The organism is Sorangium sp. So ce296 (genome assembly GCF_051529605.1).
Classification (GTDB): Bacteria; Myxococcota_A; Polyangia; order Polyangiales; family Polyangiaceae; genus Sorangium; species Sorangium cellulosum_D.
The window spans coordinates 13,671,374-13,728,581 of record NZ_CP150325.1; the positions used below are offsets into that span (position 1 = coordinate 13,671,374).

Genomic DNA, 57,208 nt, shown 5'->3' on the forward strand with positions numbered 1-57,208 from the left:
GCACAGCTCCACCGCGAGGCCGTCGCGGGCGGTGGCCCAGAACAGCGTGGTGCACAGGTGAACGACGTCCGGCCGCCGCCGCGCGAGCAGCCGGTGGAGCTCGGACAGCGATTCGCCGGCGCGGACCACGCGCGCCGGGCGAAACCTGCTCTCTGCGTCGACGGCGGCGCTGTGGGGCGAGGTGTCGATGACCTCCGCCTCGATCCCCGCCGCCGGCGCCGCGTCGAGATAGGTCCGCATCCACCGCGTGATCCCGCCGGCAGGCGGCGGGAGGGGGCCCCAGAGCGCGACGCGCATGGGCTAGAAGCGCGCCTCGGCGGCGATGTGGTCCCAGTGCTCGCGGAACCACGCCACGGTGATCGCGAGCCCCTCGTGCAGGTCCATCCGCGCCTCGAAGCCGAGGACGCGCTTGGCCTTCTCGATGGACGCGCCGCGACGGCGCTGCGTGTCCCACGCGCGCCGCTCGACGAACCGGACCCCGGCGCGGTTGTCGGTCATCTCGTTGATGGCGCGCGCGAGGTCGAGGATGGCGGTCTCGTTGCCGGACGCCAGGTTGAGCGCCTCGCCCGAGGCGCCCGCCGTGGTGCCAGCCCGGAGCAGCCCATCGACGATGTCGCCCACGTACGTGAACGAGCGGGTCTCTTCTCCCGTGCCGGTGATCGGCAGAGGCTCGCCCCGGAGCGCCCAGTAGACGAAATTGGGGATCACGTTGCGGTAGCGGCCAGGGACCTCGCCCGGACCGTACGAGTTGAAGAGGCGGACCCGAACGGTGCTCAGCCCTTCCTGCCCGGTGAAGTAATTGCAATAGAGCTCGCCGAGCAGCTTGGTGGCCTGATACGGCGTATGCACGTCGAGCGAGGTGTAGTCCTCCGGGACGGGCCGCGGCGGATCGCTGCCGTAGGCGGCGCAGCCGGACGAAGCGAAGACGACGCGATGGACCCCGCGCCGCCGCGCGTGGCGCAGCACCCGCAGGGTGCCGAGGCCGTTGACCTCGAGATCCCGCTCGGGGTTGTCCACCGAGTTCTGGTTCGCGAACAGCGCGGCGAGGTGGAAGACGTGGGAGGTCTCGTCCCGGAAGACCTCCGCGAGCAGGTCGTCGTCGACGACGCTCCCCTCCACGAAGCGCACGCTGCTTCGCGCCGGAATGGACCAGCGGTACGAGGAGGAGAGATCGTCCACGACGATGACCTCCGCGCCCGCGTCGGCCAAGGCCGCGGTGAGGGAGCTGCCGATCGCGCCGGCGCCCCCGGTCACGACGACCCGCCTGCCCTTGTAATTCTGCCGGATGCTCGCCATCTCTTCTGTCATTTCGCGCATGGAATCCTCCTCTCCACAACGCGCAGGCGCGTTGCGTCCTCCCGTTCCCCAGCCGCGCGCCGGCGCGTTCGTGCGCAGGCGCGTTGCGTCCTCCCGTTCCCCAGCCGCGCGCCGGCGCGTTCGTGCGCAGGCGCGTTGCGTTCTCCCGTTCTCCAGCCGCGCGCCGGCGCGTTCGTGCGCAGGCGCGTTCGTCACGCGCTCAGCTCGCCGCGCGCGCGAAGACCTCCTCGTAGCGAGTCACCAGCGCGTCGCGCGTGAACCAGCGAAGGAAATGGCGGCGGCCGGCCTCCCCCATCGCGCGCCGCGCCTCGGGCGTCATGTCGCGCAGCCGCCGCACCGCGGCCGCGAGCGCCGCCGGATCCTCGGGCTCGCAGGCGAGGCCGCCCCCGCTGTCCCGGACCAGCTCCGCCGGATCCCCGCTCGCGGCGACGAGCACCGGCCGGCCCGCGGCCATGTAGGCCGGGATCTTCGAAGGGATCGTGAGCTCGAAGCACGGATCCCGCTTCAGGTGCGAGAGCAACACGTCGGCGAGCGCGAAGAATTGAGGCATGCGCTCGTGAGGCTGCTGGCCGATGAAGACGATATTCGAGAGGGCGCGCGCCTCCGCCTCGCGCCGGAGCCGTGGCGCGTCGATCCCGTCCCCGACCATGACGAACCGCACGTCGTCGAGGTCCCGCAGCAGCGCCGCCGCGTCGAGCACGCTGAAGAGCGCCTGGGCGGCGCCCATGTTGCCCGCGAACAGGACCACGAACCGCCCTGTCAGCCCGTGCTCCGCGGCGAGCTGCGGATCGGGCTCCACCGGCTGATAGATGCGGTCGTCCGCCCAATTCGGGATGAGGTGCACCTTGTCGGCCGGGACGCCTTTGCGCGTGAGCGCGCGCGCGAGGCCAGGGCTGATCACGATGAGCGACGCGGCTCTCCGGTACAGGGCGCGGTTCACCCGATCGATGCCGGCGAACACGTGCGGGTTGCCGAGCATGCCTGACGCCGCCGCGGTCTCGGGCCACAGGTCCTGGACCTCATACACCCACGGAATGCCGCGGAGCGCGGCGAGCCAGGAGGCCGCGACCGCGAGGCTCGGCGGCGGATTGTGGACCCAAGCGACGTCCGCCCGCCCTGCGAGCGCCGGGCCGAGCAGCGCGGTCGAGACGCCGAAGCTCGCGTAATTGAGCGTCCGTCGAAGGCGGGATCGGCTGTGGTCGAGGTAGATCGGGAGCCGTATCACCCGGGTTCCGCTCACGTGCTCCACGTCCCAGAGGCGCTGCCGGTATCCCGGGTAGAGGCGGCCGTGCGGATAGCTCGGGAATGCGGTGATCGATGTCACCTCGTGCCCGCGCGCAGCCAGCGCCTCCGCGAGCAGGTGGGCCCGCGAAATGGGCTCGGGGTGATACCACTGAGATATAAGGAGTACCCTCACCGTCCCACTTCGTTGCACGGGCGCCCGCCGATATTCAACCGTCGAGCTCGACGCGCTCTCCTGGCGCATCACCCGTCGGCAGCCCCGGAGGCACCTCGTGCGATCGGATTCCCGAACGTAGTACAAGGTGTGCCAAGGTGAGACACACCGGAGCAGCTCCCGGCGTTCGCTGTGCGGCCGCGCTGGCCCCGCCGCCGGCCATCCGTGGCCGGGCTCCTGGCGGGCGGCGCTAGCCGGCTTTGGACCTCGCGGCCGTGGAGATCAGGCCCGTACCGGCGACGGCGCGCGCGAAGTCCAGGCCCGTCAGCACGCCGCGGAGCCGCCGCCCCTGCACCACGAGCACGCGCCGCGCCTGCGCCGCGTGCGCGGCGGCGGCGGCCCGGTGGAGCGGGGTCCGGACGTCGAGACAGACCATGGCTGGGCTCATCACGTCCTCGACCGGCGAGTCGGAGAGCACTCCGTGCGCGAGCAGCGCCTCGGTCTGGGTGAACATCCCCACCGGCCAGCCGTCCGGGTCCACCACCACGAGCCCGCTCACCTGCGCCGTCGTGAGCCGATCGGCCGCGAGCGCGAGGGGCGCGTCGAGCGGGATCGTGTACGCGGGGGCCGACATGAGCTCGGCGATCGGCGTCGCCTCCCGCGCCTCGACCAGGGCCAGGAGGAGATCCTTCGTGCTGAAGACCCCGGTCAAGTCGTCGCCATCGCGGACGAAGACGCGGTGGATGCGGTGCTTCAGCAGCACGCTCGCCGCCTGGACGACCAGCGTCGTGCGCCCGACCGTGATGATCCCCGGACGCAGGACGTCGCGCGCCGGGACATCGGGCAAGGTCAGCAGCATTCCGCGGCTGTTCGTCTTCGTCTCGAACCGGCCGAGCCGGAGCAGGTCGGTGCGAGAGAGCACGCCGACCGCGCGCGACGCCGCGTCGAGGATCGGTACGCAAGAAATTGCGTGTTCGCCCAACAATCGGTGGACCTCGGGCAGCGGGGTCGTGTCGGGCGCCGTGATGACTGCGCAGGTCATGTAACGCGAGACGGGTGTCGCAAAGCGCATCATGGGGAGGATTCCTCGAGGACGCCGGCGCGGATCTCGGCAGGCGGCGCGTCAGCGCGCAGCGGACCGGAGCAAGAAGCGATCCGGAATGCCGCGACGCGCCGACGAGCTCGGTTGTCGCAGGCGCCGGGGGTTGCGCGGCGCCGCGAGCGGGCTCACCGCCGGCCGCGCGGGCGCAGACGCCGCGCGTGGACGCGCCATCTGCGCCGGGGTGTGCTGCGAGCTGGGCAGTTTCTCGACGCGAGCGCCGAGCTCATCCACGCCAGCCAGCGATGTCCCAAAATGCATCACGTGGGGTGCCGTGCAACGCAGCCGTCAGCGCACGGCCGTGGCGGAATCGCAGATTTCAGGCGCCCGGCCGCCGGGAGCAGCGCGTGTACAGCGGGCTCCCGGCGGCCAGGCCCTCGGCGACTCGTCTCAGGCGACCCGCGGCTCGGACGCCGGGCCGCGAGCGGCGCCGTCACGAGGCCACGAGCGATGGTCGCGCCGTGGCGCGGGACCGGAGCTCGCCTTGGCCTCGCTGCGCCGGTTACGGGGGATTACCACCTGCCGTAGCCACCGTAGCCAGGGCTGTAGTTGCCGTAGTTGAACGGCGGTCTCCAGGAGCCGCCCCAATCGCCCCAATCGCCCCAGCCGCAGGGCTTGGGCTTGTTCCAGCCCGGGCCCCAGTTCCCGCCGCCCCAGTTCCCGCCGCCCCAGTTCCCGCCGCCCCAGTTCCCGCCGCCCCAGTTCCCGCCGCCACAGTTCCCGCCGCCCCAATTCCCGCCGCCCCAGCCGCAGCTCCGCGGATTCAGAGAACCGCACAGCGCCTGCGAGGTCTCCTCGACCTCCACGGCCTCGGCCTCGTCCATGTCGGTCTCGTCGGTGCCCGCCTCGCCCGCCGCGCAGCCGGCGGTCAGGGCGGCCATCGCCATCGCAACATGCATCCACCTGCTCTTCATCAGCTCGACCATTTCTCCCCCTTCCACGACCCGCGACATCCGCGGGCCGTCAGGCCAGTCGGAGGTCGCAGAGAGCAGCGCTCATGCCCGAGAGCCGGTGTGCACAGGCTGCCGCCCGGCGGCGCGCGCGGCGGGCGAGAGGCTGCGATAAACCGACAATCCTAAACAGCGCACAGCGCGGCGATCGAGGCCCGTTCACCCGCGCCGGATCGCTGGGCAGATAAGGCGCTTCGGGGCGCGCGCAGCGCACAGCGGCTCGCCGCGGCGGGCGCCCTCGCGCGGCGCGACGAGCCACGGAATACACGCCTTTCGCGAGCGGTGGACTTCTCGGCGGGGGCCGCCTCGCGAGGCGTCTCCGACGATTCGAGGCCTCCTCGCCGGCAAGGTGGGGCGATGGGCGACGACAGCATACTCGCGCTCACCGATCTCGGGCGATCCGCGCCGCCCGCCCGGCGCGCTCAGCTCACCTCCTCTGCGGTCATGTGACCAAGGGTGCTCGGGAGTAGCGCTGTGGGCGCCTCGCGATACGCGCCCCAGCGCTGCTGTCGGGCCGGCGCTCGCGACGCGCAGCGGGGCTGGCGAGCGGCGTCGGTCGGCGCGCTCAGGGGACGGCGACCCAGGTATTCCAGGCCAGCGCGAAGTCGTCGGCGCGGATCTCGTGGCCGCGCCCGGGGTGCACCACGAGCTCGTGCTCCCAGCCGTGCTGCGTGAGCACGTCGGCGAGGTTCTCGGCGCTCGCGACCGTGGAGGCGAGCTCCTCCCCGCCGACGGCGATGTAGATCGGCGGCCTCTCCTGGGAGAACAGGTGCTCCTCGATGACCATCCGGCCGGCGCCGACGAGCCCGGCACCGTCGACGGCGACGAGGCCTTCCAGCGCCACATAGCTCGCGAAGTAGCCCCCGTTGGAGAAGCCCATGACGTAACGCCGGCCGAACGTCCCCCCGAGGATCCGCGCCATCCGCGCCTCGGCGCTCATCCACTCCTGGAGCAGGGCGGGCGCCGCAGCGTCGACCGTCTCGCGGCGCGTCGGCCAGCAGAAATGGGCCCCGACGGACGGATCCCAGGTGCAGAGCCCCGGCCTCCCCCGCGGGAACACCGCGACGACCCCGAGCGCCGCGGCGGCCTCCGCCGCGATCGCCTGGAGGGCCACCGGCAGCGCGTCGGGCGCCATGGCCCCGTGCAGCACATAAAGGATCGGCGCGCCGCGGGGCGCGGTCTCCGGCACGTGGAAACAGGTGTGCTCGTCCAGGCCGATCCACCTCGCGGAGCACCAGTCCGTCTCGACCGGCTCCCAGCTCAGCGCTCCGCCCTCCCCGCCGCCTCCGTCGCCGCCAGCATCGCCCCCGCCGGAAGCGTCGCCGCTGCCGCCAACGTCGCGCCCGCCGGCAACGCCGTCCGCGCCGGCAGCGTCGCCCCCGCCGGCAGCGTCGCCCCGGCCGGAAACGCTGCTGCTGGCCACCTCGCCGGCCGAGGTGGCGCCGCCCGCGCCGCCGCCGTCGGCTGCGCGCGGCGCCCCGGCGGCCGCGGCGTCGCACGCGGCCGGCGCGAGGGCGAGCGCCGCGAGCAGCGCCGCGCGGCCCGCGAGGCTCGATCCGCGGCTCGCCCCGCCGGCCGCGCCCGCAGCCGCGGCGCCCTCGATCGCGCCGCGGGCGCCCCCGTCCACGCCGCGTGCGTTGCGCATGGCCCCATCACGGTGCCGCGCCGGACGCGGCGCCGCAACGCTCGCGCGGCGAGCAGCTCGCGCCCGGGATCCATGGGACGCGCGGCGCCCCGGAATGTAAGCTCGCCCCATGCTTCGCCTCGTCGCGCGCCCGGCGCGCCCCTCGGATTATGACCACTTTGCGCGCCTGTTCGTAGAGCTCGGCATCGACAACCCCGTCCTTCCGCGCGAGCGCTGGGAGAGCGCCTTGGCCAAAGACACCCTCTTCTTCGAGGAGAACGGCGAGGTGGTCGCCTACGCCTATGTCCAGCCGCTGCGCGAGTTCGGCTACGTGCGGCACGTCGTCGTCGCGCCGTCCCACCGCGGCCGCGGGATCGGCGCCGTCGTCATGCGCGCCGTCGCCGCGCACCTCCGCGGCCGCGGCTGCGCGCGCTGGTGCCTCAACGTCAAGCCGGACAACACCGCCGCCTTGCGGCTCTACCGGAGCGCCGGCATGGAGCAGGTCTACACCTTGACCACGTTCCAGCTCGCCTGGGACGCCGCGGCCCGCCTCCCGCGCCCTGCGCGCCCGGTCGCCGCCCGCCCGGCGGAGCCGTCCGACGACGCCGCGGTGGAGGCGGCGTTCGGCTTGCTGCCCGGCCAGGCCGCCGAGGCGCGCGGCCGGGGCGGCCTCGTGCTCCTCTGCCTCGTCGACCCCGCGGCGCCGGGCGCCGCCCCGCTGGGGTACGCCAGCTTCGACCCCTTCGTCCCCGGCGCGTTTCCGTTCCGCGTGGCCGCGCCGGAGCTCGCCGCTCCCCTGCTCGACGCCATCCGCGCCCACGCCCCGCGCGCCCCCGAGGCCCTCCTCGTCACGGTCGAGGACGACGACGCGCTCGCCGCCGCCCTCCGCGCGGTGGGCGCGACCGTGCAGCTCGTCGGCGTGCACTTCCGAGGCGAGATCCCGGACGTCGGCTGAGCCGCGAAGGCCGCTTGCCCTCGCCGCCACGCCGCAGTACCGAGCCGGCCATGACCCCACTTCCCGGCCTCCCCGGCGACTTCCTCGCGGCCGTCCAGCGCGAGTTTCCCGCGGATTTCCTCTCCACCGACGCGTCCGACCTCGCGACGTTCGGCCGCGATTGGACCAAGGTCCACGAGCCGAAGCCCTCGGCCGTCGCGCTCCCGCGCTCGACCGATGAGGTCTCGCGGCTGCTCCGCCTCTGCGCCGAGCACCGCGTCCCGGTGGTGCCCTCGGGCGGGCGCACCGGGCTCGCGGCCGGCGCCGTGGCGGCGCGGGGCGAGCTCGTCGTGTCGCTCGAGCGGATGCGCAAGATGGGGCCGGTCGACGTGCTCGGCGCGACCGTGCGCGTCGAGGCCGGCGCCGTGACCGAGGCGGTGCACCAGCACGTCGCGCCGTACGGGCTCACCTGGCCGGTCGACTTCGCCTCCAAGGGGTCGAGCCAGGTCGGCGGCAACATCGCGACGAACGCCGGCGGCGTGAAGGTCATCCGCTACGGCCTCACGCGCCAGTGGGTGCTCGGGCTCACCGTCGTCACCGCGAGCGGCGCCGTGCTCGACATGAACGGCGCGCTCGAGAAGAACAACACCGGCATCGACCTGCGCCAGCTCTTCATCGGCAGCGAGGGCACGCTCGGGATCATCACCGAGGCGACGCTCAAGCTCACGCGGGTGCCCGAGGGGCTCAACGTGTTCCTGTTCGCGGTGCCGGACCTCGCCGGCGTGCTCGCGCTGTTCCGCGAGGCCCGGATGGGGCCGTTCGTCGTGATGGCCTACGAGTTCTTCACGGAGAAGTGCCAGGCGCGCCTGCGCCGCCACCGCAACGTGCGCGTGCCGCTCTCGGCGCCGTCGGACTACTACGTGCTCATCGAGGTCGAGCGCGGCGAGCCCGAGGCGCTCGAGGCGTGGATCACCTCGCTGTTCGAGCGCGGGCTGGTCACCGACGGCACGCTCGCGCAGCACGGGGCGCAGGCCGCCGAGCTCTGGGCGCTCCGCGAGGGGATCAGCGAGAGCCTGTCGGCGACCGGGCTGCCGCACAAGAACGACGTGTCGCTCCCGATCCAGGAGCTCGAGGGCTTCTGCTCCGAGCTGGAGAGCCTGTTCGAGGCCCGCTATCCAGGGTGGGAGATCGCGCTCTTCGGCCACATCGGCGACGGCAACCTCCACATCAACGTGATGAAGCCCGACAGCCTCACGCGCGAGGAGTTCCTCCGGCGCACCCACGAGGCGGATCACGCGATCTTCACGCTCGTGAAGAAGTACCGCGGCAGCATCTCCGCCGAGCACGGCATCGGCCTGCTCAAGAAGGAATACCTGCCCTACTCGCGCTCGGCCGAGGAGCTCGCGATCATGCGCTCGATCAAGCGGGTGCTCGATCCGCTGAACCTCATGAACCCCGGCAAGATCATCGACGTCTGAGCGCGCCGCGAGGCCCGCTCGGCCGAAGGCCTCCGGCCTGAGGGGCAGACGAGCTCCGACCCGGACACAAGGCGCCGTCTCAGGCCCTCTCCAGAGCCCCTCACCCGCCAGCGCCGGCGCGCGATCCTGGCGGCGCTCCGGGGCGGCGGCCCGTCGTGATAGAACCGCGGCCGTCGCTCGACGGGAGGCGCTCGCCCTCCCAGAGCCTCGAGCGGCCTCTAGCACCGTGCCAACAACCAGCCGTCCAGCGCGCGATCGGCCCCCGCGGCCGTCCTGAAGAAAGGGGAGACGATGATCCTCGACGAATCCAAGCTATCGCACCGGTTCACCGAACGAAGCGGCGTGCGCCTTCACTACGTCGAGGCGGGCGAGGGGCCGCTGGTCGTGCTCCTCCACGGCTTTCCCGAGCTCTGGTACTCGTGGCGCCACCAGATCCCCGCGCTGGTCGAGGCGGGGTACCGCGTGATCGCGCCGGACATGCGCGGCTACAACCTCTCGGACAAGCCCCGCGGCGTCGGCGCCTACGCGATCGACGAGCTGACCGCGGACGTGGCGGCGCTCATCGCGTCGTCGGGCGCGGAGCGCGCCGCGGCCGTGGTGGGCCACGACTGGGGCGGCGGCGTCGCCTGGGCGTTCGCGATGCGGTATCCCGCGCTCCTCGAGCGGCTGGTCATCCTCAACTGTCCTCACCCCCAGAAGCTGCTCGCCGGGTTCCGCACGGCGCGGCAGCTCCGCAAGAGCTGGTACATGTTCTTCTTCCAGCTCCCGAGGGTCCCCGAGCTGATCGCCCAGAGGAGCGGTTACGCGCTGCTCCGCGAGGCGCTGAAGAACGATCCGCAGCGCCCTGGCGCGCTCAGCGACGACGATCTCGCCCGTTACGTCGCGTCGTGGTCGCAGCCGGGCGCGCTCACGGCCACGATCAACTACTACCGCGCGATGTTCCGCCCGGGCAGCCTGCGCGGGCTCTCCAATCCGACCCGCGTCGAGGTCCCCGTGCTGGTGATCTGGGGCGAGCACGATCGCTATCTCGGCGCCGAGCTCGCCGCGCCGGATCCGGAGCTGGTCCCGAACGCGCGGCTCGCCCGTATCCCCGACGCGAGCCACGGCGTGCTGTACGACCGGCCGGAGCGGGTCAATCAGCTCCTGCTCGAGTTCCTGCGGTGAAGCCTGCGCGTCAGCGCGGCGGCGGCGCCGCGCTGCCGTCGTCGCGCGCGCGCCAGCCCGCGGAGCGGCGTCGAAGCGGCTTTTCGCCGCCATGGACCCGTTTGACACGGCGGAGCGGCCGATCGAACCTGCCGGGCGATCATGCTCCGCCGCATCCCTGATCGGAATATCTGGCTCATCTACGGCGCTATCTTCCTTCTCGGCCTCGCCTACGGCATCGCCATCTCCCTCACGGCGGTCTTCCTGAACGACCGCGGGTTCACCAAGACCGACATCGGGCTGCTCGCGTCGTGCTTCGCGCTCGGCATCGTCCTGCTCTCGCTGCCGATGGACGCGCTCATCCGCCGGTTCTCGGCCAAGACCACGCTGGTGCTCTCGCTGGCCGGGTACGCGGCCGCGATCGGCGCCTTCCCGCTCCTGCCGGGCTTCGCCGCGATCGCCGCGGTGCGCTTCCTCGACGGGGCTTGCTCGGTCGGCATCTGGGTGAGCTGCGAGACGATCCTGCTGGCCCGCTCGGACAAGGACAACAAGGCGTTCATCACGAGCATCTACGCGATCTCGATGGCGCTCGGCTACGTCCTCGGTCCGCTCTGCGCGCCGACGATCCTCGCGCTCTCCTCGATGCGCGCGGCGTTCCTCCTCTCCTGCGTCATCTCGCTGATCGCGGCGGTCCTCGTGCTCGCGCGCCTCGACCGCGACCTGCCGGGCATCTCCGCGGCGCACGGAGAGCCCGACGCGGCGGCCGGCGCGGAGCCCGCGGCCTCCTCCGCGTCGATCTTGTGGCGCATCAAGACCGCGTGCTTCGCGACCTTCGCCTACGGCTATTTCCAGGCCTCGGTCGTGCTGTTCCTCCCGCTCTACCTGATGGCGTCGAAGGGGGTGACGCGCGATCAGACGATCCAGATCCCCGCCTACTTCGCGGCCGGCATGCTCGCCTTCACCAACGTCTTCGGCCGGCTCGGCGACCGCCGCGGCCACCTGTCCCTGATGCGCGCGCTCGGCGCGATCGGCACGCTGATGATCCTCGGCTTCGTGTACCTCGATCGGTACGACGTGATGTGCGCGGCGGTGCTCGTCGCCGGGGCGACGCTCGCGTCGATCTCGCCGCTCAGCCTCGCGCTCCAGGGCGTCGTCACCGCGCCGCGCGACTACAGCCGCGCGAACTCGATCTACAACGTCTTCTACGCCGCCGGGATGCTCCTCGGCCCCCCGGTGTCGAGCGCCATCTACGAGGCGTCGGGCGGCGTCGCGATGCTCTACCACCTCGCGGCGCTGTGGGCCGCGTTCGTCGCCTTCGCCTTCGTCTTCGCAGGGGACGATCCGGCGTCGCGGCGCGCGCGGGACCGGATCGAGGCCCCGGCCTGAGGGGGATCGCCTCCGCGATCCCCCATCGACTCAGCCGCAGGCCGCGGGCGGCCGGGCAGCCCGCGGCAGCGCCCCGCCGCTCCTCAGTAAAGAACGCGCGTCCGGAGGCTGGTCTCCAGCGCCCCGATCCGCCGGCTCACCTCGGCCGACACGTCCTGCGACAGGTCCATGATGAGGTACCCGATGTTCGCGTCCGTCGACAGCACCTGGCTGTCGATGTTGGCGTTCACGTCCGACACGATCCGGTTCACGTCGCGGAGCACGCCCGGCACGTTGCGGTGGACGTTGAGGATGCGGTGCGTGCCCTTGAGCGGCGGCAGCTCCACGTTCGGGAAGTTCACCGCGCCCGTCGTCGCCCCCGTGGTCGCGAACTGCGTCAGCGCGCGCGACACCTCGCGGCCGATGGCCTCCTGCGCCTCCTCGGTCGAGCCGCCGATGTGCGGCGTCAGGATCACGTTCGGCAGCCGCTGCAGCTCCGTGTGGAAGCCGTCCGAGTTCGACTCCGGCTCCTCCGGGTAGACGTCGATCGCCGCGCCCGCGAGGTGCCCGCTCTTCAGCGCCTCGGCCAGCGCCGGGATCACCACGACCGAGCCGCGGCTCGCGTTGAGCAGGTACGAGCCCTTGCGCATGTGCGCGAGCTCGGCCGCGCCGATCATGTTGCGCGTCTCCGGCGTCGCCGGGACGTGGAGCGACACGTAATCCGCCTCCGCGAGCAGCGCCTCCAGCGTCGGCAGCGGGCGGTTGTTGCCCATCGGGAGCTTCTGGGCGATGTCGTAGTAGACGACCCGCATCCCCATCGCCTCGGCGAGCACGCCGAGCTGCTGGCCGATGTGGCCGTAGCCGATGAGGCCGATCGTCTTGCCGCGGACCTCGTAGCAGGCCTTCGAGACCTTCTTCCACGTGCCGGCGTGCACCTCGCGCGACCGGTCGCCGAGCTGCCGGGCGAGCATGACGCACTCGGCGATGATCAGCTCGGCGACGCTGCGCGTGTTGCTGAACGGCGCGTTGAACACCGGCACCCCGCGGCGGTTCGCCGCGTCGAGGTCGACCTGGTTCGTGCCGATGCAGAAGCAGCCGATGGAGAGCAGCTTGGGGGCCTTCTCCAGGACGCGCGCGGTGACGTGCGTCTTGCTCCGGATGCCGATCATGTCCACGCCCTCGAGCGCGGCGATGAGCTCGTCCTCCTTCAGCGCGGAGCTACGCGTCTCGATCTCGAACGACCGCGATCGAAAGAGCTCGTGGGCGCTCTGGTGGATGTTCTCGAGCAGGAGCACCTTGACGGGCTCCTTCGCGGCCGGGGGGGTGGTCTGAAGTTTCGTTGAAGTTGGCGTCATGGGCTTCATCCGTCAGGGCCACCTCTACCGCAACTTGGCCGGTTTGCATCTCGGATCCGGCGCCGACGCGGAGGGGTTGCCGTCCGCGCATCCGTTGCGCGCGGCAGACCGCCGCACCTCCCGGCGGCGCGCGCCGCAGGGGAGACGCCTTGCCGAGGTCAGGCTAGATTGCGCCGCATGCGCCACCGCAGCCACGCCCGACTCCCCGCCTTCCTCGCCGTCGCCGCGCTCGCCGCCGCCCCTGGATGCAAGGGGAAGCCCAGCCCCGGCGGCCCGTCGCAGAGCCCCACGACGGCCCCCGACGCGCCCGCCGCGCCGACGGCCTCGACGACGCTCCAAACGATGCCGCCGCCGGTCACGCCGCCGTCGAAGAACGCGCTCATCGAGGACGAACGCAACACGATCTCCGTGTTCCGCGAGGTCGCGCCCGCGACGGTGTTCGTGACGCAGCGCCGCCTCGTCGTGGACCGCTTCTGGGGCACCGCGGTCGAGGTGCCCGCCGGCTCGGGCACGGGCTTCGTCTGGGACGCGGACGGGCACATCGTCACGAACTTCCACGTCGTGGACAACGCGCAGTCGCTCGTCGTCCAGCTCCAGGGGGAGAAGACGTTCCCGGCGAAGCTCGTCGGCGTCGAGCCGCGCAAGGACATCGCCGTGCTCAAGATCGACGCGCCCAAGGAGATGCTCAAGCCGATCCAGGTCGCGCCGCTCCGCGAGCCGCTCGAGGTCGGGCAGAAGGCGATCGCCATCGGCAACCCGTTCGGCCTCGATCACACCCTGACGACCGGCATCATCAGCGCGCTCGGGCGCCAGGTCGAGGGCGCGGGCGGCGTGACCATCCGCGACATGATCCAGACCGACGCCGCCATCAACCCCGGCAACTCCGGCGGCCCGCTGCTCGACTCGAGCGGGCACCTCATCGGGATGAACACGATGATCTACTCGAAGAGCGGCACCTCCGCCGGCATCGGCTTCGCCGTGCCCTCGACGACGATCGCGCGGGTGGTCCCGCAGATCATCAAGACCGGCAAGGCCGAGACGGTCGGCCTCGGCATCCAGCTCGACCCGGCCCACCGCCTGGAGCGGCGCAACGGCATCCGCGGCGTCATCGTGATGGGCGTCGTCCCCGGCGGCCCCGCCGACAAGGCGGGCCTGCGCGGCCTCTCCGAGGGCGACCGCGGGCTCACGCTGGGCGACGTGATCGTCGGGATCGACGGCGCGCCGGTCGACGACTACGACGCGCTCTACAACGCCCTCGACGGCAAGAAGCCGGGCGAGAAGGTGAAGGTCGACCTGCTCCGCGGCGGCCAGAAGACCACCGTCGAGGTCCAGGTCGAGCTCCTCAGCTGAGCGGCCGGCGGGCGCCCCCCTCGCGGGCCCTGCCGGGGCGACGCGCGCTCAGGCGACGATCGGATCGATTAGCCCGCCCTCGAGGCTCTCGTCGCCGAAATCGTCGAGCGGGCCGCCCTGGCCGTTCTTGCAGCCGACGGCCGCGCCGATCGTGTTGAGCAGCTTGTTGTTCGTGACCTTCATATCGACGAACTGGCCGGTCTTCAGGTAGCCCGCGGCGCCGCCGGCGAGGATGTACGGGACCTTCCGGTAGGAGTGGTATTTGTCGGCGTTGTCGTTGAGCCACACCGCCACGCCGTGGTCGAGGAGCGTCCCCGAGCCGAGCTTGTAGGACGAGAGCCGGTCGAGCAGGTGCTTGAACATCCGCGCGTGGATCCGGTCGATCTGGTGGTGCAGCTCCTGCGCGCCCTCGATCGGCGGGCCCTCGGAGCCGTCGCTGTCGATGCGGTGCGAGATCTTGTGGTAGCTCTTCTGCCGCGCGCCGTGGATCGTGTACTCGGTCCCGTCGTTGCCGTCGCCCACCTGGAGCGTCGCCGCGCGCGTCACGCCGCACGCCATCGCGAGCGCGATGATGTCCATCTGCATGCGGGTGACGGTCTCCACGTTCTCGGATCGGCCGACGTTCGGCGAGATCGCCTCCATCTCGGCGACCTCTTCCGGCGGGAGCTCGCAGGCGAGCGCCGCCTCGAGGTCGCGGATGCTGTCGAAGTGGAGCTCCAGCCGCTCGCGATCGCTCTTGCTGAGGTCCTTGCGGCCCATGAGCGCCCGCATCTCCCCGCGCACCAGGTCGTTGACGCTGGCGCGCCGCTCGGCCAGCGCCTGCTGGGCCTCGGCGCCCACGTCGGCGAGCCCGAAGAGCTTCTTGTACGCGTTGAACGGGTTGCGCTCGGCGGCGCGGAGCTGCTTCGGCCCGCGGTACGAGAGCACCTCGTTGATGTAGCCGGCCATCCTGCCGGCGTAGAGCGTCAGCGGCTCGACGCCCGCCGGGTTGAGCTCGGTCGCGATGCGGTTGTCGATCGACTCGCCCATCGCGAGCGACTCGTTCCCCGACGGATCGTCCGACACGCGCGCGGCCGTCAGGCACTGGTTTCCGCCGCCGGAGTGGCCGCACCCGTTGCCCGGGAACGCGAACTGGACGCCGCGGACCATGATCAGCTGGCCCGCGTAGTCCTTGAGCTCGCTGACCGCCCGGTCGCTGTCCCGCTCCAGGGACTCCTTCGACAGCGGGCCCGTCTCGCTCGGCCAGAACATCTCGGGCTCGTCGTTCGTCGCCTGCGCCACGCCGTTCGCCTGGCGCATGAAGATCGCGAAGGGCGGCACGTCGCCCGTGCCGGCCGCCGCGCGCCGGGGCGCGAAGGTCTCCAGGAACGGGAGCGCGACCGTGACGCCAAACAGGCCTCGAAGCACACGTCGTCGGGTGATCATTGCGCCTCCGCGGGAACGCGAGCGAGGAAGGAAGGGGATGAGACGATCTGGAGAATGAGCTCCTTGGTCGAGGCGCCGCCGCGCGACGCCTCGCCGAGCTCCTTGATGGACTGCCGGTCCTTCGCGCCCGTGCTGCGGCCCTGCGCGAACTCGATCCAGCGCCGCGCGTAGCACGCGTGGGCCTCGTCGCTCTCGGCGAGGATCCGGCTGAACTCGATCGCGTCCGCGTAGCTCTTCAGCGCGCCGCCGAACCGGTAGGCGTCCGCGGCGTTGACCGGCACGCCGTTGTCGGTCGTGCGGTACCTGCCGATCGCGTCGTAATGCTCGAAGGCGAACCCGGCCGGGTTGATCCATGTCCCGTGGCACGCCTCGCCGCACGTCCCCTTGCCCGTGTGCGCCTCGACGCGCTCGCGGTTGGTCGCGTGCTCGCCCGGCGGCAGCCCCGTCGCGTTGTCCGGCGGCGGCGGCAGCGCGGCGCAGAGGATCCTGAGGTTCACGAAGACGCCGCGGTGGATCGAGTCCGGCTGCCGCGCCGTCGCCTTCGACGCGAGGAAGCCGAGGCGCGTGAGCAGCCCCGAGCGCTCCGCCTCGGCGAGCTCCACCTGCTCGAATTTGTCCGAGAACTCGCCCTCGACGCCGTAGACCGCGGCGAGGTGGTCGTTCACGAACGCGGTGCGCGAGGTGAGCAGGTCGGTGAGCCCACCCTCCTTGTCGAAGACGATGTGCTCCACGAACAGCTCCGCCTCGCGCTGCATGTCGTCGCCCATCTCAGGGACGAACTCGGGGTAGAGCGCCTGGTCCTTGTTGAGGTCGTGGTACAGCTCGTAGTCGTAGAGCTGCCGGTGGAACGCCCCGACGACCTCGCGGGCGCGCGGGTCGTCGAGCATCCGCTCGGCGTAGGCGCGGACGGCCTCGGGGGTCGAGAGCTCGCCCGCCTTCGCCGCCGCGAGGAGCTCGTCGGAGGGCATCGTGTTCCAGAAGAGGTACGCGAGCTTCGTCGCGATCTCGTGGCCGCTCAGCGGGATGAGCCCGTCCTTCGCCGGCCCGGCGCCGACCTCGACCCGGTAGACGAAATGGGGCGATTGCAGGAACCCCTCGAGCGCCGCGCGCGCGCCCGCGACGAACGGATCGTCGCCTGGGGCGAGCTCCTTGCCGCGGTCGAACAGCGCGAGGTACGCGTCCCGCTCGTCGGCCGTGAGCGGCCGCCGGAACGCCCGCTCGCCGAACCCTTCGACGAACGCCAGCGCCCGCGCCTCCGGCTCGTCCGGCAGGCCGGCGGGCACGATCCGGGCGAGCTTGTCCGGGTCAGCGGTCACCATCGCCGCGAGCTCCTCGGCGGCGCGCTGGTAATCGCTCCAGAGCCCCGGGGTCACGAGGAGCGCAGCCTCGTTGTTGTCGAACACGCCGCCGAGCGGATCGGTCGTGAACGACGCCGAGAGGCCGGGCCGCTCGTCGAGGCGCAGGAGATCGCGCGCCGTGTTCTCCCACTGCGCGTGGCTGAGCCGCGGGAACATGCTGCGCTCGGCGACCTCGGTCGGCGCCGCGCCGCTCCCCGGCGAGCCGCCCGGCGAGCCGCCCGGTGAGGTGCCGTCGCCCTCGTCCCCGTCGCCCACGAGGCCCGTACACCCGGCGAAGAGGAGCGCCGCGGCGCAGAGCCCCGCGCCGAGCGCCCGCCGCCATCGCGGGAAGCGGTCCAATCGATAAGCCAAAGAGATCATCGGATTCTCCTGATAAGCAGCTCCATCTTGTTATGTAGGAAGCACTCTTTACTAACAACCCAAAAAGCGCCTTGATTGCTGGGCAGAGCCCCGGAGATCGGTATAAAACAGACAAATCCAACAGCACCAAACTTCACGCGCTCCTATGTGTGTGGTTTCCGGTGAACACCGGATACGGCAAGAGGTCTCGATGGCTCGCTGCTCCTGCCGAGGCGAGCGCGGTGTTGGCGCCGGGACAAGGTTCGCTGTTGCCGCCGAGCAGCGGGTTCAGCAGGCTCTCCTCGATGCGCCCCGCTCGCCTCCACCGCTGCTCCGCCTGGTCTGCGCTCGCGCTCGCGTCGCTCGTCTCGCTCGCCGCGTGCGAGCGGCGGGCGGCGCCGCCCGACGGCGGCGCCCCCGCGGGCCCCCGCGAGGAGGCGCTGCCCGCCGCGAGCGCGCCGGCCGCCGCGGCGCCCGCCGAGGTCGAGTTCCTCGAGGAGATCACCGGCGGCGCGGACAGGAGCGAGGCGCTCCCCCTGATCGTCGCCATTCACGGGCTCGGCGACAGGCCCGAGTCGTTCGCGGGGCTCCTGGCGGGCGCCGACGTCAAGGCGCGCCTCGTCGTGCCGCGCGGGCTCGCGCCGTACGGCGACGGCTACTCGTGGTTTCCGCTCCAGCAGGCGCTCGCGAGCGACGCGGTGGGACAGGGCATCTTGCGCGCGGCCGCCGCGCTCGCGGCGACGATCGAGCGGATCTCCGCCGAGCGGCCGACGCGGGGCAAGGCCATCGTGACCGGCTTTTCCCAGGGCGGCGCGCTCACGTTCGCGCTCGCCCTGCACCACCCGCGCGTGGTCGGCGCCGCCTTCCCCGTGAGCGGCTGGGTCCCCCCCGCGGTGCTGTCCGGCGCGAGCGCGGCGGATCCGGCGGCCCCGGCGCTCGTCGCGCTGCACGGCGACGCCGATCGGCGCGTGCCGATCGGCCCGACGCGCGACGCGATCGCGGCGCTCGCCGGCCGCGGCGTCAAAACGACGCTGGAGAGCTACCCGGGCGTCGGCCACACGGTGACCGGCGAGATGCGGCGCGACCTCCTGCAGCTCATCCGCGGCGCCGCCGCGGAGATGCGGTGACGGCCGCCCGGGCACAGCCTCGATCCCTCGCGCGCCGCGCGTCGCGAGGAGTGGAGCCATGCGTTCGAGTCCGCCTTTCGTCCCGATCCCGCCGGCCGCGGTCCTCACCTTGCTGGCCGGCTGCGGCGCCGAGGATGCGCTCGCGCCGCTCGGGCCGGTCGTCGGCGCGCCGATCCAGGTCGTGCCGTTCAGCGCACCGATCCAGGGCGTCGAGGCGCAGCCGGCCCACAACAACCTCGATATCGTCGTCCACGAAGGCCGCTATTTCCTCGCGTTCCGGACGGCCCCGAGCCATTTCGCCAGCGAGGAGGCCGAGCTTTACGTGGTGAGCTCGGCCGACCAGGAGCGCTGGACGCTGGAGACCCGCGTCGCGCTCGGGACCGACGTGCGCGTGCCGCGGCTGCTCTCCTACGGGGGCGCGCTCTACCTCTACTTCGCGGTGCTCGGGGAGGATCCTACGCGGTTCGAGCCACAGGGGACGATGCTCGCCGTGTACGAGGGGCCCGGGCGGTTCAGCGAGCCCTCACGATCTCGACATGGATGAGCTCTCGCCCGCGGATCAGGCGCAGAAATACCTGGTCGAGTACTCGTTCGAGCGAAAGCGGTGCTCGCTCTGGAAGGTCGACCCGGACGCGCTGTCGGTGTCGTTGGTGCTCGACCTGCCGTCGCGCGGCGACACGTGCTTCGCGTCGGCGCTCGGCGCCGGCGAGCACGAGATGACCGTGCACAACTACACGTCTCCCATGGACGGAGAAGACCTCGACTGGTTCCGGGCGCAGGGCGGGCCGACGATCGTCTACAGGACGACGTTGACCCTGCCATGACGCCGCGTGAAGCAGGCGAACCGCAGGGCGGGAGCCTAGCCAGGCCCAAACGAGTCAGGCTCGGCGACTAAGGACATCCTTCCTTTGCATCGCACAGCTTTTGGCAATCCTCGAGCTGAAGCCGGACGGCTCTCACGACGTCCTGCGGGTTCTGGACGTTACCGCCGCCGGCCTGAATCTCGGGATCATTGAGGATGGCGAGGGCAGCGTCCACGCATGCACAGATCTCGTCGCACTCGTTCTCCTGGCCCTCGCCGCCCTCGCCGCCCTTGCCGCCCTTGCCGCCCTCGCCGCCGGTATGAGCCGTGGTCGAGCCGCTGGCTTCGGCGTACGACGGGCCGAAGAAGAGCCCGCAGGCGCCGGCGATGAGGAGAAGCGACGCACCATAACCGATCTTCTTGTTCATGGTTCAACCCCCTCGTCGACACGCCGCGCGCATCGTCGCGCCGAAGTGTCGACTTGATACGGCGGTAAAGCTACCCTCAAAACAGTGAGAATCAACAAATTTCACACTATTGACTTTCTCCTCTCCGGCGCCGTCAAGCCACGACGCACGCGCAGCGGACTCGAGAGCTCCGGAGCATCGCTCGACACATAGCGTCGTGCGTCTCGGTCGCCGCTCGGCGCGCGGACAGCGCGGAGAGCGCCCGTCCCGTGAGCTTTCGAACAGAGGAGTCGGACAGGAGCCGAGACAGGATGTGGCTCAACAAAATAAGCATTGCCGCGCTCTGTCCGAGTCGAGCAGGAACATGGGCGGTCACGCGAGCGGGCGCGCGCCGCGCGAGCTCGGCGCGGAGGCTCCCGCGCCCCACGAAATGACCGTCCTGTGCGCAGAACGGAAGGACGGTGTCCTTCCATCGCGCTGCGCTCCTGTACGTCTCGCGCAGGCTTCTCAGCGCGGCTCCCTCCGGGAGACCTCGCCGCCTCACGTTGGTGGGGTTCTTCACATTGCACCTCCAGCTCCGGCCCGCGGCGGTTCGGGTCAGGGATCCGGCGGCGTCGTGCGGGACGCGCGGCGCGCATCTACACGACGCCCTGCGCATACCCTACCTTCCCGGCTCGAATGAGCCCGGACCCTCCCCAGCGCCTCGAGCGGTGGCTCTGCCACCCTCGCTTCTTCAGCGCCGTCTTGCTCCTCGCGCTCGCCCTGGCGGCGTTCACGGTGATCGTCGGCTTCTACAGCGATGACTACCTCCTGCTGTGCTACCTCGCGGAGCTGGTCCCCGGCTCGCCTCCCTGGTACGATCTCTACAACTTCATCAGCGGCGACCCGCAGAAGACGCAGGCGATCATCGCCCTCACCGCGATGCCGTGGTGGACCGATCCCGAGCTCCGGCTCCACCTCGTCCGCCCCCTGACGAGCGCGCTGATCACCCTCGAGCGCGCCGTCTTCGGCCACGCCCCGCTCGGGTACCACCTCGTCTCCATCGCGCTGTACATCGCGGTGGTCGCGGCCGCCGGCAGGCTCTTTCTGCGGGTGCTCCCCCGCGCGACCGCGGCGCTCGCGCTGCTGATCTTCGCGGCGAGCGCGAGCCACATGCAGCCGGCCGGCTGGATCTCCTGCCAGCACTTCCTGATCACGGCGCTCCCGGTGGTGCTCGGGCTCCTGGCCTATCTCCGCTACCGCGACGAGGGCTGGCGGCCCGGGCGGTACCTGGGTCCGCTCGGGCTCGGGATCGGGCTCCTCGGCGGCGAGGCGGCCCTCGGCGGGGCGGCGTACTGGGTCGCCTACCAGCTCGCCGGCCCCGTGCCGCCGGGCCGCGCGGCCGGCGTCCGCGCCCGGGCGACCGCGGCGCTCCCGGTGCTCGGCCTCCTCGTGTACTTCGCCGCCTACAAGGCGGTGGGCGGCGGCGCCGCGCACACCGGCGGTTACGTCGACCCGCTCTCCAGCCCGCTCCAGTTCGCCGCGAGAGCGGCGGAGCGCCTGCCCATCCTGCTCAGCAACGCCCTCCTGACCGTGCCCTCCGAGCTCTCCGGCGCGCTCCCCGTGGGCCCCTTCATCGCCGCCGGCCTCGCGGCGACCGCCGGCCTCGCGCTGCTCTACCGCGCTTGCCTGCCCGCCATCCCCGAGCGCGAGCGCGCCGCCCTGCGCTGGCTCGTCCCCGGGGCGCTCCTCACGCTCCTCACGACCGTCGGCGGCTTCCCGGGGTCGCGCGTCCTGATGCTGCCGAACCTCGGGATCGCGCCGCTCCTCGCCGTCCTCATCCTGCGCGGGCTCCGCCCGGCCTCGTCGCCCGGGCGCGCGCCGTGGGCCCGCCGCGCCGGCGCGGGCTTCTTCGGCGTCGTGCACGTCGCGCTCGCGCCGCCGATGTTCCTCGTCGCCACCCTGTCGAACACGGACGCCGCGCGGAAGCTCGAGCAGGTCGCCCGCACCGCCGAGATCGGCGCGCCGGCCCGCAAGCGGGTCTTCCTCGCCGCCTCCTCGGATCCGCTGGCGTCCATCTATCCTCAGGCGGTCCTCGCCCTGGAGTCGCCCGAGGCCTTCTCGTGCTGGTCGATGCTCTCGACGGCCAAGGCGCCGCACCGCCTCACGCGCACCGGCCCGTCCTCGTTCACCCTCGCTCCCCTCGGCCGCACCATGCTGCTCGGGGCGTTCGAGACCCTCTACCGCGCGCCGTCGGCGCCGATCCCGCTCGGCTACGAGGTCCGCCAGTGCGGCGCCACGATCCGGGTCGCGGAGGTCGAGGGCGGGAGGCCCTCGCGGATCGAGGTCGATCTGGGCGCGCCGCTCGAGGATCCAGGGCTCGTGCTCCTCGCGTGGCGCGACGGGGGGCTCCGCCGCGTCGCGCTGCCCACGATCGGCGAGGCGGTGGAGCTGCCGTGGTCGCCGGGGCCGCTCGAGTTCTTCTGAGCGGGGCGCGCGCGGCGGGGCGCGGCGCCGCCGTGGTATCGTGGCGCCCATGGCGAGCGACGCCCCGAAGAGAGCGGCCCGCGGCGGCGGCGGCGACACGCTGACCCACCCGGGCGCGCGGCCGGCCGACAGCGCGGGCATGGTCCGCCGGTTCCGCGTCGAGCTCGTGGAGGGTCCGGCCAAGGGCGCGGTCTGGGACTCGTCCGCGGATCGGTGCTCGATCGGGTCGAGCGAGGGCAACGACCTCGTGGTCGCCGACGCCACCGTCTCCCGGTTCCACTGCGAGATCCGCATCGACGACGCCGGCGCGCGCGTCCGCGACCTGCGCAGCCACAACGGCACCGTCGTCGACGGCGTGCACGTCATCGAGGCCCTGCTGCGCACCGGCAGCCTCATCCGGCTCGGCAAGACGGTCGCGCGCTTCGAGTTCGGGACGGAGCACAACCGCCTGCCGCTCTGGGAGGAGGCGCGGTTCGGCGCGCTCTCGGGCGCGTCGGCGGCGATGCGGGCGGTGTTCGCGCTCCTGTCGCGCGCCGCCGAGCGCGACGTCACCGTGCTGCTCGAGGGCGAGACCGGCACCGGCAAGAGCCAGGCGGCGCGCTCGGTCCACGAGCGGAGCGCGCGGCGGGAGAGGCCGTTCGTGGTCGTCGACTGCGGCGCGATCCACGGCAACCTGATCGAGAGCGAGCTCTTCGGGCACGCGCGGGGGGCGTTCACGGGCGCGGCGGAGCAGCGCGTGGGCGCCTTCGAGGAGGCGTCGGGCGGGACGATCTTCCTCGACGAGATCGGCGAGCTGCCGCTCGATCTGCAGCCGAAGCTCCTGCGGGCGCTCGAGGCGCGCGAGATCCGCCGCGTCGGGACCAACACGCCGCGGCCGGTCGACGTGCGCGTCATCGCCGCCACGCACCGGGACCTGCGCGCCGAGGTGAACGCGGGGCGCTTCCGGGCGGATCTCTATTTCCGGATCGCGGTCGTGCGGATATCGATGCCGCCCTTGCGGCAGCGCCCCGAGGACATCCCCGCGCTGATCGAGGATCTCCTCGCCTCGCTGCACGCGACGCCCGAGGAGGCCGAGGCGCTGCGCGATCCGAAGGTGATCGCCCGGATGCAGCGCGCCGCGTGGCCGGGCAACGTGCGGGAGCTCAGGAATTACGTGGAGCAGTACCTGGTGTTCCGCGCGCCCCCGCCCATGGGCGACCACGCGCCGCCGAGCGCGCCCGCGGCGGTCGACGTGAGCCTGCCGTACGCCGAGGCGCGCGATCGGGTGCTGGCGGAGTTCGAGCGCCGGTATTTCGAGGCGCTCCTCCGGGCGCACGACGGGAAGGTGTCGCGGGCGGCGGCGGCGGCGGGGCTGGATCGGCGGTATCTGTACCGCCTGCTCCACCGGCACGGGCTCGGGCCGGAGCGCGATCCGCAGGGGTAGGTCAGCGGCAGGTGGAAGCGTAGTTCGGGCAGCAGTCGCCGAAGCGCTCGCACTGCGAATCGCAATAGCAGCCGGCCGGCGCTTGCTCGTCGCAGCGGCGGACGCAGCTCGCCTCCGGGTCGAGCTTCTCTTCGATGTGAGCGCGGCATTCGCCGCGGAGGAAGCCGGCGGAGTTCTTGATGGTCACCAGGACGCTGCAGTCATGAGGATCGGTGGACGCCCAGCCGGTGGCATAGCAGTCCCCGTTCCCGATATGCGACACGGTGTAGCGATCCTTGATGAACCCCTCGTGGCAAGCGCAGCCCATCACCCACGGGAAGTGTTTCTCGAAGGCGCTATCACCGTGGGTCTGCACAACATTGCACGCGGTGAGCTCCTCTTGCGCCACACCTACGTCCTCCGAGAGATCGCCGGACTCCGGCTCGCCCTCTGCCGGCCCCGCGGGCTCCTCGACGGCGGGCGCGTAGCACCCCGCCGCGCCCAGCAGGGCGAAGGCGGCGCAGGAGGAGAGGAGGACGGCGACGTTCGTCAGCATTCGATGGATCATGATGGCAATCTCCTTCGTGAGGCGAGATCGGTTGAGGCGAAGAGCGCGCGAGGACGCGCGCAGGCGCGATCCCAGGCGCCCACAGCCAGGGACCGATTCAAGGCGGCGCGCTCGCGCCGGATTCACGGCCTCGTCGACCTCGCCGGCCTTGCGTCATGAACATCAGCACGGCACATGCCAGCTTCGGCAGGCGGGTCAATCCCGCGGAATCGAGCCGTGCCGGGGCGAGCGCGCCGGGCGAGACCGGCCCCGTGTGGCCTCTCGGGCGACAGGACCGGGCGCCGGCTGCGACGCGGAGGCGACAGCCCCGGCAGCGTATCGCGAGCGCCGGGGGCGAGCGCCGCGTCGCCTAAGGACGAATCGGCGACGACGAACCGGCGCGCTCCGTGGGACCCGCCCCATCCGTGGGCCCCGCGCCCCGCCTCCATCGAAGGGTGCCGCGTCGACGTCGACGCCGCGTTACCGCTCGTCGAGCCCCTCTCCCGCCCCCGGCGTGATCACGAGGCCGCCCCGGGATTCGCCCGCCGTCCACGCGTCGAGGCACAAGAGCGCGCCGCCCGCGAACCGCTCCCGGCCCGGCGCGCCCTGGACCCGCGCGGGCGCGGCGTGCAGCACCAGCGCGACCTTGACCGCGGGGCTCGGCCGCGGCCGCGAGGCGAGCGTCGCCTCGAGCGCGCGCGCCGCGCCGACCAGCCGGGCACGGGCGGCGCGGCTGCCCTCCGGATCGCCGGGGAGCGTCGTCGCCCCGACCAGCACCCCGCCCCCGTCCACGACCGTCACGAGCCCCGCGTCGGCCGCCGCGCGACGGACCGTCTCCAGCACCGCCTCGGCGTCGTCGAACGCGGCCGCGTCGACCTCGCCCTCCCCGTCGATCTGCACCCCGACGTGCAGCGCCGCGGCCGCGCGGACGGGCGCCTCGTCCTTGGCGGCGAGCGACGCCGCGCGGAGGTCCGCGAGCAGCTCGGCCACGCCCGGGTAGCGCGCGTCCGGCGACTTCGCGAGGCAGCGCGCGATCGCGGCGTCGACGGCGGGCGGCACGGCCACGAGATCGCCCGCGCGGGGCGGCGGCGCGAAGAGCTGGAGCTCCTCGAGCTCGACGAGGTTGTCGGCCTGGAACGCGGGCCGCCCCGTGAGCAGCTCGTGGAGCAGGAGGCCGAGCGCGTAGACGTCGGTCCGCGCGTCGACCGGGCGGCCGGCGATCTGCTCGGGGGCCATGCTGCCCGGCGTCCCGAGCACGCTGCTCTGCGTGAAGATCGGCCCGCGGCCGAGCCGCTCGGGCTCGAGGAGCTTGGCGATCCCGAAGTCGACGAGCCGCGTCGTGAACCAGCCGTCCCGCGGGATCGTCATGATGTTCTGCGCCTTGACGTCGCGGTGGACGATGCCGAGCGCGTGCGCGGCCGAGAGCGCCGCGCCGACCTCCTCGAGCACGGCGAGCGCCTCTTCCGGGGAGAACGCGCCCCGGGCGCGGAGCTCCTGCCGGAGCGTGCGGCCCTCGATCCACTCCATGGCGATGTACGGCCGGCCGTCGGGCAGATCCCCGGCGCCGAGGATCTCGACGATGCACGGGTGGGCGAGGCGCCGGAGGGCCGCGGCCTCCTGCTGAAATCTCTCGAGGATACGGGTACTTGCAGCGAGGCGACGCCGGAGGACCTTGAGCGCGGCGGGGCGGCCGGTCCCGAGCTGCGTGGCGAGGTAGACCACCGCGAAGCCGCCGTGGCTCCGCGCCTCCTCGACAAGGAACTCGCCCGCGAGGGTGCCGGGCGCGAGGTCGTCGGCGGCGCCCGGCGCCTCGTCGGCGGCTGTGCCGGTGGGGTCGTGAGGCCTCGTGGTCGCCGCCATGGTGGAGGAGATCGCCTGAGCGCGCGGAGAAATGCAAGCCCGCTGCTCCGCCGTGACGGCGCGACGTCGCTCTCCACGTCTCCACGGCATGATAGCGGGATCACGGACCCTTGACGTGGAGACAGCCCCGGCACCTCCTGAGGCTCTATGCTCAGCCAACGAGCCTCTCTGGAGCGATGGGCGTGCTGCATTGCCGGCATGCTGGCGATCGAGCGCCTCCGCGCCCGACGGCGCTTACCACCTCGGCGCGATCGTCGCCCCGCACGCCTGGATTTCCGAGCTCATCGAGAGCAACAACGCGACGGCCGGCGGCGAGCTCCTCGTCGTTTACTGATCGCCAGCTTCGCGGCATCTTCCGCAGCGGCGAGGACGCCGCGTCGGGCGTTCGGAGATACCGTCGACAAAGCGTCCGCCGGGGGGAGCGATGATCGCATTCCGCGTCTCGGTCAATGGAACGAAGGTCTGCACCGCCGGCGCCGGCCCGGAGGGCGTCCTGGGGATCGTGGTCTCGCAGGACGCCGGCTCTCCGCGGGCGCTGCTCGAGGACGGTCACATGCTCATCAGCGGGCTGGACTCCAACCGGCGAGAGTATCGCGCATGGCGCTCTCCGACGCTGAGGATCGGGGACGAGATCGGGATCGACATCGTCGAGGCGGACGCGGTAGACCCTCCCTGGAGACGCGTCCCGTGCGCTGCGTCGTATCGCGATACGCTCCTCCTCCACGCCCGCGCCGCGCTGGGCGCCTTTGCCGGGTCGGTGCTCCGCGACCCCGGCGGACAGCTCGCGATGGTCGCCCAGAGCGCCCGGTGCCTCCTCTCCAGAGCCACCACCGCCACGATGCGCCGCGCGCTTCGCAGGCCTGGCGCGCGCGCCGAACGCGCCCTCGCCGTCGCGCTGAACTCGCGGCGCGTGTGTGTCGCCGGGGTACCCCGCCGCGGTCATGTGATGACCCTGATCACCTGGTCCGGAGGGCATCGAAACGGCCGCCCCGACCTCTTCTGGTTTTCGGTCTACGGCCGAGACGCCCGTACGGACGAGCGCCTGGACTGGGGCCGTCCGGCCCTGGCCGTCGGCGACCACGTATCCATCCGGATGGCTCGATCGAGAGAACACGACGCGCCCGCGCGAGGTGCGCGGTACCAGGCGCGGCGCCGATGACCTCTCCGCACCAGGATCGACGCGTGAAGGGCGCGCCCTTCGTCACCTGCTCCAGGTGATCCCCGGGCGCCGGTGAGCCTCGAGCCCCGCTTCGGGCGAGCGCCTCGGTCGGGCGGTGTCGCAACAGGCAACCTTCGCTGTAGAGCGCGACGGAGAGCGGCGCGGCGCTCGTGGCGATCAGCGCGTCTCGGGCCGCGCCGGCTTGTGGGTGGCGAGGTACAGCCCCGGCAGGGCCAGGGCGGCGCCGATCCAGTGGTGGGCCGCGAAGGCCTCGCCGAGGAACAGCCAGGCCATGACGGCGGTGTAGACGGGCGAGAGATAGAGCATCAGCCCGGTGCGGCTCGGGCCGAGGTGCTTTGTGACATAGCTGTAGGTGGCATAGGCGCCGGCGCCCGGCACGACGATCAAGGTCAGGACGGCCGCCACCGTGCGGGCATCGAAGGCCGGCGGGCCTTTCACGACCAGCTCCCAGGCGAGGAACGGCAGCATCACGATCACCCCGGCCGCGGCGATGGCGGCCAGCCGGGCGGTGACGCCGAGGGCGCTCGGCCAGCGCTTCAGCAGCACGGCATAGAGCGCCCAGGACATGGCGGCGACCAGGATCAGCAGGTCGCCCGTGGTGAAGCTCAAGCGGAGCAGCGTCGCCGGATCGCCGCGCAGCACGATGACCAGCATGCCGGCGAGCGCCAGCGCCGCGCCGAGCGACTGGCGCAGGCTCAAGCGCTCGCCGAACATGGCGCGCGAGAGCAGGATGATGCCGATCGGCGAGAAGGAATAGAGCAGGCCGATGTTGGTCGCCGTGGTGGTGGCGGCGGCGAGATAGACGCCGGCGCCGCAGATGCCCATGCCGAGCAGGCCGAGGACGAGCAGGCCGCGCCACTCGCGGGCCAGCGCGCCGCGGCGCTGGCGAAGCTCGGCGCCGCAGAAGGGCAAGAGCAGCAGCACGACCCCGGACCAGCGCAGCTCGGCCAGCGCCACCGGCGGGATGAAGTCGGCGGTGGCGCGCGCCAGCACCATGTTGGCGGTGAACATGGCGGGCGTGAGAAAGAGCAGGATCTGGGCGATGCGCTGATCGCGGGCGGCGGCGGGGTCCATCGCCGCGCAGACTAGGGCGCCGCTCAGGCCGGGACCAGGGCTGGACCTCCGGCGAGGACGGACGCCATGCCCGCGCCGCCTCGGAGGGCAGACGCTACGGGTTGCTCGGCAGCGAACCCTGGCCGCCGAGCAACTCCGGAGCGCCGAGCCCGCCGAACGCGCCCGGGTCGGGCACCCCCGGATCGAGCGCGCCCGGATCGATCCGCTCGCCCCAGGTCGGATCCCCGAACGGATCGTCGGGCAGCGTGCCTTCCCACCGATACCAGAACGGATCTTCGGGGTCGTAGACGTGCCTCACGTCGAAGTTGATCGGCAGCGGGTTGCTACAGTCGGAGAGCTCACAGGGGTCCTTCAAGAACACCGTGATGGGGTGCAGCCACGCGGCCTCTTCGGAGGTGCAGGCGGCGTAAGTCCCATGCCCGATCTCGCAGATGGGCTGGGGCGGCTCGGGCGAATACGGCTCCCCGGCGCACGAGCCGGCGTTCCGCGCGACGCACCCCCGGCTGTGGTCGCCGCTCATGGCGCAGGTGCGCGACTCCACCCGCACGCGCTGGTTGACCCACATCAAGGACGAGAGCGGGTCGGGAGAAGAGCAGGCGAACGCATTTTCATAGACGACCTCCACCTCGTCGAGAGACGGCCGCACGACGCGGTAGACGAGCTTCGACTTGTCCAGCGTCGTCCCCTTCCCGAACGTCTTCTCGAGCTTCACCTCGGCGTCCGTGTTCAGCGCCTCGGGGTCGAACAAGTTGCCGAAGAACGCGCCTTCCTGCAATGGATACGCGTTCTCGGCGTTCGGAATCATCCGCTCGTCTATCGGAGCGATCGTCTCCTCTGACGGCGCGCCGGGCGGGTCCTCCTCGGGGAGCGGCTCCCAGCGGAGCGAGAGGTCGACGTGCGCGCCTCGCGCGTTGTTCCTCGCGAGCAGGCACGCCGAGACGAGCTCCTGGCACTCGGTCGACGGCGCGCCGTGAGCCCAGCTCGGGCAGAGCCCGAGGTCGCCCGACCACCCGACCACCACGGGCGCGAGCGACGGCTTCTCGCCGAGCGGAATCGCCCACGAGAGATCGCTCTCGGCGGAGCTGATCGTGACGCCCGCGTCGACGGCCGAGAGCTCGGACGCCGACGTGGTCCACGAGAGGCCCTGGTCCGGCCGGAGCGCGCACTCCACGAGGGCCTGCATCACGTCGCGCGCGTGCGGATCGAGCAGGGCCTTGTGGAGCGAGCCCTCTGCGAACGACGCGCTCGCGAGCGGCCTCCGGGTGAGCTCACGAAGGTTGTCCGCGTTGGTGGTGAGCAGGTTGCCGCCCAGGACCTCGAGCCGGAGGTGATTGCCGATCACCATCGTCTTGAGCAGCGCCGGGTTGGTCAGGATCGTGCCGGCGGGCGCGGAGGTCGCGGAGGTGTCGAGCGCCGACGCGGCGCTCGTCGCGAGGCACAGGGCGGAGGAGGCAGCGAGGGCGAGGCGAGCGGATCTCAGGTTCATCGTTGCGCCTTTCACGAGGAGGGAGCACGGCGCGGCGTCGCGCGGCAGCGCGCGACGCATCGCAATGGGCGCGATGGGCCGCGATGAGCGCATTAGCACGCGTCGCGCCAGCGCCGCCGGGGCCGGATCCCGCGCCCTCCTGGCCTGCGCCGCGGCCTCGCTGTCGCCTGCGCGGCGACAGCCGGGAGGGGGCCTGTCACTCCGGAGGCCCCAGGCGCCCCCGAACGGCGCTCACGCGGGGTCGCCGTCGAGCCGCTCGAGCCGCGCGGCGAGGTGGGCGAGCCGGCCTCTCCAGAAGCGCTGGCCAAAGGAGCTCTGCGCCGCCTCGCCGAGCCACCGGCGGGCCTCCTCGCGCCTGCGCCGCTTCAGCGCGTCGGCCGCCGCGAAGCAGAGGATCTCGATGAGCTCGCTGAGCAGCGACGCGCTCCGCGCCTCGGCGATGAGCGCCTCCCACGCCTCGTCGTCCCGTTCCCCGGCGTCCCGTCCCCCGGCCTCCCGTCCCCCGGCCTCCCGTCCCCCACCCTCCCCTCCCCCGCCCTGCGCGAGCAGCGCGCACAGCCGGAACAGCACCCGCGTGACCGGCGGCGCGGCGCCGAGATCGCACTGCCCGAGCGCCCAGTCGAGGTGGCGCGCGGCCTCGGCGAGCTCGCCGCGGGCGGCGTGGATCCGCGCGACGAGCAGCGCGTAGTCGGGCACCGGGGTCGCCTGAAAGAACCGCCGCTGGAGCTCGAAGGCGCGGACCGCGAGCGGCAGCGCCTCGGCGAGCTCGCCGCTCCAGTAGAGCAGCTCGGCCAGGTTGTGGGCCGGGCCGCGCTCCAGGTACGCGTTGCCGAGCTCGCGGGCCAGGGCGACGGCGGCGCGCAGGTCGCCCTGCGCGCCCTCGGGGTCCTCGCGCATCAGGCGGAGCGTGAGGCGGTTCATGAGCGCGATACCGAGGTGCAGGCGGTCGCCCACGCGCTCGCAGCGCGCGACGACCTCGTGGAACCGCGCCTCGGCCTCGTCGAGCCGGCCCGCGTAGACCAGCGCGGGGGCGAGCAGGAGCAGCGCGATGACGCAGCCCTCGTGGTCGCCCAGCGCGCCGGCGTCCCGGGCCGCGGGCGCGAGGCGCGCGATGGCCTGCTCGAGCTCCTGGCGGCGGAAGTGCCCGCGGCCCACCGCGACCTCGCAGCGCGCCCGCTGCGCGGCGTCCCCGATCCGCGCCACGAGCGGCGCCGCCCGGGCGACGAGCGCCTGCGAGCCCGCGTAATCGTCGCTCCAGTCGAGGACCGTGGCCTCCTCGAGGAGCAGATCCGCGACGGCGGAGAGGTCGCCTTCGGCCTCGGCGAGCGCCCGCGCCGCGCGGAGGTCGGCGGCCGCGTCGTCGAAGCGCTGGATCCGGTAGCGGACCTTGCCCCGGCCCGCGAGCACGGCGACCCGGCTCGCCGCGCCCCCCGGCGGCGGGGCGGCCGCGGCGGTCGCCTCGGTCGCCGAGAGCGCCGCGAGCGCCTCGAGCGCCGCGAGCGCCTCGGTCGCTGCGAGCGCCTCGGTCGCCGCGAGCGCCTCGAGCGCCGCGAGCGCCGCCGAGTAGTGCCGCTCCGCGTCGACGTAGAGGTGCCGCCGCCGCGCCTCCTCCGCGAGCTCGAAGCACGCCGCGGCCGCCTCGGCGTGCGCGCCCGCCGCCGCCGCGTGGCGCGCGATCCGCGCGAGGCGGGCGCCTCGCTCCGCGGGCGCCGCGAGCAGGCGGCGGAGCGCGATCCCGTGCAGCCGCCGCCGCAAGGGCGGGGGCGCCTCGGCCTCGATCGCCTCGCGCAGGAGCGGGTGTGCGAACGCGAGCCGGCGCCCGTCGCCGGCGTCCGCGACGCGCAGCAGGCCGCGACGCACGAGGCGGGACAGGCCGACGCCGGGGTCCAGACCCCCGCAGGCGCCGACGGCGCGCTCGCGCGCGGCCTCGTCGAGGAGGCGCCCGATCTCGTCGACCTCGAGCTCGTCGCCCGCCACGGCGCACACCTCCGCGAGCTCGGCGAGCGGGGGCGGCAGGCCGGCGAGCGCGCGGCGCGCGAGGCGGTCCATGATCGGCGCCGCCTCGCCGCGCGCGATCTCGTCGCCGGCGAGGTACCACCCCGGGCCGCCGCGGACCTTCCGGAGGGCGCCGGCCCGCCGGAGCGCGGCCGCGAGCTCGACCAGGAAGAGCGGGACCCCCTGCGCCGCCTCGAGCAGGCCCGCGACGACCGGCTCCGGCACGAACTCGACCGGACGCAGCCGGTCGAGCAGCGCCGCGCGCGCCGCGGCCGGGTCGAGCGGCGGGAGGGTCCGCTGGATCGAGCGCGCGGCCCGCTCGCCGTGCAGCGGGCGCATCGCGGCGAGCGCGGGGTGCGCGGCCACGAGGATCGCGAGCGGCGCGCGGGAGCCCGAGAGGGTCGCGATCTCGATGGCGTCGAGGCCGGCCTGGTCGCCCCACTGCGCGTCGTCGACGACCAGCGCGAGCGGGCGCTCCTCGGAGGCGCGCCGGAGCGCCTCGCCGGCGGCCCGGGCCAGCGTCTGGCGGAGCGCGCCCGGCGCGGCGAGCGCCGCGGCGACCGCGGGCTCGGTGTCGGGCAGGGCGTCGAGCGCGAAGGCGACCGCCGGCCACGACGCGGGGCCGAGCTCGGGGCCGAGCCGCGCGACGCACGCCGCGCGGATGGCGTCCGCGCGCGCGCCGTCGTCGAGGGCGAGGGCGGCGCGGAGCAGCGCGCGGACGAGCCCCGCCGGCTCCGCGACGTCGGGCGGCCGCGCGGCGACGGCGATCGCGCGCGCGCCGGGCTCGGCCGAGAGCGCCGCGGCGACCGCGTCGCAGAGGCGCGTCTTACCGTGGCCGACCTCGCCGAGCAGCGTGATCAGGAGCGGCGCGCGGTCGCGCCACGCAGCGCGCGCGTGGGCGGCGATCTCGGCGAGGAGCTCGTCTCGCCCGCGGAGCGGCAGCTCGGCCGCCGGGGATTCGGGCGGGGCGGCGCCGCTCGCGCCGCCGTCGCTTTCGGCTTCGCCGCCTGCGTCGAGGGGGGCGGCCGCGTCCGGGAGGAGGGCGGCGGCCTCCGGGGTGATCGCGACCGGCCGCGGCGCGCCGGTGGGCCAGAAGCTCGTGGGCCGCGAGAGGGCCGGCCCCGCGAACACCACGCCGGCGGCGCCCTCGCGCACCTGGAGCTCGGCGACGTGCACGGCCGCCGATGCCGTCTGGCCGAGCGCGGCCACGAGCCGCCGGGCCGCCTGGAGGGCGGCGCGGGCGGCCGGGCGGGCTGCCCCTGGAAAGGCGAAGACGTGGAGCCCGTCCTGCACCCGGGCGAGCCGCCCGCCGAACGGAGCGGCGATGCCGGCGACCTGGTCCACGGGCGCGCCGGTGCGGACGGCGAGGAGCGCCACGGGGCGACGCCGCGGGGGGGCGGGCCCGCCCGGAGCGGGGTCGCGGGGGGGCGGGGGCGGCTGGCGCGCTTCCTGGGGCGGTTGGATCGGTTCCTGGACCGGTTGGATCGGTTCCTGGACCGGTTGGATCGGTTCCTGGACCGGTTGGATCGGTTCCTGGACCGGTTGGATCGGTTCCTGGACCGGTTGGATCGGTTCCTGGACCGGTTGGATCGGTTCCTGGACCGGCCGGCCGGTCCGCTGCGGCGCACAAGGGACCATGACGCCCTCGAGCGCCGCCCGGAGCGCCCCGGCGAAAGCGCGCGCCGACCCGAAGCGCTCCTCTCGCGCCTTGGCCAGGGCGCGCAGCACGACCTCGTCGGCGCCTCGTGGGATGGGCGCGAGCTCCGACGGCCGCGGCGGGCGCCGGGAGACGTGCGCGTGGACGACCGCCGACGCCTCTCCCACGAAGGGCGGCCGCCCGGTGAGCAGCTCGAACGCGACCACCCCGAGCGCGTACAGGTCGGCGCGGCCGTCGGCGTCGCGCGCGTCGAGGCACTGCTCCGGGGCCATGTACAGCGCGCTGCCGAGCCGGAGCCCGGTGCGCGTGAGCCCGCGCCCCCTCTCCGTCGCGCCGTCCGCCTCCCCGAGCCGCGCGAGCCCGAAATCGAGGAGGGCGATCCCCGCCGCCGGGCCGCCCATCTGCCGCAGCATCACGTTCTCCGGCTTCAGATCCCGGTGCACGACGCCGGCCGCGTGCACCCCGTCGACCGCGGCGCCGATCGCCTCGACGAGCCGCACCGCCTCGGCCGGCGCGGCGGCGCCCGCTCCGGGGAGCGCCTCCATCCAGCGCGCCAGCGTCTCCCCGGCGAGGAGCTCGAGGATCAGATACGGAAAGCCTCCGAGCTCGCCTCCCCCCAGCAGCCGCGGCGCCGCGGGCGGCCCGATCCGGCGGAGCGCGGCTGCCTCGCGCGCGAAGCGCGGATCGCCTCGATGGCGCGCGATCTTGAGCGCCACGGCGAGGCCGTCCTCCCGCCGCGAGGCCGCGAACACGCGCGCGAAGCCGCCCTCGTCGAGGAGGCGGAGCCCATCGAACCCCGGCACCTGCGGCGCGGCCTCCGCCGCGTCCACCTCGGGCTCCGTCGCGGCGCCGCCGTGGAGCGGGCACCCCGAGGCGGCGCCGATCCGGCGATGGCAGAGAAAGCAGCGCATCCGCGGGGGTTGGCCTCTCGGGCAGCGATGCTAGCCCGGCGCGCAACCCGCCGGAAGGTGCCCTCCGGCGTTCACCCGTCGGACCGCGGCGCGGCGGCCGCGAGCTCCTTGGTCACGCCGCGTCGGCGAGCAGCCGCCGGAGGCTCGCCTCGACCGCGCCCCGATCCCACGGGATCTCCTCACCGGCGTTGAAGTCCTCCATCATGTCGAGGACGAGAGGGATGTGCGCGGCGTCTGCGCGCAGGGTCGCTGCGAAGCTCATGCGAGCCTCGATATCAAGCGGAGAGAGAGAGGATGCCAGCGAAGCCGGGTGGATGAACGTCTTTCCGAGCACGAGCATCGGAGGGTCATGACCACCCAGTCCAATAGAATCGGTTCTCGTTCCTGGGTCCACCGGTGCGCCTCGGTCGCCGGCTCGCTCGCGGTCCTCCTCGCGGCCGTTGCCTGCGAGCCGCTAGGCGACGGCGACGGCGGTGACGGCGGCGACGGCGGCTTCGGGGGTGATGGCGGCAACGGCGGCAACGGCGGCTTCGGGGGCGATGGTGGCAGCGGCGGTGACGGCGGCGATGGTGGCAGCGGCGGCGATGGTGGCAGCGGCGGCGATGGTGGCAGCGGCGGTGACGGCGGCAACGGCGGCGACGGCGGCACCGGTCCTGCGCTGGCGTGGGCGCGGGGATACGGCAGCCCGGGGCTCGACCGGGGCCGTTCCATCGCGAGCGACGCCGAGGGCAACTTCTATGTCATCGGGAGCTTCGAGGGGACGGTCGACTTCGGTGCTGGCCCGCTGACGAGCGCCGGCAAGACGGACATCTTCCTCCTCAAGCTCGATCCGTCGGGTGAGCTGCTCTGGAGCAAGCGCTTCGGGAAGCGCTTCGACGAGGGAGGCTCCGCCGTGGCCGTCGACGCGAACGGCGACGTCATCATTGCCGGCGCCTACCGCGGAAACGGGAACGACGACAACGATAGCGTCGACTTCGGCGGAGGCCCGCTCCCGGGCCTGGAGTTCGAGAGCGTAGGCTTCATGGCGAAGCTCGACGGCGAGGGCAACCACATCTGGAGCCAGGGCCGCGGCTTCAGTTTCGTGGAGCACATCGCAGCCGACGCCCTCGGCGACGTGTACGTGGTGCGCAAAACCGCCCTTAACGCCGGCCTGGTGAAGGTGGGCCCCATGGGCGAGTCCCTTTGGACGGCCGCCCTCATCAACTCATCGGAGTACACTACTTACAGGAGCCTCGCGGTCGACAGCGCCGGAAATGCGGTGGTCGCCATGGGTGACCAGAGCGGTCCCGGGTTCTGCCCCTGCGTGGAGACGTTCTACGTCCGCAAGTTCACGCCGGCGGGCGAGGTCCTCTGGACACGGCAGTTCAACACCAGCAACCCGGGGTACCCCGACCCCGAGATCGGTAACCGCGGAGCGATGGCCCACCACGTGGCGGTCAACGCCGCGGACGAGATCTTCGTGGCCGGCGCTTCACAGGGAGACGTCGACTTCGGCGACGGCGTGCTTCCCAAAGGCTACGTCCTCGTCAAGCTGGACCCCAGCGGCGAGCACGTCTTCAGCCGCCCGTTCCGCTACGTCATGACCATGATCGGCGATCCCGCCGGCGACATCATCGTCCTCGGGGGGCGTCTCGCCAAGCTGGACGCGAGCGGGAGCGAGCTCTGGACGCAGCCGTTCTACATGCCCGGGATCACCCCCGTTCCCGGGGTCAGCCTCGCCGTCTCTCCGCTCGGCGCGATCGGCCTGGCGGGCAGCATGAACGCGGCGCTGGACCTCGGCACCGGCCCGCTCCCCTTCGCGGGGGGCGAAGACATCTTCGTCGCGGCGTTCGGCCCGTGAGGCGCGCCGGGTAGCGGCTGCGGTACGCGCCGCCAGAACGCTGTTCCGTTGGAGATCCTCAGGCGCGGCAGCCCGGGTCAGGCCACCTCGGGCGCCGGACGGAAGGCCGCGCGGCCGCCGAAGAAGACGAGCAGGCCGAGGGCGATCCAGACGAGCTCCTTGGCCCGCTTGAGGAGGACGAAGGCGGCGCCGACCGTCGCCGCGGCGGGCACGCCGAGCGCGCCGAGGAAGGCGACGTAGCCGGCGTCCTGCACGCCGAGCCCGGCCGGCACCATGAAGGCGGCCGCGCGGAGGAGCGCGAGGACGACCTCGAACGACAGGACCTCGGCGAGCGAGACGTCGACCCCCAGCAGCCGGAGCAGATAGAGCGTCTCCAGCCCCTCGGCGAGCCACATCGCGAGCAGGAGGAGCGCCGCCGACGCGAGCGCGCCGCGCCGCCTCCCGAGCGCGGCCGCGTGCCGATCGAGCGCGGAGAAGCCCGCGGCCCTCGCCTCGACGTACGCCCGCACGCGGCGGCCCGGCAGCCGCCTGAGCTGCGCGAAGAGCCGCGACGCGACCGTGCCCGAGAGGAGCGCGCCCGCGAGCGCGAGCGCGGCGGCGAGCAAGCCGAGCCCGGAGACGACGACGAGCCACGGGAGCCCGGGCGCGCCGAGCAGCGGGCCCGAGGCGCGCTCCAGGTGGCCGAAGCCGAGCGCGAGGGCGATCGCCACGTAGGCCGCGTTCGCGAGGAGGATCAGCGATCTGCGCGCCGCGATGCCGGCGATGCCCTGCGGCCCGGGGACCCCGCACCACGCGTGGAGCAGGTAGAACGTGACCGACTCGGAGAGGGCGGCCCCGGCCGGGACGCTCATGGCGAGCGCCTCGGTCGACAGCGTGAGCGAGAGATACCGCGCGAACGGCGCGGGCGACCCGAGCGCGCCGAAGACGCGCCGGCTCGCCTCGGCCTGGAATAGCCGCGCGACCAGGTTGGGGATCAGGGCGAGCGCCATCATCGGCGCTCCCGCCGAGGCGATGAGCGCCCCCACGCCCGGCAGATCCGCGCCGCGCAGCGTGCTCCAGAGCGCCGCCGCGGCCACCGCCACCCCGAGCCACTTCACCGCGACGGCGCCCGCGGAAGGGCGCGCTCTCGCCTGGGGAGGCGGCTTGTCGTGGGCAAGGAGGGTCATCGCACGCTCGCGCACGGGCCCATCGGCCCCGCGGGTGCTCGTATCTCTCAGGCGCGTCGCGGCCTCATGACACGCGCGCAACTCCGAGCGCTCAGGCGCGTCGCGGCCTCATGGCGCGCGCGCGACCCCGCCGCGACACATCGAGTTTGTCTGCCGCCGGCGGCGCCGCGCCGGCGGGGGCGGCCCCCGGCGGCGCCGCGCCGGCGCGCTCACGCGTCCTGGGTCACCCGGATCCGCGCGATGAACTCGCCCCCCGCGCCGGGCTGCGACCCGAGCGGGGTCAGCGTCACGCTCGCCTCGCGCGCGCGGCTGTGCGGGCAGACGAGGCGGCTCCGCGCGACCGCGCGGGCGGCCGGGAGCGGCGCCTGCACGTCGACGAGCACCGACGCGACGTCGCGCCCGTAAAGGAGCTTCTCGTCCACGCCGAAGAGGTCGTGGGCGCTCGGGTTGGCGCCGAGGATCTCCCCCGCGCTGTCGAGCAAGAGGCACGGCTCGGCGATCTCGGCGAGGAGCGCCCTCGATCGCTCCTCGAGCTGCGACACGCTCTCCATCGCGATCACGAGCTCTTCCTCCAGCTGGCTCACCGACGTCCTCACGCCGGAGAGCGAGTCGTACATGCGCGCGATGGTGGTGGCGATCTGCCGGACCTCGATGGCCTCGAACGGCTTGCGGAGGATGAGCAGGTTCGGCGGACACCCGAGCTCGCTCGCGATCTCGTCCCAGCTGTAGTCCGAGTAGGCGGTGCAGATGACCGTGTAGATGTCCGGCGCGAAGCTCCAGATCCCCTTGATCGTCTGGATGCCGTCGATGCCCGGCGGCATCCGCATGTCGACGAAGGCGAGGAAATACCGGCTCGGGTTGGCCTTGACGAGCGCGATTCCATCCATGCCCGAGTGGGCCGACTCGATGGTGAACCTGAGGCCGTGGAGGAGGTCGGGGGCCTCCTCGGGCGCCTCGGCGCCGAACAGGCGCGACTCGAGGGCCAGGAGCCCGCGGATCATCTCCGGATCGTGGAGCGGCCTGGGCACGAGCATCCGCTCCATCAACACATGGATGTCCGGATTGTCGTCCACGACGAGGATGGGTCGACTCGCTGGTTCCGAAGACATGAAGATCCTCTCGATTCACTCCGGCCCCGCCGCGGGCCCCGGGTTACCGCCGATTCCGCCGCTCCAGCCGGCGCCGGACCGAGGCGACGCGCAGCTCGGTCCGCGCGACGCAGGCCGCGGCGCCAATCACGCCGGGCATCGCCGCCAGCGAGTCGAGCACCTCGTACGCGGCCTCGAGCGGCAGGGTGGGCTCCCTCAGCCCGAGCCGCTCGCCCTGCCGGTCGACGATCTCCGCCGCCGCGGCGCTGCCGAGCGTCCGCCCGAGGAGCTCCACCAGCCCGGCGCGCTCACATCGACGGGTGCTGTCCGAGGATCCCATGCCTTCGCGTTTCCTTGATCGCCGCGCTTCGCGGAAACATTGGACTCGCTGTCACGGGAGGTGTCAACAAACAGCGTGATCGCACGTACATCCCACCCATTGACTCGAACTCAATAGGGGTAATCCAGATCACATGCCGCTGCGGAGCGGGGCGCGTCTCTGGGCGGTGCCGTCGCGGCGCGCCGGCGCGTGCGTCGTGCGCGGCTCGGGCCGCGCGCGGGCTGCGCGCTCGGCGCCGCGGCCGCTCGTGCGCCTCCGCGCCGCGCGGCGCGGCGCGGCGCGGGCAGCTGGGCCGAGGCGGGGGCCGTGCCGCGCAGGTTTCATCCGATCTGCTGAGGTTGTCCGCCGCGCCGTCCGTGGGCGTAAAGGGCGCGCGCGGGCCGGCGGGAGCCGGGTGAGGCATCAAGATCGGCTATCGTCCCTGCAGCGCCGCGGCGCGCGGGGGGAAGCGGCCTCGGTGGGCTCGGCGGCCACGGCGGGGAAGACGGAAGGAAGAGCGAAGTGGCGACAGATCACGACAGCATCGAGCGGCTCCGGGTGGAGAACGCCGGCCTGCGCAAGGAGATCGACCGGCTGCACGAGCAGCTCGGGCGCCGGGAGGAGCGGACGCGGCTGATCCTGCAGGCGGCGGTCGAGGGGTTCCACGTCCTCGGGATGAACGGTGACATCCTCGACTGCAATCCATCCTTCGCGAGCATCGTGGGTTACGACCGGAGCGAGCTCCTGACGATGCACATTGGCCAGATCGACCCGCAGCCGGCGCACGAGGTCGCCGCGATCATGGATGAGATCAGGGCGAAGGGGTCGCTCCGCTTCATCACGAGGCACCGCCACAAGGACGGCCACCTGATCGACGTCGAGGTGAGCTCTCACCTGGTCCGGAGCGGCGACGAGCGGTTCTTCTCGGCCTTCTCGCGCCCGCTGACCGAGCAGCTGCGGCGCGAGCAGGCGCTGCGCGAGAGCGAGCAGAAGTTTCGAGCGATCTTCGACGGGACGTCGATGTTCATCAGCCTGCTCACCCCGAGGGGGGAGCTGCTCGAGTGCAACCGGACCATGGCCGATTTCACCGGGGCTCGCCCCGAGCAGGGCCGCGGCGAGCCGCTCTGGCGCGCGCCCTTCTGGGGCGGCGCGCCGGGCGTGGAGGAGCGGCTGAGGGCGTGCGTGGAGGCGGCGGCGTCGGGCGCGCGATCCTCGTGCGAGCTGGAGATCCGCGGGGCGGGCGGGCGCGCGGCCACGCTCGACCTCAAGATGAAGCCTATCGTCGATGCGTCGGGCGAGAGCGTCCTCGTGATCGCCGAGGGGTACGACGTGACCGAGCTCCGGCGGGCCGAGGTGGAGCGGGCGGCCCTTCAAGAGCAGATGATCCACGCGCAAGAGGCGACGATCCGGGAGCTGTCGACGCCGCTCATCCCGCTCGACGCGGGGATCCTGGTGATGCCCCTCGTCGGGCGGCTCGATCGGGTGCGCATCGAGCAGCTCCTGGAGCGGCTGCTGCACGGGGTGGTGGCGCAGCGCGCGGCCACGGTCATCCTGGACGTCACCGGCGTGGCGGTGGTGGACGCCGAGATCGCGGACGCGCTGATCCGGGCGGCCCAGGCGGTCAACCTGCTCGGCGCGGAGGTCATCCTCACGGGCGTGGGCCCCGAGGTCGCGCAGACGATGGTGGGCATCGGCATCGATCTCCAGGGGATCGCCACGCTGAGCTCGCTCCAGAGCGGGCTCCACCACGCGCTCGGGCGCTCGCGCCGCGGGAGCAGGCCGGGCGGCGCGCGGCGCCGCGGAGGGTGACGGTCGCGACAGGATCGGGTGCTCGGGAGCTTCGCCCTAGGGGTCGATCATGACCGCGCTCGTCCTGCGCTTTCGGGAGGATCGCTCCGGGGGATCGGCTCGGCGAGCCAGCGCACCAGCGCGTCGGCGTCGAGATCGAGCAGGGCGTCCTCGACTTCGCCCGGCCCGATCGCCAGCGCGCGCTCGACGATCGAGCGCTCCTCTTCCGCGGTCGGCCGGCGCCCGACCCGCCGGACGAAGAGGCGGCCGAGCAGCTCCGCGATGGCCTTCTGCGCCCCCTTCTGCTCGCCGCGCTTTTCACCCCGCTTCTCACCCCGCTTCTCACCCCGCTTCTCACCCCGCTTCTCGCCCCGCTTCTCACCCCTCTTCTCAGCCGTCTGCACGGCTCTCTGCGCCGCTTGCCGCTCGGCCTCCATGATCATTTCGTTGATCACCGGAATGCGCCGGAGCAGCTCCTTCTCCGTCTCCCTGTCGTCGAACAGCATAGCGAGCTCCTCCCACAGATTATGTCCCCAGGGATCGATGGCTGCCATCACCAGCAGCGCGTTGTATAGCTCGAGCCGCTCCTCGCCGGTCGCTGCCCGCGCGTGGATCTCCTCGACCACGTCCCGCATCGCCGCCGCGGTGGCGTCCCGAGCGAGCGGCGCGAACACCAGCCAGAACACGCTGCCGCGCGCCCGGAGCTCGGCCACGGTGCGCTGGTAGACCGCGTCGATCCGGAAGTGCGTGCCGCTGAACCGCCGCCCCGGCCACGCCGTGCGGCGCGCGCCGATCGCCGGCAAGCGCTGCTTCCGGCCCGAGAGGACCACGGCCACGCTCTCGATCGGCGGCACCGGCGCTCCTTTCGCCTCGGCGCGCAGCGCGGTGAAGAGGAAGCCGAGGTACTCGAAGACCTGGTCCGGCACGTCGTCGCGCAGCGCGAAGCAGAACTCGACGTGCAGCACGCGCAGCTCGCCGCCGACGCGCAGGCGCAGCGCCTTGTCGAGGCGTCGCTCGAGCTTCGTGACCTGGGAGTCGACCCAACCGAGCACCTCGACCGGCCGGCGCTCAGGGACGAAGACGCGCGCGATGTCTCCAGGGCGCCTTCGGGCGATGTGGCGCAAGGTGATGTCGGCGTTTCCCATGCGGCGCGCGATTGGCAGGTCGCGTGCCGGGCGAGCGGCGCGCCGAGATCGGCGCGGTACGGCGGGTATTCTCGGCGAAGAGGCGCGCTCGGGCGGTGGCGGCGCCATGGCGGCGGCGCCGGCGCCGCCTCGCGGGCACGCCGCCGGGCGCCCTCGGGGAGGTGCGAGCGCGATGCCCCTCGTCGCGCCCGTCCCTCAGGCGCTGCGGCCCCGCGCCTCGCGCACCAGCGCCACCATCGCCTTGCGCACCTCGTCGCTCGTGGAGACCGGCGCGTCGAACGCGAGCCGCGCCGCCTTCGGCCCCGCCGGCGTGATGACGTCGAGCTCGAAGCCGTAACGGTCGACCGAGGTCATCGTCGCGCCGGTGGCGTCCTTGATCCCGGCGAGCGCCTTCGCATAGGCGAGGACGGCGTCGGCGTGATCGGTGTTCATGTGCTCGAGGATGCGCGCCGCGTCGGGCGCGAGCGGATCGGGCTCGGCGGCCGCGTAGTCGGCGGCGTCGACCCACGACATCCGGCCGAAGCCGCCGACGTAGCGGATCGACACGGGGTCGAGCCGGTAGAAGGAAAAGTCCGTGAAATCCACGTAATACGACGCGCGCGGGTGCGCCGCGAGGAAGGTCGAGCGGGCGGCGGTCGCCTCGGCGGCCTCGAGAGGGCGGCACGGCCCGATCAGCGTCATCCGCCCGAGCGCGAGCGGGTCCGCCCGGCCCTCGGCGGGCTCGGCGACGAGCAGCGACGCCTCGGCGTGGGCCTTGAGGTTGCCCGTGTGCTCGGCGAGCGCTGAGAGAAGCAGCAGCGGCCGCCCGTGCGCGTCCACGGCGACGGTGACGAGCGAGCCGTAGGGGTAGCCGGCCGGATCCCGCGCGAGCGTGCACAGCGTGGCCGTGCGGGCCCGCTGCGCCAGGGTGCGGCAGCGCTCGGCGTGGCTCGGCGACGGGGCCATCTGTGCAGAGGGCGCTGTCTCAGGGGTGGAATCAGGACGGCCGTGGTCTGCGCTCTTCGACATGGAGTGCGGGTAGCACACCCACGGGGCTGCCGGGAACCTGCCCGGTCGGCGGCGGCTTCAGGGGCGCTCCGCGGTGCGTCGCGCTCGATCTGCTCGACGGCGGAGCGAGCGCCCGCGCTCCCGCGGAGCGGGGGCGTCGCGCTACGGCTTACCCACGTAGGTCCAGTTGTTCCCTACCTCATTGTAAACCCAGATGTCTTCGGCGTTCGTCTCCGTGGCGTACAGATCGTGCGTGCCGTACAGGCGCGCCGCTGCGCCACCCACGTAGCTCCAGTTGGTCCCGGTGCCGTCATAGCGGTAGACGGCGCCGGCGTCCGGCGTGAGGGCGTAGAACGCCCCATTGGATTGTCCTTGCCACTGCCTGCCGGCGCCGCCGACCGTCGTCCAGGTCGTGCCCGATCCCGAGTACTTTTTCAGCGTCTGCCGGTCCCGCGTCAGGCCGTACATCGACGAGCCCGCGCCGAACAGATCCGCGAATGCACCGCCGACGTTGGTCCACGTACCCGAGAGGCGCCGCCAGACCTCGCCCTGGTCGACGCTCAGGGCATAGAGCGGGCCGGAGCCGGCCGTCGACTCGAACGACGCGCCGGGACCGGCGATGTTCGACCAGGTGTTGGTGGAGTCGCTGTATTTGTAGACGTCGCCGTCGGAGTTGGTCGCGCACAGCGCATTTTCGCAGACGAAGATCTGGTTCGCCGAGCCCCCGATCGTCGTCCACGTCGTCCCGGAGCCGCTGTACTCGAGGACGTTCCCGAAGCTCGACCCGAGCGCGTAGAGGGTAGTTCCGATGGTGAGGAACGCCTGCACGGGTCCGCTGACCTTCGTCCACGTCGAGCTGCTCTTCTTGTAGATGTCGCCATTGGAGCGCTTGCGGGCATACAGGGTCCCCGAGATCGTCGTGTCAGCGACGTTCGTGGGCGCCTCGTAGAGCGCCTGCGCTCCCTCGATGTCGCGCTGGGACAGAAAGAAAGCCCCGGTCGTGTTGGTGCTGCCTTGGCACTCGATGCGGTGCATGACGGAGAGCGAATCGTACTCGGTCACCAGCTCCGCGGTTGACGTGGGATCCTCGCATGGCGAGCCGGGCACATGGATGTGCTCATGGTCGAACCCGAGCACGTGTCCCAGCTCGTGCATGATGACGCCGATGGGCTGGCGCCAGTCCGTCGACCAGGTGGGATCCCAGGTCAGCAGGAACTCGCGCCAATCGCGCGGCCAGTCCGGATAAAAGGCAAAGCCATTGCTGGGGGGCGGCGCCGGTGAGGTGACGTTGAACTTCACGTTGTTGTTGGTGTTCGTGCAGTTCGTGTCCTGGGCGACCACGTGGACGAAGCGGACGTTGGCGGCGTTCTCCCACGCTGCGGCCGCCTGGTGCATGGCGTCCACGACGCTGTTGTAGTTGGCGCCGAACGCGGACTGCGATACGCAATAGGTCAGGCTCAGCCGGTCGGCCCGGCTCCAGATGTTGTTGGAGCTGCCGATCCGAGTGACGGTCAGGGCGCCGGAGGAGGAGTAATGATCCTCGTAGAACTTCCGGATCCCCTCCTCGCCGCGGAGCGGTATGTCACCCTCGGCGACCCAGACCCCCTTCGACGGCAGCCAGACCAGCGTCTTGCGGAACTCTTCGTACGACATGAGCGGGCGCGGCCCCGCCGTCGCGACGACCTCCTCCTCGGCCGTGTCCTCCTCGAGCGTGTCCCCCTCCGGCGAGTAGCATCCGGCGAGCGAGAGGGGCCCCAGCAACAAGCCAATCGCGAAGAAAGGACGCGAGTATGCAGCAAGCGGCATGTTCGAATCTCCAAGGATGGTCAATCCGTGCACCGCGCTTCGTGCCGGCGCTCCGGCCGGGCGCATCACGGCTTCCAATGGATGACGAGCCGCCTTCGGCCGCGCTCGCCGTCAGGGCGCGCACAAAGCAACGGCCGTACCATCTCGCGACGAAACGGCCCCTTCTGTATGATTACGACGCCGCGCGACCTCACCGCACGCAATGGCGTCGATACAAGCTCGTGAGGCGCAGGAGACCGGCGCCCGGCGCGGCAGCGGCCACGAGCCACGGTGGCACGTGTCAGCTCGGGGATGGCACCTGATGGCACCGTGCCACTTGCCCGCGTGCGACGTTTCACGGTATCGCTCGAGCTGCTCGATGGCAGAGCGAGCGCTCGTGTTCCCACGGTGCGGGGGGGCGGCGCCGGGCTACGGCTTACCCACGCGGGTCCAGTTGTTCGCTATTTCATTCTCCCGCCCGATCCATCCTCTCGCGAAGGCGCTGGACCGAGCGCCGCCAGGTGATCTCTGCCGGCCTGCTCGCCGCGCCGCCCGGCGCTACGGCACTACCCGCAGCCGCCCCCGCTGCGCCGCCGCCTCGCGCCCACCCGCCTCGGCCGGCCGCGCGGGCCGCGGCGCCGCCGGCGGCCACACCGCGAAGTCCTCCGGCAGCGGCCCAGGCAACGCCGGCTGCGCCGTCCGCTCCAGCAGCTGGAAGTCGCAGCGCGCGACCAGATCGAGCGGCAGCCCCCGGTCCGGACCGCCCTTCGCATACCACGCCCGCGCAGCCTGCACGTTGCGGATGAGCACCGCGTGCTGCGGATCGCGCTTCGCCGCCGCCGTGAAGTGGTCCTGCATCGACTGCCAGTCGCGCCGCGCCGCCGCGACGCACGCGAGCGCGTTGTGGGCGAGCCCCGGCAACGGATACCCGAGCTCCAGGGCCCGCGCCGCGTGCCGCTCCGCCAGATCGAGCTGCCCCGCGTCGAGATAAGCGATCCCGAGCTCCAGGTGCGCCGCGTGGTGATCGCCGAGCCGCGCGAGGATCGCCCGCCGCTCCTCCACCCCCTCGCGGTAGAGCTCGCGCAACCCCTTGTTCTTCTCGAACCACGCGCTCATCAGCGCCGTGTCCTCCTCCGAGGCGTCGAACGGGGTCTTGAGCTCCTGGAAGTCGCCGCGGAAATACACCTCGCGTTCGAGCCAGCCGGCCGCCTCCGCGTCGTCGAAGTCCCTCGTCCCCGGGTAGATCGACAGGCACGAGAAGATGTACTGATGCGGCTTCGCCGCCTCCAGGAACGCGAGCGTCTCCCGGAACGTCTCCGCCGTCTCGCCGCGGTTGCCCAGCATCATGTAATAGCGGACCTGGATACCGTACTTCTTCGCGAGCTCGGTCGACTCGATGATCTTCTTGACCGTGATCTTCTTGTCGATGTTCTTCAGGATGGACGGCGAGCCCGACTCGACCCCGAGGCTCAGGCGCTGGCAGCCGGCGAGCCGCATCTCCCGGAGCAGGTCGTCGCCGAGGACGTCGACGCGCGTGTCGCAGCTCCACAGAAACGAGATCTTCCGCTCGCGGATGCCGCGGCAGATGTCGATGACCCGCTTCCGGTTCGTCGTGAAGGTGTCGTCCTTGATCTGGACCATCTTCACCGGCAGCTTGTTCACCGCGGCCTCGAGGGCGTCGAGCACATAAGGCACCGACTGGCCCCGGAAGCCGCGGCCCCAGGTCGTCTCGGCCCCGCAGAACGTGCAGGCCCAGGGGCAGCCGCGCGAGGTCATCACGATGTGCGTGGCGTAGTGGTCGTGCGGCGACTCGAGCGCGTCGAGATCCTCGATCGCGGCCCGGGGCGGGCCGAGCTCGACGCGGTCGTCGACGCGGTAGGCCGTGCCGGCGATGCCGAGCGCCGGCCGGCCGGCCTCGAGGCGCTCGAGGAGCTCCAGGAACGCGAGCTCGCTCTCGCCGAGCGCCACCGTGTCGATCTCGGGGTGATGCCGCAGCATCTCGGCCGCGAGCGGGGTCGCGTGCGGCCCGCCGACGACGATGTGCGCCGCGGGGTGGAGCCGCCGGATGCTCCGGGCGGTGAGCGCCACGCCGCGCCGGTTCGCGGTCCAGCACGACATGCCGAAGACGTCCGCGTCGAGCTCGCGCACGACCCGCTCGACCTGCGAGAACGGGTACGACGAGAGGTTCAGCACCTTCACCTGATGGCCCGCGCGGATCGCCTGCGCGCCCAGCGAGTAGAGCCCGTACGGGGTCTGGTGGAAGTCCGGGTCGAGATCGCCCTCGCGGTAGTCCGCCGGCGGGCCGTCCCCGCTCGTGTCGGGCGCCTCCCCCGGCGCGGGGATCTTCCAGGGCGGTGGGTACAGCAGCGCGATGCGCATCGGTCCTGCCTTTCCGGTGCTGGGGTCACGCGGGCGCGGCGCCGCCCGCGAGCGACGCGCCGGCGGCGTCGATGCGGCGCGCGCGCGCGATCCGCGCGTAGAGCTCGGCGCTCGGCCGGGGGCTGCGCTCCTGGGTCGCGCGGTCGACCTCGACAAGCCCGAAGCGCGGGGCGTAGCCCTCGGCCCACTCGAAGCTGTCGAGCAGCGACCAGTGCATGTACCCGCGCACGTCGACGCCGCGCTCGATCGCCCGCGCGACCTCGGCGAGGTGCCGCACGAGGAAGCTCGGGCGCTGGTCGTCGTCGGCGTCGGCGATGCCGTTCTCGGTGATGTAGATGGGGACCCGGGCGCGGGGCCACCAGGCGTCGAGCACGTAGCCGAGCCCCTCCGGGTAGATCTCCCAGCCGAGGTCGCTGACCTCGGCCCCCTCGGGGACGAGGCGCCGGAGGAAGCCCGCGCGCGCGTGCGCCGCGGAGAAGCGGACCAGGTCGCGGCTGTAGTAGTTCACGCCGAAGAAGTCGTGCAGGCCGCTGTCGCAGACGGCGCGCGCGAACGCGTCGTTGAACAGCCGCTCGAAGAGCGCCGCCCACATGCGGTCGGCGAGGCGCCCGAACCGCTCCGGCTCGATGACGCGCAGGTGGTGCGCGACGCCGACCGAGATGGGGTGGCCGCGGCGGCCGGCGGCCTCGTGCATGGCGCGGTACATGGCGGTGTGGGCGCGGAAGAGGTTCTGGTGGGCGCGCACCGCCTCGACGGGCGAGCTGCGCGCGGGGGGCCAGACGCCGAGCAGGTGGGCCTGCAGGGCGAGCATGTTGGGCTCGTTGATGGTGACCCAGAGCTGGCAGAGGTCGCCGAGCGCCTCGACGGCGCGCTCGGCGAAGCGCGAGAGGAGCGCCGGCAGATCCTGCGAGAGCAGGCCGCCGCGCTGCGCGACCCAGCGCGGCAGGGTGAAGTGGTGGACGGTGACCATCGGGGTGATCCCGGCCTCGAGGTGCGCGCCGAGCACGTCGCGGTAGTGGTCCCACGTGGCCGGATCGAACTCGCCCGGCTCGCGCTCGACGCGGGCCCACTCGATGGAGAGCCGGTGGGCGCCCATGCAGAGCCGCGCCTGGAGCGCGACGTCCTCGCGGAAACGGTGCAGCTGGTCGCACGCGTCGTCCGGCGTATCGCCGCCGCGGACGCGGCCCGGCTCGCGCGCGAACGCGGCCCAGTCGCTCTGCGCGCAGTGCCCCTCGACCTGAGTGGCAGAGGCGGCAGTGCCGAACAGGAAGGCGTCCGGGAAGCGCAGGTCCTCACCCATGGCCGCGCATCCTACGCGAACTCGCGCCGGGCGGCTGCCTTCCGCGCGAGGAGCGCCGCCCCCGAGGCGCGCTGCGCTGCGGCGTGACCGGCGTGACCAGCGTGCCGCGTACGGCGGCACGCAGCGGGGCGGCGCGCCGGTGGAGGCGGGGCGGCGCGCCGGTCGAAGCGGGGCGACGCGCCGGCCGAAGCGGGGCGACGCGCCGGCCGAAGCGGGGCGGGGCGCGGCGATTGCCCGATCGGCCGGGCGCCGGTACGCTACCGACCGGTGCGCGCGGTGCGATGCGGAGGTGCGGCGGGCGCAGGACGGGGAGCGCGCGCCCTCGCATTCGCCGTCGCCGCGGCGCTGCTGCACGGGGCCGCGCCGGCCCGGGCGGACGGGGTCGGCTGGGCCACGGCGCAAGCCGCCGAGCTGACGCGGCAGGCCGCGGCCCGCGCGGCGGCCGGCGAGGCCGACGTGGCGCTGTCGCGGTACCTGGAGGCGGTCCGCTTCGACGCCACCTACGGTCCGGCGTACCTCGGGCTGGGCGCGCTGTACGAGCGGGCGGGCGATCCGCGCGAGGCGGAGCGCACCTACACGGTGGCGCTGGACCACGTGCGCGGCTTCGTCGAGGGCTACCGCGCCCGGGCGGCGCTCCGGGCGCGCGAGGGGCGGCGCGACGAGGCGATCGCCGACCTCGAGGCGGCGGTGGCGCTCCGGGGCGACGACGCCGGCCTGCTCCAGGAGCTCGCGGCCGCGTACGTGGCCGCGGGGGCGCTGCCGGCGGCGCTCGGCGTGGCGCGGCGGCTCTCGGCCCTGGCCGCGCAGGCGGGCGATCCCGCCCGGGAGGCCGCGGCGCGGACGCAGGCGCGCGCCCTGTCCGTGCTCGTCGGCGAGGCCGATCCCGTGCGGGCGGGCGGCGCCGACCGCGGCCCGGTGCGGCGCGCGCTGGCGCTGTACGCCGCGGCGCCGGCGCGGGGGCGGGCGGCGGATCCGCGGCGCCAGGGGCGGTGATCGGAGCCGCGCCGATACCGCAGCATCGTCCGTGTCGGACAGGGGATCCGCCCCCGATACCGCAGCCTCGTCCGTGTCGGACAGGGGAGCGGCCATTGACGGTGAGAGCTCCTGTGGCTAGCGATCGGTCGACGCCAGCCGAGGAGGAGCCCTGTCATGCTCTTGATCACCGGAGAGGATCCCGCCCTCACGGAGCAGGTCTGTGATGGGCTGTCGCAGCGAGGCATCGCGCACAGCCGGGTGGACGCGGCCCACGCCACCGCGGAGCGCGGCAACCTGTTCCAGGCCGCGCTCGACGCGCGCGCGACCGCGATCGCGGTCATCGAGCCGGTCCCGTGGCGCGGCGCGACGCCGCCCTCGCCTTCCGCCGGGCTCCTCGCGGCCGCGCTCTCGGCGACGCGCGCCCCCGGGGTGACATCGCTGCTCGTCGTGACGTCGCGGCCGGACGGCGACGAGGGGATTCGCCGGATCCGGCGGGACGGCGCCCCGTACATCGTGCTCAGGCCTGCGCCGCTCTTCCGCGTGCTGCCGCCGGGCGCGGCGCGGGCGCTCGGGGACCGGCGCGTGCTGATCCCGCCGGAGGTGGCGGAGGCCTTCAAGGACGCGATCCCGGTCGAGGCGCTCCTCGCGGCGATCGCGAAGGCGGTGTCGGGCGAGACGCCCCAGGGCAAGATCGTCGACGTCGCCGCCTCGCCGGAGACGTCGGTGCTCGAGGTGCTGGCCCGGGCCGGCGCGCGGCCCGAGCTCGCCCGGGGGCTCCGCTCCCGGATCGGGCGGTGGTTCGGGCAGGCGATCGCGCGGGTCGACGGGGCGGACCTTCGGATCGACGGCGTGGCGGCCGGCGCGGGCGAGGCGCCGCAGCGCACGCCGGCGGAGGCGATGGCGGCGGCCGGGCCGTAGGCGTAAGCGCAGCAGGGCGGGCGCGGCGCGGCGGCGAGGGGGTCGGGGGCCGTGGCGCTGGCTTGACCTCGCGCTGTGCGGAGAGCATGCGGCTGGGACTCCATGTCCCTCCGCATCGCGCTCGGCGTCGACGACTTCCGAAGGCTCCGCGAGTCCGGGCTGGAGTACGTCGACAAGACCCACCTCATCCGCGAGCTGATCGACAAGGAGGACTCCCGGGTCGTCCTCCTCCCCCGCCCCCGGCGGTTCGGCAAGACGCTGAACCTGTCGATGCTGCGCTGGTTCTTCGAGAAGCGGCAGGAGGACCTTTCGCGTCTCTTCGAGGACCTCTCGATCTGGCGGGCCGGAGAGCGCTATCGCGCGCACTTCCAGCGGTATCCCGTCATCTACCTGACGCTGAAGGCAGTTCAGCAAGAGACGTTCGAGCGCTGCTTCGCGGCCCTCCGGGAGAAGATCGTCGCGCTCTACGACCAGCACCGCCACGTGCTCGACAGCGGCCAGCTCGGGGACGTGGAGCAGCGCCGCTACCGGGAAGTGCTGGACGGCACGGCGTCCGAGGCCGTGTACGGCCGCGCGCTTCTGGACCTGTCCAGCCATCTCCACCGCCTCCACGGCGAGCGCGTCGTGATGCTCATCGACGAGTACGACGAGCCCATCCACGCCGGCTATCTCCATGGCTACGCGCCGCGCATCCTCGACTTCGTGCGCACGTTCCTCACCGAGGGGCTGAAGGGCAATCCGCACCTCCACCGGGCCGTCCTCACCGGCATCCTCCGCGTGGCGCGCGAGAGCATCTTCTCGGGGCTCAACAACGTGGTGGTCTATTCGCTGCTCCGCTCGGACTTCAGCACCTGCTTCGGGTTCACCGAGCCCGAGGTGGAGGCCTTGCTGGACAAAGCCGACCGGCGCGGCCTGCTGGAGGTGATCCGCGCCTGGTACAACGGGTACGATTTCGGCGGCGCGGTCATCTACAACCCCTGGTCGATCCTCAGCTTCCTGGAGGGGAGAGACGCGGATCCGCTCCCGTTCTGGCTCGGCACGAGCTCCAACGACCTCATCCAGAGGGTGCTCGAGGAGCACGCCGTCACGCTGCAGCCCGCGCTGGAGGTGCTGATGGAGGGCGGCGAGATCGAGCGCGTGCTCGAGGAGAACGTGGCCGTCGGCGACCTCGCGCAGAACGAAGACGCGCTGTTCGGGCTGCTGGTCTTCTCGGGCTACCTTCGCGCCGAGAAGCGCTCGCGCGGGCCGGGGGAGCAGCCCGCGCACGCGCTGAAGATCCCGAACCGCGAGGTGCGGCTGCTCTACACCGGCACGTTCCGGCGCTGGGCGGAGGCGCGGCTGAAGCGGCAGGGCACCAGCATGCAGCGGCTCCTCGCCGCGCTCCTCTCGGGCGACGCGGCGGGGTTCGAGACGGAGCTCCAGGCCTTCGTCACCGACGTGTTCCCGTACCACGACGCGACGAGGGTCGACCCGGAAGCGGTCTACCACGGCTTCGTCGCCGGCCTGCTGGCGGCGCTCGAGCCGGGCCATCACGTGCGCTCGAACCGCGAGTCCGGGAAGGGGCGCCCCGACGTGATGATCCGGCCGGCGCAGCCCGGCCGGCCCGGCGTCGTGCTCGAGCTCAAGGTCGCCCGCGCGCCGCGCGTGAGCCTCGATCGGGCGCTCGACGACGCGCTGGCGCAGATCCGGACGGGAGGCTACGCCGCCGAGCTGCGCGCGAGCGGGGCTGTGCCGGTCCATGCGCTGGCCGTCGCGTTCGATGGGAAGGTCGTCCGGGTGCGCGCGGGCGAGCCGGGTTAGGTTCGTACACTCCGGGCTGGTTCCACCCACCAGGAGGCCGGCCAGGGATCCGGAAAGAGAGTTCAACGCAAAGGCGCAAAGGCGCAAAGGCGCAAAGGCGCAAAGGCGCAACAGGAATAAACAATTACACGCTTTTGCGTCGCTGCGGGTGGTGCCCCCATCGGCCCGCTTCCGTCCTACTTCGCCATGCACAACCTCGCGAAACTACTCGGGTCCGGAGACCGTCGAGCACTCCAAACAGGCCCCCCCTGGGCGTGGTGGGTCCGCCGCTCCAGCGCGACATCGAGTCGGCGATTTGATACTTGTGACGAATGAACCTGCGTCGCGCGATCCCGTACCTCTGTCCGTTGGCCCTGCTCGTCGCGTGCACGAATGAACAGCGCTCCGACGTGGGCACTGGCGGAGGCGCCGGGACCTCTGACAGCACCGGGAGCACGACGGCAGCGACCGGGACCAGCGCTGGCGCTGGCGGTGGCGGCGGCAGTGACGGCAGCGGCGGCAGCGGCGGCAGCGGCGACGTGCCGCCCCCGGAACCCGAGGAGGTCCCGGTGCTGGAGAACGTCACGTTCTACGACGGCTACGCCGCGACGGTCGACGAACCGCTCCCGGACGGCGTGATCCGCCACGACAACTCGCTGGTCGCGACCCGGTTGACCGACGAGCTGCTCGCCAAGGTCCAGACCACCCTGAAGGTCCGCGTGGTCGTGGGAGCGCGGTGCGACAACTACGATCGACTCGGCTCGGTCAACCTCGCGCTGGTCCCCAAGGGGGCCCAGACGTACGTCGCGGGCGAGGTCGAACGGATCGAGGTCGCGCGGTTCGTCACGCCGTTCATGGACATGAACAAGCAGCCGACGACGGTCCCCTACGAATGGGAGGCCAGCAACCTCGTACCGATCTTGAAGGACCCCGACCTCCTCGCCGAACACGATTTCTGGTTCGAATTGAGCATCTTCGGCGTGCCTTACGCCGCGAACGACGAGGTCGCCGGCTGCGCTGGTCGCAATGACACGCAGCTCGGATCGCTGCTGCTCTATACCGACAGCACGAAGGAGGCTCAGGACTTCGGCGTCCTGCTACCGCTGGCCATCGGCGAAGAATTCAACAATTACGCCGTGGGCGCCAGCGACAAGGCCGGTACGACCCGCAAGACGGTCAGCTTCGAATTGCCGGCAGACACACAGAATGCACAGCTCGTGTTGATCACGTCGAACCATGGCGCCAACCAGGGCGGCGAGGAGTATATTCGCCGCGAGCATTACGTGTACGTCGACGGCGAGCTGGCCCTGCAATACAAGCCCGGGCGCATGTCGTGCGAGCCGTTTCGCAAGTACAACACCCAGAGCAACGGCATCTACGGGCCGTCCCCGCGGTCGAACGAAGAGTGGCAGTCGTTCAGCAATTGGTGCCCTGGCGACGTGATCGACACCCGGATCGTCCCGTGGGGGGCCGCGAGCGCCGGCATGCATGAATTCGTGATCGACGTGCCTGACGCGACCTTCGCCGGCGGGCAGGGCAATTTCCCGTTCTCGCTCTACGTGCAGGCGCAGTGAACGCGTCCTTTAACGTCCTCGACGACTTGCCCGGCGCTCGCGGCCACATTCGAGCGGGCGTCGGCGCTCGGCGCCGAGGAGACGTCGTGTCTCAGGTCGGACGTACGACCGCGTAAACACCGAGCGCCGCGACGGCCATTCCGGCGACCTGCACTAGGCTCAGGGTCTCACCGAACAGGCCGAACGCCATGAGGGCCGCGACCGGCGGCACGAGGTAGAGGAGCGTCGCCACGCCCACCACCGCGCCCTGCCGGATCAGGGTGAGCAGGAGCCCGACCGCCCCGATCGAGAGCCCGAACACCGCCCAGAGCAGCCCCGCGAAGAGCGGGAGCGTGAGCTCCATCCGGCGCTGCTCGGTCAGCAGCACCATCGGCAACGTGACGAGCGCGGCCCCGATGTACTGGATGACGGCATTGACCCGCAGGTCGACCCCGCCGCCCGTGCGCTTCTGCCAGAGGGTGCCGAGCGTCATCGAGAGCATCCCCAGGACCGCGACCGCGAGCGAGAGCGGCGGCACGCCGGCCCCGAGCTTCGGGAACACGACGAGGCACGCCCCCAGGAAGCCGAGCCCGATGCCGAGCCAGCGGCCCCGCGAGACCCGCTCTCCCAGCAGCGGCCCGGCGAGCGCCGCCGTGACCAGCGGCTGCAGCCCCGCGACGAGCGCCGAGATGCCCGCCGGCAGCCCGTGCTTCACCGACCAGAACACCGCGCCGAGGTAGAATCCGTGCAGCAGGGCGCCGGCCACCAGACCGTCCCGCCATGACCGCGCCGCCCTCGGCCATCGCACCCGCGCCACGACCGCGACGAAGGCCAGCACGAGCCCGGCGAGCGTGTAGCGCACCAGAAGAAAGGTGAGCGGCTCCGCGTGAGGCGCCACGAGCCGCGCGACGATGAACCCGGTCGACCAGATGACGACGAAGAGCGGAGGCGCGATGCGGGTGAGGCGCTGAGAGGGCATGGAAGGAGGGGCGGACCGAGGCTGGGCGCGCGGTGGTACAGCATGGCACGGAGCACCGCAACGTCCGGTGCAGGCCGATGAGCAGCATTTCCCGCTGGCTCGCCGGTCGCCCGCTGCCGCACGGGTGCCCGGCGCCCTCGTTCCAGCTCCGCGATGTCGTGCCCGCGCTGGCGGACCGGCGCCCGTGGGCCGCTACTTCTTCGTCAGGTGCTGGCGGGCGCGGTCCATGACCGGTTGCCCGCCGGCGACGCCCCGCGCGTCGCGGTTCTGCCACTCCACCATCCAGCCAGGGTATTCAGGCGGGAGCGCGCTCGCCTCGTCGAGCTGCTTGACGTGCTCGGGCGCGAGCGTGACGTCCGCGGCAGCGAGGTTGTCGTCGAGCTGCTCCCGCGTCTTCGCGCCGATGATGACGCTGGTGACGAAGGGGCGAGTCAGGTGCCACGCGAGCGCGACGCGCGCGACCGAGAGGCCCGTGGCGCCCGCGACCTCCCGCAGCGCGCCGAGCACGCGCGGCAGGCGGGCGCGGTCGACGGGCGGGAAGTCGAAGCTCGAGCGCCGCGCGCCGTCGGGGCCGCCCGGCTTCTCCGGATCGAACTTGCCCGACAGCATGCCGCCCGCGAGCGGGCTCCAGGGGAGGATCGCGATGCCCTCCGACTGCGCCAAAGGCACGATCTCGCGCTCGATGTCGCGCCCCGCGAGCGAGTAGTAGACCTGCGCGCTCTCGAACCGCGCGAGGCCGTTCGCCTGCGCGAAGCCGATCGCCTTCATGGCCAGCCACGCGGGCAGGTTGCTGAAGCCGACGTAACGGGCCTTGCCCGAGCGCACCACGTCGTCGAGGGCGCGCACCGTCTCCTCGATGGGCGTCACCGGGTCGAAGCCGTGGATCTGGTAGAGGTCGACGTGATCGAGCCCGAGCCGCTGGAGGCTCCCGTCGATGCTCGCGAGGATGTGCGCCCGCGAGAGGCCGACCTGGTTCACGCCCGGGCCCACGCGCCCGCGCACCTTGGTGGCCACGACGACCTGCTCGCGCGGGCGGCCGAGCGCCTTGAGCGCCGCGCCGACGATCCGCTCCGACTCGCCTTCGGAGTAGACGTCCGCCGTATCGATGAAGTTGACGCCGCGGTCGAGCGACGCGCCCACGAGGGCCCCTGCCTCGCTGGTGCCGAGCGCGCCGACGACCTGCCAGAAGCCCTTTCCGCCGAACGTCATGGCGCCGAGGCAGAGCTCGGACACGTAGAGGCCCGTCTTCCCGAGGAGGTTGTATCGCATGGTGCCTTCTCCCTTTGTGTGTCCCGGAGGCATAAGACTTCGAGCGCGCTCGAAGTCAAGGGCCGGCCGGCACAGCAGAACGAAGACGGCGGCGCCGTTGACCACGGGCGCGATCGAGCGTTTACCCTGACGGGTCGGCCACGGCGCGCGCACGAACCCGGCGAGTCAGCGCCAACCGACGAGCCCGTTCCAAGTGACGAGTCCGCATCAGCCGACGAGCCCGCATCCACCGGCGCGAATACCAGGCAACACAAGGCCAGCCCCCCGGGACTTCGCCATTCGCCTTGACGCTGCCACGAGCGGGCGCATATTACGAAACGAAACTTACCAATGGTAGGTTATCCCCAGGCACGCTCCGGGCGCCCGCGCGCTCGGCGGGAGGAGTTCATTCAGATGGCCACACGAACGATGTCACCCGTTCTCTTGATCGGCGGCTCCGGCCAGGTCGGCGCGCGCGCAGCAAAGGCGCTCCGGCGCCTGCATCCGGACCTCCCGATCGCGATCGCCGGACGCGACGCGCGCAGGGCGTCCGAGGTCGCCGCGGAGGTCGGCGGCCCGACGACAGCGACAGCCGCCGACGTCGGCCGCGACGACCTCGGCCTCGAGCGAGGCGCGTCGTTCAGCGCCGTCGTCGCGCTCGTCAAGGACGAGGCGTCGAACGCGGTGAAGCGCGCGCAGGCGGACGGCGTGCCCCACATCGCCTTCTCGGACGCCGTCGGGGAGATCGGCCCCGTGGTCGCCCATTACATCGCGCGACCGACGCGCGCCCCCATCCTCCTGCTGGGCCACGCCTTCGGCGGCGCGGCGACGCTGGCGGCGCTGCACCTCGCGCAGGAGCTCCAGCGCGTCGACGCGATCGCGATCGGCTGCGTGGTCGACGCGGACGATCGCGGCGGCCCCGCATTGCAGGCCGCTTTCGAGCAAGAGGCGCAGACCGGGCAGGCTCCGCTCGCGCTCCAGGGCGGGAAATGGACCTGGTTGCTCGGCGACGCGGCGACACGGCGCTTCGTGGACGGCGAGGGCGTGGAGCGCGTTGGCCGGGCCATGCCGCTCCCCGACGTGGTGAGCCTCGCGGCGGCGACCGACGCGCGAGAGATCCGCGTCGACATCGCGACGCGCGACGCCGCGACGGGCGGCGCGGGTCACGTGACGGAGCTCATCGTCGAGGTGTCGGGGCGGCGCCGCGACGGCGCGGGCGCGCGGCTGCGCTACGACATCGTCGATATGGACGGCCTCGCGCGCCTGAGCGCGTACGGCGCCGCGATCGCGACGGAGCGCTTGCTGGGGCTCGCGGGCGGTCCCCCGGTCGGCCCGGGCCTGTACAACCCGGAGAGCGTGCTCGACCCAGCGCGCGTCGTCGCGCGGCTCGAGGAGCTCGGCGCGCGCGTCCGCCGCACAGGCCAGCGCCTCTGACGCGCGGCGGGCCGGGCCTCAGCCGACGCTGACGGTGGTCACGGCGCGTTAGCTCCGCTGCACTTTTCCCCGCGACATCGTCGCCCTCCGAGACAAATCGCCACGGCCTCCCCCCACAGGAGCACCCCGCCGCACCAACCTCGGCAGCACGCCCTCCGGCGCACCACCTCCGTTCCGCCCGAGCCCACCACCGCGCCCCGCCCGTTTCCTCGGTCGCTCCCGCATCCTCCCGGCCTCGCCCCTCCCCTCTCCCCCTCGCCCTGGCACGGGATCGGCACAGACAGCCCCCATCGGAACCCTCAGCCATCTCAGCAGCACGCCCGGTCTGCGCCCTCCGTGGCAGCCCGGCGCGCTGGTCCACCCCTGAAGGGAGAAAGCGAGACCTCATGAAGGCGGTAGTGTTTCACGGCGTCGGCGACATCCGGATGGACGACATCAAGGAGCCCAAGATCAAGGAGCCGACCGACGCCATCATCCG

Annotated in this window: 46 protein-coding genes (2 of these 46 cut by a window edge); 20 read left to right on the top strand and 26 right to left on the bottom strand. The window is 72.6% G+C overall.

Annotated elements, in window-relative coordinates; genetic code table 11:
• The 6 genes from WME98_RS50430 to WME98_RS50455 form a co-directional block, all read right to left on the bottom strand.
• Window positions 1–297, bottom strand: partial view of a glycosyltransferase family 4 protein gene (locus WME98_RS50430; RefSeq protein WP_437948719.1) — the beginning only. 828 nt of this gene lie to the left of the window's left edge; 297 of the gene's 1,125 nt are visible here — the first part of the coding sequence; its start codon is at window positions 295–297; its stop codon lies off the left edge, out of view.
• Window positions 298–300: 3 nt separating this feature from the next.
• A complete protein-coding gene (locus tag WME98_RS50435) occupies window positions 301–1,317 on the bottom strand; it encodes an NAD-dependent epimerase/dehydratase family protein (RefSeq protein ID WP_061624285.1) in 1,017 nt (338 codons plus the stop codon).
• Between the two features lie 199 nt (window positions 1,318–1,516).
• Entirely contained in the window at window positions 1,517–2,734 is a 1,218-nt protein-coding gene (locus WME98_RS50440) for a glycosyltransferase family 4 protein (RefSeq protein WP_437948721.1), read from the bottom strand.
• Between the two features lie 229 nt (window positions 2,735–2,963).
• Entirely contained in the window at window positions 2,964–3,788 is an 825-nt protein-coding gene (locus WME98_RS50445) for a CBS domain-containing protein (protein WP_437948723.1), read from the bottom strand.
• 536 nt (window positions 3,789–4,324) lie between these two features.
• Window positions 4,325–4,711 (bottom strand): hypothetical protein, encoded by a 387-nt coding sequence (locus WME98_RS50450; protein ID WP_437948725.1) that lies wholly within the window; start codon window positions 4,709–4,711, stop codon window positions 4,325–4,327.
• A gap of 616 nt (window positions 4,712–5,327) precedes the next feature.
• Window positions 5,328–6,407 carry an alpha/beta hydrolase gene (locus WME98_RS50455; protein WP_437948727.1) on the bottom strand — a complete coding sequence of 360 codons (1,080 nt, stop codon included), beginning with the start codon at window positions 6,405–6,407 and terminating at the stop codon, window positions 5,328–5,330.
• Window positions 6,408–6,516: 109 nt separating this feature from the next.
• On the opposite strand from WME98_RS50455, the gene WME98_RS50460 reads away from it, so the two are divergent.
• From WME98_RS50460 to WME98_RS50475, 4 genes are all read left to right on the top strand, one after another.
• On the top strand, window positions 6,517–7,341 hold the full coding sequence (locus tag WME98_RS50460) for an N-acetyltransferase family protein (protein WP_437948729.1): 825 nt from the start codon (window positions 6,517–6,519) through the stop codon (window positions 7,339–7,341).
• Window positions 7,342–7,391: 50 nt separating this feature from the next.
• A complete protein-coding gene (locus WME98_RS50465) occupies window positions 7,392–8,798 on the top strand; it encodes an FAD-binding oxidoreductase (protein WP_437948731.1) in 1,407 nt (468 codons plus the stop codon).
• A 291-nt stretch (window positions 8,799–9,089) separates the two neighbouring features.
• On the top strand, window positions 9,090–9,962 hold the full coding sequence (locus tag WME98_RS50470; protein WP_437948733.1) for an alpha/beta fold hydrolase: 873 nt from the start codon (window positions 9,090–9,092) through the stop codon (window positions 9,960–9,962).
• Window positions 9,963–10,103: 141 nt separating this feature from the next.
• A complete protein-coding gene (locus tag WME98_RS50475) occupies window positions 10,104–11,327 on the top strand; it encodes an MFS transporter (RefSeq protein WP_437948735.1) in 1,224 nt (407 codons plus the stop codon).
• Between the two features lie 83 nt (window positions 11,328–11,410).
• Here the strand turns inward: WME98_RS50475 and serA are convergent, their stop codons facing one another.
• The gene (gene serA, locus WME98_RS50480) at window positions 11,411–12,670 is read right to left on the bottom strand and encodes a phosphoglycerate dehydrogenase (RefSeq protein ID WP_437948737.1); all 1,260 of its coding nucleotides are present in this window, start codon (window positions 12,668–12,670) and stop codon (window positions 11,411–11,413) included.
• Window positions 12,671–12,838: 168 nt separating this feature from the next.
• Here serA and WME98_RS50485 point away from each other — a divergent pair, with 168 nt between their 5' ends.
• A complete protein-coding gene (locus WME98_RS50485) occupies window positions 12,839–14,011 on the top strand; it encodes a S1C family serine protease (protein WP_437948739.1) in 1,173 nt (390 codons plus the stop codon).
• Window positions 14,012–14,059: 48 nt separating this feature from the next.
• Here the strand turns inward: WME98_RS50485 and WME98_RS50490 are convergent, their stop codons facing one another.
• On the bottom strand, window positions 14,060–15,418 hold the full coding sequence (locus WME98_RS50490; protein ID WP_437948741.1) for a DUF1552 domain-containing protein: 1,359 nt from the start codon (window positions 15,416–15,418) through the stop codon (window positions 14,060–14,062).
• 14 nt (window positions 15,419–15,432) lie between these two features.
• On the bottom strand, window positions 15,433–17,154 hold the full coding sequence (locus WME98_RS50495) for a DUF1592 domain-containing protein (protein ID WP_437948743.1): 1,722 nt from the start codon (window positions 17,152–17,154) through the stop codon (window positions 15,433–15,435).
• Window positions 17,155–17,438: 284 nt separating this feature from the next.
• Between WME98_RS50495 and WME98_RS50500 the strand changes: the two genes are divergently transcribed.
• The 3 genes from WME98_RS50500 to WME98_RS50510 are packed head-to-tail and all read left to right on the top strand — an operon-like array spanning window position 17,439 to window position 19,084.
• On the top strand, window positions 17,439–18,260 hold the full coding sequence (locus WME98_RS50500; protein ID WP_437948745.1) for an alpha/beta hydrolase: 822 nt from the start codon (window positions 17,439–17,441) through the stop codon (window positions 18,258–18,260).
• A gap of 58 nt (window positions 18,261–18,318) precedes the next feature.
• A complete protein-coding gene (locus WME98_RS50505) occupies window positions 18,319–18,804 on the top strand; it encodes a hypothetical protein (protein ID WP_437948747.1) in 486 nt (161 codons plus the stop codon).
• Window positions 18,797–19,084: a hypothetical protein gene (locus tag WME98_RS50510; protein ID WP_437948749.1), complete on the top strand. Its 288-nt coding sequence runs from the start codon at window positions 18,797–18,799 to the stop codon at window positions 19,082–19,084. The genes WME98_RS50505 and WME98_RS50510 overlap by 8 nt, the downstream gene beginning before the upstream one ends.
• A gap of 67 nt (window positions 19,085–19,151) precedes the next feature.
• Here the strand turns inward: WME98_RS50510 and WME98_RS50515 are convergent, their stop codons facing one another.
• The gene (locus tag WME98_RS50515) at window positions 19,152–19,490 is read right to left on the bottom strand and encodes a hypothetical protein (protein WP_437948750.1); all 339 of its coding nucleotides are present in this window, start codon (window positions 19,488–19,490) and stop codon (window positions 19,152–19,154) included.
• Window positions 19,491–20,147: 657 nt separating this feature from the next.
• Between WME98_RS50515 and WME98_RS50520 the strand changes: the two genes are divergently transcribed.
• Window positions 20,148–21,935, top strand: coding sequence for a hypothetical protein (locus tag WME98_RS50520; protein ID WP_437948752.1), 1,788 nt, complete (start codon window positions 20,148–20,150; stop codon window positions 21,933–21,935).
• A 49-nt stretch (window positions 21,936–21,984) separates the two neighbouring features.
• A complete protein-coding gene (locus WME98_RS50525; protein WP_437948754.1) occupies window positions 21,985–23,358 on the top strand; it encodes a sigma 54-interacting transcriptional regulator in 1,374 nt (457 codons plus the stop codon).
• Between the two features lies 1 nt (window position 23,359).
• On the opposite strand, the gene WME98_RS50530 is transcribed toward WME98_RS50525, so the two are convergent.
• Window positions 23,360–23,905, bottom strand: coding sequence for a hypothetical protein (locus WME98_RS50530; RefSeq protein WP_437948756.1), 546 nt, complete (start codon window positions 23,903–23,905; stop codon window positions 23,360–23,362).
• A gap of 459 nt (window positions 23,906–24,364) precedes the next feature.
• Complete coding sequence (locus WME98_RS50535) at window positions 24,365–25,744, bottom strand: serine/threonine-protein kinase (protein ID WP_437948758.1); 1,380 nt, start codon at window positions 25,742–25,744, stop codon at window positions 24,365–24,367.
• Window positions 25,745–25,934: 190 nt separating this feature from the next.
• On the opposite strand from WME98_RS50535, the gene WME98_RS50540 reads away from it, so the two are divergent.
• Both WME98_RS50540 and WME98_RS50545 read left to right on the top strand, forming a co-directional pair.
• Complete coding sequence (locus WME98_RS50540; RefSeq protein ID WP_437948760.1) at window positions 25,935–26,078, top strand: hypothetical protein; 144 nt, start codon at window positions 25,935–25,937, stop codon at window positions 26,076–26,078.
• A gap of 90 nt (window positions 26,079–26,168) precedes the next feature.
• A complete protein-coding gene (locus WME98_RS50545) occupies window positions 26,169–26,903 on the top strand; it encodes a hypothetical protein (protein ID WP_437948762.1) in 735 nt (244 codons plus the stop codon).
• A 177-nt stretch (window positions 26,904–27,080) separates the two neighbouring features.
• Here WME98_RS50545 and WME98_RS50550 read toward each other — a convergent pair whose 3' ends face one another.
• From WME98_RS50550 to WME98_RS50565, 4 genes are all read right to left on the bottom strand, one after another.
• Window positions 27,081–27,998 (bottom strand): DMT family transporter, encoded by a 918-nt coding sequence (locus WME98_RS50550; RefSeq protein WP_437948764.1) that lies wholly within the window; start codon window positions 27,996–27,998, stop codon window positions 27,081–27,083.
• Window positions 27,999–28,092: 94 nt separating this feature from the next.
• Window positions 28,093–29,484 (bottom strand): hypothetical protein, encoded by a 1,392-nt coding sequence (locus tag WME98_RS50555; protein WP_437948766.1) that lies wholly within the window; start codon window positions 29,482–29,484, stop codon window positions 28,093–28,095.
• A gap of 231 nt (window positions 29,485–29,715) precedes the next feature.
• A complete protein-coding gene (locus WME98_RS50560; RefSeq protein ID WP_437948768.1) occupies window positions 29,716–34,047 on the bottom strand; it encodes a protein kinase domain-containing protein in 4,332 nt (1,443 codons plus the stop codon).
• A gap of 112 nt (window positions 34,048–34,159) precedes the next feature.
• The gene (locus WME98_RS50565; protein WP_437948770.1) at window positions 34,160–34,309 is read right to left on the bottom strand and encodes a hypothetical protein; all 150 of its coding nucleotides are present in this window, start codon (window positions 34,307–34,309) and stop codon (window positions 34,160–34,162) included.
• 87 nt (window positions 34,310–34,396) lie between these two features.
• Here WME98_RS50565 and WME98_RS50570 point away from each other — a divergent pair, with 87 nt between their 5' ends.
• On the top strand, window positions 34,397–35,887 hold the full coding sequence (locus WME98_RS50570; protein ID WP_437948772.1) for a hypothetical protein: 1,491 nt from the start codon (window positions 34,397–34,399) through the stop codon (window positions 35,885–35,887).
• Between the two features lie 77 nt (window positions 35,888–35,964).
• On the opposite strand, the gene WME98_RS50575 is transcribed toward WME98_RS50570, so the two are convergent.
• From WME98_RS50575 to WME98_RS50585, 3 genes are all read right to left on the bottom strand, one after another.
• Window positions 35,965–37,053: a lysylphosphatidylglycerol synthase domain-containing protein gene (locus WME98_RS50575; protein ID WP_437948774.1), complete on the bottom strand. Its 1,089-nt coding sequence runs from the start codon at window positions 37,051–37,053 to the stop codon at window positions 35,965–35,967.
• A 209-nt stretch (window positions 37,054–37,262) separates the two neighbouring features.
• Window positions 37,263–38,162, bottom strand: coding sequence for a PAS domain-containing protein (locus WME98_RS50580; RefSeq protein WP_437322225.1), 900 nt, complete (start codon window positions 38,160–38,162; stop codon window positions 37,263–37,265).
• 43 nt (window positions 38,163–38,205) lie between these two features.
• Window positions 38,206–38,481, bottom strand: coding sequence for a hypothetical protein (locus WME98_RS50585; protein ID WP_437948776.1), 276 nt, complete (start codon window positions 38,479–38,481; stop codon window positions 38,206–38,208).
• A 501-nt stretch (window positions 38,482–38,982) separates the two neighbouring features.
• Between WME98_RS50585 and WME98_RS50590 the strand changes: the two genes are divergently transcribed.
• Entirely contained in the window at window positions 38,983–40,269 is a 1,287-nt protein-coding gene (locus tag WME98_RS50590; protein WP_437948778.1) for a PAS domain S-box protein, read from the top strand.
• A 47-nt stretch (window positions 40,270–40,316) separates the two neighbouring features.
• Here WME98_RS50590 and WME98_RS50595 read toward each other — a convergent pair whose 3' ends face one another.
• The 5 genes from WME98_RS50595 to WME98_RS50615 form a co-directional block, all read right to left on the bottom strand.
• Window positions 40,317–41,393, bottom strand: coding sequence for a hypothetical protein (locus tag WME98_RS50595; RefSeq protein WP_437948780.1), 1,077 nt, complete (start codon window positions 41,391–41,393; stop codon window positions 40,317–40,319).
• A gap of 195 nt (window positions 41,394–41,588) precedes the next feature.
• Window positions 41,589–42,338, bottom strand: a complete 750-nt coding sequence (locus WME98_RS50600; RefSeq protein WP_437948782.1) for a HugZ family protein — start codon at window positions 42,336–42,338, stop codon at window positions 41,589–41,591.
• Window positions 42,339–42,542: 204 nt separating this feature from the next.
• Window positions 42,543–44,186 carry a peptidase M10 gene (locus tag WME98_RS50605; RefSeq protein ID WP_437948784.1) on the bottom strand — a complete coding sequence of 548 codons (1,644 nt, stop codon included), beginning with the start codon at window positions 44,184–44,186 and terminating at the stop codon, window positions 42,543–42,545.
• 537 nt (window positions 44,187–44,723) lie between these two features.
• Entirely contained in the window at window positions 44,724–46,544 is a 1,821-nt protein-coding gene (locus tag WME98_RS50610) for a radical SAM protein (RefSeq protein ID WP_437948786.1), read from the bottom strand.
• 25 nt (window positions 46,545–46,569) lie between these two features.
• Entirely contained in the window at window positions 46,570–47,844 is a 1,275-nt protein-coding gene (locus tag WME98_RS50615; RefSeq protein WP_437948787.1) for a glycoside hydrolase family 1 protein, read from the bottom strand.
• A 267-nt stretch (window positions 47,845–48,111) separates the two neighbouring features.
• Here WME98_RS50615 and WME98_RS50620 point away from each other — a divergent pair, with 267 nt between their 5' ends.
• The 4 genes from WME98_RS50620 to WME98_RS50635 all read left to right on the top strand — a co-directional run bounded on the left by WME98_RS50620 (window position 48,112) and on the right by WME98_RS50635 (window position 53,090).
• The gene (locus WME98_RS50620) at window positions 48,112–48,837 is read left to right on the top strand and encodes a tetratricopeptide repeat protein (RefSeq protein WP_437322232.1); all 726 of its coding nucleotides are present in this window, start codon (window positions 48,112–48,114) and stop codon (window positions 48,835–48,837) included.
• A gap of 156 nt (window positions 48,838–48,993) precedes the next feature.
• Window positions 48,994–49,737 (top strand): hypothetical protein, encoded by a 744-nt coding sequence (locus WME98_RS50625; protein ID WP_437948788.1) that lies wholly within the window; start codon window positions 48,994–48,996, stop codon window positions 49,735–49,737.
• Window positions 49,738–49,839: 102 nt separating this feature from the next.
• Window positions 49,840–51,537, top strand: coding sequence for an AAA family ATPase (locus WME98_RS50630; protein WP_437948789.1), 1,698 nt, complete (start codon window positions 49,840–49,842; stop codon window positions 51,535–51,537).
• 311 nt (window positions 51,538–51,848) lie between these two features.
• Window positions 51,849–53,090: a peptide-N-glycosidase F-related protein gene (locus WME98_RS50635; protein WP_437948790.1), complete on the top strand. Its 1,242-nt coding sequence runs from the start codon at window positions 51,849–51,851 to the stop codon at window positions 53,088–53,090.
• A gap of 91 nt (window positions 53,091–53,181) precedes the next feature.
• On the opposite strand, the gene WME98_RS50640 is transcribed toward WME98_RS50635, so the two are convergent.
• Complete coding sequence (locus WME98_RS50640; protein WP_437948791.1) at window positions 53,182–54,048, bottom strand: DMT family transporter; 867 nt, start codon at window positions 54,046–54,048, stop codon at window positions 53,182–53,184.
• Window positions 54,049–54,240: 192 nt separating this feature from the next.
• Entirely contained in the window at window positions 54,241–55,317 is a 1,077-nt protein-coding gene (locus WME98_RS50645; RefSeq protein ID WP_437948792.1) for an aldo/keto reductase, read from the bottom strand.
• Between the two features lie 393 nt (window positions 55,318–55,710).
• Here WME98_RS50645 and WME98_RS50650 point away from each other — a divergent pair, with 393 nt between their 5' ends.
• Both WME98_RS50650 and WME98_RS50655 read left to right on the top strand, forming a co-directional pair.
• Window positions 55,711–56,730 (top strand): hypothetical protein, encoded by a 1,020-nt coding sequence (locus WME98_RS50650; RefSeq protein ID WP_437948793.1) that lies wholly within the window; start codon window positions 55,711–55,713, stop codon window positions 56,728–56,730.
• Window positions 56,731–57,116: 386 nt separating this feature from the next.
• Window positions 57,117–57,208 carry the 5' end (the start) of a zinc-dependent alcohol dehydrogenase gene (locus tag WME98_RS50655; RefSeq protein ID WP_437948794.1) on the top strand. Its footprint extends 1,159 nt past the window's final position, so 92 of the gene's 1,251 nt are visible here — the first part of the coding sequence; its start codon is at window positions 57,117–57,119; its stop codon lies off the right edge, out of view.

Excerpts from the sequence above, each read along its gene's own strand:
- WME98_RS50435 (WP_061624285.1), bottom strand. The coding sequence starts at position 1,317 with ATGCGCGAAATGACAGAAGAGATGGCGAGCATCCGGCAGAATTACAAG.
- WME98_RS50445 (WP_437948723.1), bottom strand. The coding sequence starts at position 3,788 with ATGATGCGCTTTGCGACACCCGTCTCGCGTTACATGACCTGCGCAGTC.
- WME98_RS50450 (WP_437948725.1), bottom strand. The coding sequence starts at position 4,711 with ATGCATGTTGCGATGGCGATGGCCGCCCTGACCGCCGGCTGCGCGGCG.
- WME98_RS50455 (WP_437948727.1), bottom strand. The coding sequence starts at position 6,407 with ATGCGCAACGCACGCGGCGTGGACGGGGGCGCCCGCGGCGCGATCGAG.
- WME98_RS50460 (WP_437948729.1), top strand. The coding sequence starts at position 6,517 with ATGCTTCGCCTCGTCGCGCGCCCGGCGCGCCCCTCGGATTATGACCAC.
- WME98_RS50465 (WP_437948731.1), top strand. The coding sequence starts at position 7,392 with ATGACCCCACTTCCCGGCCTCCCCGGCGACTTCCTCGCGGCCGTCCAG.
- WME98_RS50470 (WP_437948733.1), top strand. The coding sequence starts at position 9,090 with ATGATCCTCGACGAATCCAAGCTATCGCACCGGTTCACCGAACGAAGC.
- WME98_RS50475 (WP_437948735.1), top strand. The coding sequence starts at position 10,104 with ATGCTCCGCCGCATCCCTGATCGGAATATCTGGCTCATCTACGGCGCT.
- serA (WP_437948737.1), bottom strand. The coding sequence starts at position 12,670 with ATGAAGCCCATGACGCCAACTTCAACGAAACTTCAGACCACCCCCCCG.
- WME98_RS50485 (WP_437948739.1), top strand. The coding sequence starts at position 12,839 with ATGCGCCACCGCAGCCACGCCCGACTCCCCGCCTTCCTCGCCGTCGCC.
- WME98_RS50495 (WP_437948743.1), bottom strand. The coding sequence starts at position 17,154 with ATGATCTCTTTGGCTTATCGATTGGACCGCTTCCCGCGATGGCGGCGG.
- WME98_RS50500 (WP_437948745.1), top strand. The coding sequence starts at position 17,439 with ATGCGCCCCGCTCGCCTCCACCGCTGCTCCGCCTGGTCTGCGCTCGCG.
- WME98_RS50505 (WP_437948747.1), top strand. The coding sequence starts at position 18,319 with ATGCGTTCGAGTCCGCCTTTCGTCCCGATCCCGCCGGCCGCGGTCCTC.
- WME98_RS50510 (WP_437948749.1), top strand. The coding sequence starts at position 18,797 with ATGGATGAGCTCTCGCCCGCGGATCAGGCGCAGAAATACCTGGTCGAG.
- WME98_RS50515 (WP_437948750.1), bottom strand. The coding sequence starts at position 19,490 with ATGAACAAGAAGATCGGTTATGGTGCGTCGCTTCTCCTCATCGCCGGC.
- WME98_RS50520 (WP_437948752.1), top strand. The coding sequence starts at position 20,148 with ATGAGCCCGGACCCTCCCCAGCGCCTCGAGCGGTGGCTCTGCCACCCT.
- WME98_RS50525 (WP_437948754.1), top strand. The coding sequence starts at position 21,985 with ATGGCGAGCGACGCCCCGAAGAGAGCGGCCCGCGGCGGCGGCGGCGAC.
- WME98_RS50530 (WP_437948756.1), bottom strand. The coding sequence starts at position 23,905 with ATGATCCATCGAATGCTGACGAACGTCGCCGTCCTCCTCTCCTCCTGC.
- WME98_RS50535 (WP_437948758.1), bottom strand. The coding sequence starts at position 25,744 with ATGGCGGCGACCACGAGGCCTCACGACCCCACCGGCACAGCCGCCGAC.
- WME98_RS50545 (WP_437948762.1), top strand. The coding sequence starts at position 26,169 with ATGATCGCATTCCGCGTCTCGGTCAATGGAACGAAGGTCTGCACCGCC.
- WME98_RS50550 (WP_437948764.1), bottom strand. The coding sequence starts at position 27,998 with ATGGACCCCGCCGCCGCCCGCGATCAGCGCATCGCCCAGATCCTGCTC.
- WME98_RS50555 (WP_437948766.1), bottom strand. The coding sequence starts at position 29,484 with ATGAACCTGAGATCCGCTCGCCTCGCCCTCGCTGCCTCCTCCGCCCTG.
- WME98_RS50560 (WP_437948768.1), bottom strand. The coding sequence starts at position 34,047 with ATGCGCTGCTTTCTCTGCCATCGCCGGATCGGCGCCGCCTCGGGGTGC.
- WME98_RS50565 (WP_437948770.1), bottom strand. The coding sequence starts at position 34,309 with ATGAGCTTCGCAGCGACCCTGCGCGCAGACGCCGCGCACATCCCTCTC.
- WME98_RS50570 (WP_437948772.1), top strand. The coding sequence starts at position 34,397 with ATGACCACCCAGTCCAATAGAATCGGTTCTCGTTCCTGGGTCCACCGG.
- WME98_RS50575 (WP_437948774.1), bottom strand. The coding sequence starts at position 37,053 with ATGACCCTCCTTGCCCACGACAAGCCGCCTCCCCAGGCGAGAGCGCGC.
- WME98_RS50580 (WP_437322225.1), bottom strand. The coding sequence starts at position 38,162 with ATGTCTTCGGAACCAGCGAGTCGACCCATCCTCGTCGTGGACGACAAT.
- WME98_RS50585 (WP_437948776.1), bottom strand. The coding sequence starts at position 38,481 with ATGGGATCCTCGGACAGCACCCGTCGATGTGAGCGCGCCGGGCTGGTG.
- WME98_RS50595 (WP_437948780.1), bottom strand. The coding sequence starts at position 41,393 with ATGGGAAACGCCGACATCACCTTGCGCCACATCGCCCGAAGGCGCCCT.
- WME98_RS50600 (WP_437948782.1), bottom strand. The coding sequence starts at position 42,338 with ATGGCCCCGTCGCCGAGCCACGCCGAGCGCTGCCGCACCCTGGCGCAG.
- WME98_RS50605 (WP_437948784.1), bottom strand. The coding sequence starts at position 44,186 with ATGCCGCTTGCTGCATACTCGCGTCCTTTCTTCGCGATTGGCTTGTTG.
- WME98_RS50610 (WP_437948786.1), bottom strand. The coding sequence starts at position 46,544 with ATGCGCATCGCGCTGCTGTACCCACCGCCCTGGAAGATCCCCGCGCCG.
- WME98_RS50615 (WP_437948787.1), bottom strand. The coding sequence starts at position 47,844 with ATGGGTGAGGACCTGCGCTTCCCGGACGCCTTCCTGTTCGGCACTGCC.
- WME98_RS50625 (WP_437948788.1), top strand. The coding sequence starts at position 48,994 with ATGCTCTTGATCACCGGAGAGGATCCCGCCCTCACGGAGCAGGTCTGT.
- WME98_RS50630 (WP_437948789.1), top strand. The coding sequence starts at position 49,840 with ATGTCCCTCCGCATCGCGCTCGGCGTCGACGACTTCCGAAGGCTCCGC.
- WME98_RS50635 (WP_437948790.1), top strand. The coding sequence starts at position 51,849 with ATGAACCTGCGTCGCGCGATCCCGTACCTCTGTCCGTTGGCCCTGCTC.
- WME98_RS50640 (WP_437948791.1), bottom strand. The coding sequence starts at position 54,048 with ATGCCCTCTCAGCGCCTCACCCGCATCGCGCCTCCGCTCTTCGTCGTC.
- WME98_RS50645 (WP_437948792.1), bottom strand. The coding sequence starts at position 55,317 with ATGCGATACAACCTCCTCGGGAAGACGGGCCTCTACGTGTCCGAGCTC.
- WME98_RS50650 (WP_437948793.1), top strand. The coding sequence starts at position 55,711 with ATGGCCACACGAACGATGTCACCCGTTCTCTTGATCGGCGGCTCCGGC.